The following is a 57,240-nucleotide window of genomic DNA, read 5'->3' as shown; positions in this document are numbered from 1 at the left end:
ACCCGGGAATGGTGTCATGACCCGAGATGAGTACGTGGTCGCCTATAGACAAATCTGCCGCCGGCGCGACGAGTTGTGAGGAGCCAGCGTCGATGGGGGAGGTGCTATCACGGACGTGGATCTCTCCCTTCCTGGTGAGAGCTGGGCGGTCGCCGCGTACTTCGATGGTCGCGTCAGCGGCAAGCTCCAACGACGTCAATCGGTTCGGGATGGTAACCGTGCGATCAAGAACGAAATGACCGTGAACGACGGCGGTATCACCCGCCCTGTTCAAAAGAGCTTGCAGTGAGCGTGCCGAACGGGGCCGGGGGGTTCTCGCCCGGGCGGGGTCTGAGTCGATGCGGTCGAGAGAGCCTCCGGTTGCCGCCACCGCCGCGGCGGCGCCGACGACGAAAGCTCGTCGGGTAAGGCTCAAGGTCTAGGCCTTAACGCGCCGTGCCTCCGACGGGTCGCCTGCGCGACCCCATGAACGAACACCCTCGTATGTCTGGCAGCAGAACTGGCGGACCAGCTCACACTGCCGTCTCGCCGGGCGCGAAGACGGCTTTGGCCGTACGCAGGAGGATCACGACGTCTCCGACGAGCGACCAGTTCTCCACGTACGAGAGGTCGAGCCGCACCGAGTCTTCCCACGACAGCGTCGAACGCCCGCTCACCTGCCAGAGGCCGGTGATGCCCGGCTTCGCGAGGAACCGGCGGTGAACGTGGTCTGCGTACTGCTCGACCTCTGAAGGCAGAGGAGGGCGCGGCCCGACGAGCGACATGGATCCCGCGAGCACATTGAACAGCTGGGGCAGTTCGTCGAGGCTGAACTTTCTCATGATCCGGCCGATGGGTGTGACGCGCGGGTCGTTCTTCATCTTGAAGAGCACTTCGTTCCCGACCTCGCGGTTCTCAGCCAGAAGACTGGGCAGGATGTCTTCCGCGTTGACGACCATCGACCGGAATTTGAGCATCGTGAATTCCCTGCCCCGAAGGCCGACACGTTTCTGCCGGAACAGCACGGGACCCGGAGACGTCAGACGCACCGTGATCGCGAGGAACGCAAGGACCGGGCTGATGAGGGCGATGCCGATGGCGCTCGCCGTGATGTCGACCATCCGTTTCACCAGGCGTTGGCCACCGCTGAAGCGCGGTGTCTCGACGTGAATCAGTGGTAGGCCGGCCACCGGGCGGGTGTGGAGTCGCGGGCCCGCAATATCGACGATGCTCGGAGCGAGCACGAGATGCTGGCGGCCCGACTCCAGTTGCCACGAGATCTGCTTGACCTTCGATGCTGGCAGGTCGTCGGTACTCGTCACGGCGACGGTGTCGGCCCCGGTCACGCGGAGCGCGCGATCGATCGTGTTCACGTTGCCCATGATGGGGATGGTCGTGCCGGGGATGACATCCGCGATACGCCCCGTGGGGACGCACGCTCCGACGACGGAGTACCCGGCTTGCGGAGTCCGAGCCAGTTCGGACGCGATGTGTGCCACGGACTGCTCTGAACCGACGAGCAGCACCCGCGCGGAGAACTCGCCGAGGCGGCGTTTCCGGATCAGCCACTGTCGCCACATCCATCGCTCGACGACCAGTGCGACGACCCCGGCCGGCAGGCTGATGAGTAGGAATCCTCTCGCCACATCGACCTGGGACAGGAAGGCGAAGATCGCAACAAAGCCGAACAGTCGGAAGCTCGCGTCCACGACACGCTTGTACTCGTCCATGCCCGTGCCGACGACGCGATGGCTTCGCGAGTCGATCAGATGCAACACCATCATCCAGGCGAGGACAAGCCCCGTGGAGAAGTACCAGTAGGAGAGTTCGGTGACGCGGACATCGGCACGCATGGTGACCTCGACGTTTCCCGTGCCGAACCAGATGACCTGCGCGCCGAAGACGACGGCGATGAGTACGAGGAAGTCGGTCACCCGTAGACGTCGGGCGTAGGCCGGTCTCCAGTCCTTCGGTGCGAGAACCGTGGGCGTCGGGGCTGTGCGGGGCGGCGAAGCCAGCGATGCTGGCGCGTTCGAGTCTGGTCCTGACGGCTCGTCGGCCGTCATAAGCGCATGTCTTGCCTCCGACGTCACACCGCACCCCTCGATCGGTATATCGCAGACCATCAGGCTACCCTCAGCGTATGTCCAGTGTGTAAACGGCTTCCTTACCTGTCGCTGCATTACGCGCGTTCCCATTCCGGCGTCCGTGCAGGCTCGCCCTTCTAGGATGTGCTGGTGCCTGAAGAGTCCCGCCGTTCCCGCAAGGTGAAGCGCCCCCTGCTCCGCAGTTTCCGTTTCTGGGTGCCGGTCGGCATTCTGCTGCTGATCCTCGCGATCGGCGTCGCCGGGGCTCTCGCCGCGAAGGCGATCGCCGATCGTGCGTTCGCGGCCCGCGACTCGTTGCAGACTGCGATCCCGCTCGCCGCAACCGCCAAGGAACAGGTTCTCGCCAGCGATTCCGAGGGAGCCCGCGCGACAGTGGAGCAGCTGAAGGCGCTGACCGCGGAGGCCAAGGAGCAGGCCGACGGAGGCCTCTGGCGCTTCGGTGAGGCGATCCCTGTCGTGGGGGCCAATCTGACCGCGGTTCGCGAGGTCGCGGAGACGATCGACAACCTCGTGGTCAACGCGCTGGAGCCCGCGTCCGGACTCAGTCTCTCGAGCCTTGCTCCCGTAGATGGTCGCATCGACGTCGCTCAGCTCGACGTCGCCTCGGACATCCTCGACCAGGCCTCCGTGGCATTGACCGATGCTCGGGCGACCGTGGACGGCATCGATCAGAGCGCACTCATCGACCAGGTCGCGTCCGGCGTCTCGCAGTTGGACGAGGCTCTGGCAGAGATCGAGCCGGTGGTCGAGCCCGCGCAGAAGACCCTGGCGATCCTCCCGGGAATCCTCGGCGCCGAGGGGCCGCGGAACTACCTGGTGCTCGTGCAGAACAACGCCGAGTCCCGCGGCACCGGCGGCAACCCCGCCTCGCTGGTGATGATCACAGCCGACAACGGCGCGATCGCCATCACGCAGCAGGCGTCGAGCACCGATTTCGACAACGGTCGCCCCGACCCGATCGTTGAGCTCGATCCGGCGGCGGTCGCGCTTTACGGCGACAAGATCGGTCGGTACATGCAGGACGTCACCACTACACCGGACTTCGCGGATTCGGCGCGCATCATGGGGGCGTTCTGGCAGGAAGAGTTCGGGACACCCATCGACGGGACGGTCTCGATCGACCCGGTAGCACTCAGCTACATCATGGCCGCTACCGGTCCGGTCTCGCTGCCCAACGGAGACACTCTCGACTCGACGAATGTTGTCCCAACGCTGCTGAACGAGGTGTACTTCCGATTTGCGAGTCCGGCTGTTCAGGACGCCTACTTCGCCGCCGCGGCCGGCGCTGTGTTCGATTCGGTGACATCGGTGTCGGACCCGCGCGCCCTCGTCGACCAGGTGGCGCGGGCGGCAGATGAAGGTCGGATCCTCTACGTTCCGACCTCGGAGGCCGAGGCCGAGATCATCGAGGGGAGCCGCATGACCGGTCGGCTGCCAGTCGACAATAGTGAACTCACGATGGTCGGGTCGTACGTCAACGACATCACCGAGGGCAAGCTCGACTACTACATGGACACGGCGATCTCGCTCAGTTCCGATGTCTGCGCGATCGACGCGACCGTCGCGCCCTCGTTCACTGTCAACTCGACGCTCACCTCCACGCTTCAGCAAAACGAGGTCTACGATCTCGCCGACTACATCTCCCCCGCGCGCTATTTCCCGAAGGGCGTGATCAGCACGGACCTCGTCCTTTACGGCCCGGTGGGCTCGACCTTCGCATCCGCATCGATCGGCGGCAACCCGGTCGAGGCGACGCCGGTCGAGCATCTCGGTCGTCCCGCGGTGAAGATCAACGTCGAGAATCAGCCCGCCTCCTCGCACACCGTCACCGCGACGTTCACCGGAACGCCGGGCGGCGAGTACGGCCCGCTGCAGGTCTGGCACACGCCGATGGTGCGCGACACCCCCGTGACGATTGACGCGCCGGGCTGCGCGGGCTGACCAAACCACCCCATCCTGTCGTTCGTTCCGCTCAGTCGCTAGCTTGGTGGGCAATGTCAGTGGCGAGCGGAGGGTGGTCGGCATGGGGGAGTCCTCAGATGGTTCACGGGATCGGCAAAGCTGGTCCCGACGCGCGTTCGTGCGGGCGGCAATAGGCGCTGGACTCGGAGCCGCTGCACTCCCGCTGCCATCGGTGGAGAGCGCCAGAGCCACCACGACCGGTTTGCCGCTGGTACAGCAGGTGGCCCCGCCGGTGCGGACGGATTTCGCACCGGAGGAGCAAGTGTTCGCTCGATATCTCATGAGCGCGGCCCCTATGGCGAACGACATCGTTGATGGAGGTGTCTATCACGGGTTCATGGGCGGCGGATGGTGGCGCCCAGCGAGCACGCAGACCTATACGAACGCTCGGATCATGGAGCACACCGCGACGCTCGCTTGGTTCTACGCCAACGAACGCCCGTGGAACTCCCGATCAAGCGGCCTGTACCGGAATGCCGAGCTCCTTTCCCGCCTCGAAGCCGCCATCGCGTACTACACCGCGCTGCAGTTCCCCGATGGAACGTACCCGGAGTACGAGGGGCGCCCTTCTCTCGCGGCCACCACATTCGGCATCGTCGCGCAGTCTGACGCCTACGAGGCGCTGCGCAAGTTCGGCGTCTCGTACGAGAGTCGTCTGCAACTGCGACAGAGCATCGAGCGCGCGGTCATCTGGTTCATGAACCCTGAATCCCCTCATTGGGCGCCCCCGATTCGCTACTTCAATCAGGTGTTGGCCGGTGTGGTGGGGGCTCAGAGATCTCTGCAGGTGCTCACAAACCCGACGACGGATCAGACGCATATCAACGAGCGGATCGAATTCCTTTGCGCTCACGGTGTTGCTCCTGCCGGCTTTCCCCATGAGCCGCTGGGCATCGATTTCGGTTACAACTTCACGGTCGCGCTTCCGGACGCGGCCTGGCTCTATACGCAGACGCAGCACCCCTCGCTCGTCCGGCTCGTGAAGAACTACATCGACTTCACACGCTTCTCGGTGATCTCGGAGCCCGGTGGCGGCGCGATGTCGCATGTGCCTTCCCTTCATTCCCGAAACGTCGTCGCCAGCCTTTCGAGGCCGCCTGAAGATCTGAGCGATCGTGCTGCGCTCGCGAAGGTGTTCCTCGACGATGTCCCGGGCCTGGCGACGTTCTTCCCGACGCGCGAGGAAAAAGTCGCTGCACGCTCGGCCTTCGCCACCGCTACTCAGCCGATTCGCGCGCTCAGCAAGCCCGACACGTCGCCGCGAACATGGATGTACGGAAGGATCGCGCCCGACGGACCCAGTCAGCTCGAGCGTGATGAGGCGGACAGATCTCTCCCTGCACTCGTCAGCGAACGCTTCACGAAGATCGGCCGCGGGACGGTGGGTGACGAGTATCTGTTCGCGAGGCGGCCGTTCTATTACGCGGTCGGAGCATATGGCGGTTACGACGGACGCAACCTCTCGGCGCGCCAGCTGGGCACGCTGTGGAGCCCTCGGATGGGAACCGTGGTCGTCGGAACCAACGACACGGAGCTACCCGAGGGCTGGGAAACCGTTGGCCCACAACAGAGCTTCTCGACTCGCAAGGCGGCAACGTCGGTGCGCTACTTTGCGGGTCGAACCTCGTCGGATCCCGTCATCGACGCAACTCGCGCCGAATTGACGACGGGTTTGTTCGCCCAGCGGACCGAGTCGGCCGCGGGCCGGGCGCAGTTCGTCACGGGGTGGGGATACTGGGATCGAGGAGTGAGATTCACCTTCATCACCGAGCAGTCCGGTGAATGTGTGCAACGCATCCCGCTGCTGCTCAAGCCCGGTGACGAGATCACATTCTCGGACGGGTCGAGCTTTGCGGAAGGTGCGGGAACCGCCGAGTTCTTTGCTTCCAGCTTCACGCTGCGACGCGGAAGTGACCGGATGCTGGTCAGCTACGGAACCTCCGCCCTCCGCACGGTGGTACGGCCGAGCGCCGCCACGATCGCTGGCGGGACGATTCACCGTATCGGCCTCATCTTCGAGGGGCAGATAGACATTCATTTCGCGTTCCTCGGGGGCGCGGATATCTCGGGGGTGTTGGCGGAGGCGCACGGCTTCTCCGACGGGCGGGTGGCGCTACGAGCGATTCTCGGACAGTCCGTCGCCGAGCTGCGTATCGTCGGGTCGGGGTCGCCGGTGTCCATAGATCTCCGCGGAGGACCGGCGGATTATCGAGTCATCGAGCGGACGCTCGCCTCGGCGACAGCGCCGTCCTCATTGACTCTCGAGGCGTACGACGCAGGAGGCGCACGGATCCTCAGATCATCCGTCTCTGTGCGCCGATGATTCGCTGGACGGCGCAGGTGGGATGCGACGTGACGTCGTAGAGGGATGACAACCAGGTGAGTCAGTGTGAGTTGATCGGGACCTGACCGACGAGCGACGCCTGTTCCGCCGGCTTCCCGCCGTGCTGGTCGGGCGCATCACCGATCCCGATCGCCCCGCGGTTGCGCACATGGTCGAGCGTCGCGATGACGCCGCCGACGGCGAGGAGTCCGGCGACGACCCACAGGGCGAGCATGGGACCTGCGGCGGGCTGGCCGCCGATCGTGGGCACGGCGAAGAACGTGTAGTACACGACCAGCGCGCCGGCCATGCCGATGGCGGAGCCGGACCGCTGGGCGAACTGGATGAGGGAACCCGCGACGCTCGACCGGTGCTCGGGGGCGAACTGCAGGGTGCGCGCCTGATTGGCGGGGGCGGCGGCTCCTGCGCCGAGCGAGCTGATGCTGAGCAGCGCGACGACGACCCAGGGGAGCGCGTCGGCGGGAACGAACCCGAAGGCGAAGCCGATGGCGGCCAGGGCGAGCGCGCCGACGCCGGTGCCGATCGCGACGAGGGGGCCGTTGGTCGCTCCCACGCGCGAGGCGATCCACGCCCCGATGAGACTCGCGACGGCGGACGGCAGCATCCACAGCGCGGTCTCGAGCGGCGACAGCCCGACGATCTGCTGCAGCGCGATCGTGACGATGAGGGTGCCGCCGGTCGCCGCGGCGTGCATGAAACCCGAAACGGCGACCCCCGCGCCGAAGTGGCGCAGGCTGAAAAGCGCGGGGTCGATGAGCGGCTCGCGGCCGCTGCGGGCGACGCGGCGCTCGTGCAGGACGAAGGCTCCGAGCAGCACGAGACCGGCGGCGGTGACGAGATACGGCCAGAGGGTGTCGGGGAGCGAGCCGGATGACGCCGAGAGCGGGGCGATCGCGAGCACCACGCCCAACCCGAGCAGGGCCGCGCCGCCCCCGTCGAAGCCGGCGCGCCGCACGGAGGGCGGCTCGACGATCATGACGGCGGCAAGGGGGACGACGGCGAGGCCGGCGACCACCGTCACCACGAAGAGCAGGCGCCAGCCGAGGGCGTCGCCCGCGGCATCCATGATGACCCCCGCGAGCACCGGCGCGCCGAGCGAGGTGACCGTCATGACGGCGGCGAGCGTCGCGAGCGGACGTGCGCGCTCGGCGGCGGGATAGATGCGCTGGATGAGCCCGAGCACCTGGGGCATGAGGAGGCCCGCGCCGACCCCCTCGACGATCCGCCCCGCGACGAGCAGCTCGGCCGTCGGCGCGACGGCACAGGCGATGCTCGCGACGACGAAGATCGACGCGCCGGTGAGGAACACGGTGCGCCGGGGGAGGACGTCGCCGATCCGCCCCGCGGGAACGAGCGTCGCGGCGTAGGCCAGCGTGTAGCCGACGAGCATGAGCTGCACCGTGGCGGGGTCGCCGCCCATGTCCGCCTGTATGGCAGGCAGGGCGATGCCGAGCTTCGACACGTCCAGGATCGTCAGCGCGGCGGCCGCGACGAGCACGGCGAAGACCCTCCGGCGTCTCGCGGGCGAGAGGGCTGCCGACCTCGACGATGCGGACACGCAGACCTCCGTAGCGGAAACACTGAAGAAACATCCAGACTCTATAACAGAATTGGACTATCAAACCACACTACGAGATTGGGAACGGCATGACCGCTCGCACCGCGTTGATCATGATCGACATGCAGAACATGTACCTGCAGCACGAGCGCCGCAGTGCGCTCGGCTGGCCTCCCATCTGGGAGTTCGAGCGCGTGGTCGCCGAGTGCGCCACGCTGCTCGCCGCCGCGCGCGAAGCCGGCATCCCGGTGATCTACACGCGGCAGACGTCGCGGGCCGACGGCGCCGACATGACGCCGAGTATGCGCCGGCTGCTCGCCGATGCCCCCGCCGCGGAGGAGTCACCGATCGGCGCCGAGAGCGACTGGGGATCGCACATCCTCGACGCCGTCGCGCCGGCGCCGGGCGACGTCGTGATCGAGAAGCACCGGTGGGACGCGTTCTTCAACACCGACCTCGACCAGATCCTGCGCAACCTCGACGTCACGCGCCTCGTCGTCGCAGGCCTGCAGACGAACGTCTGCGTCGAGACGACGTCGCGCACCGGCATGATGAAGAATTTCGACGTCGCGGTTCCCGAGGACGCGGTCTCGACCGACGGCGAGGCCCTGCACCACAGCGCGCTGGACTCGCTGCGCGTCCTCTACGTCGAGGTCGCGCCGTGGCGCGAGCTGCTCGCGCCGGATGCGGCGTGGGAGCGCCGATTCACGACGCCGGGATACGGACGCACCGCGGCCGACCTCGCCACCATCGGCGCCTGAGCCGGAGGGCGGGCGCGGTCGCGAGAGCTCACACCTTCTCGGGGACCGCGCCCGTCACCAGCTCGGGGAACGGGCTCGCGGGGTCGTGGAGCACGGCCCGCAGCTCGTCGAGCCACTCGAGCATCAGATCCGTCTGGCGCAGCCACAGCGTGTAGAGCGCCCGGCGACTGCGCCACACGGCGCTGTCGGGGTCTTCGCGGTCGTCGTCCCAGTTCAGCAGCAGGTGTCGCAGGCTGAACTGACGCTGCCGCTGGAAGGCGACCTCGGTGTCGAGCAGGCGATCGGCGTCGCCCGGATCGAGCACCCACAGGTTGAGCAGGCGCAGCGAGGCGTCGTCGCGGATGCCGTGATCCGGCTGGTCGTGCAGCAGCCAGCGGCGGAGCTCGTCGAGGCCCTGGTCGTTGATGACATAGCTCGTGCGCCCGCGCTCCGTGCGCTCCGTGATGTCGATGAGGCCGAGGCCTTCCATCTTCGCGAGCTCCGAGTAGACCTGCGACGGGCTCGCGTGCCACGCCCGGTCGTTCACGTCGTTGAAGCTCGCATTGAGGTCGTATCCGGTGCGCGGACGACCGCGGGAGAGTGCTGCGAGGATCGCGTGCCGCAGGGCCATCTCAGTCCTTTCGCCGGCGGAGGTGCGCGCTGCCGCGTCGTGCCGGATTCGTCGATGCTAACGGGGCGCCGTGTCGGGATGCCGTGTTCGACACTTTCACGGTTCGGAAACCCTGCCGTAACACCGCTCCACTACTAATTCCAATTATGGACTACAAAGCCATAGCGCAAAACCGGCTCATCCGGCTCGTCGTCGGACGGCTCGCGATGACGATCGTCACGGCGCTGTTCATCGCGATCGTCGTGTTCTTCGCGATCCGAGCGATTCCGGGAGACCCGGCGCTCACGATCCTCGGTACCGACAGTACGCCCGACGAGCGGGCCCGGCTGCGCACGGTCATGGGCCTCGACCAGCCCCTCCTGGCCCAATTCACGATCTGGCTCGGCCACCTGTTCTCGGGCGACCTCGGCTACTCGTACAGCCAGGGCCGTCCGGTCACCGACATCATCGGACCGGCCCTGCAGAACACTCTGCTGCTCGGCACGGCCGCGAGCGTCATCGCGATCCTCCTCGCCCTCGTCATGGGCAACCTCGCGACGTCGCCGTGGCGCGGCCTGCGCCGCGCGGTCGACGCGGCGGAGGCGTTGTTCCTGTCGGCGCCGCAGTACACCGTCGCCCTGCTGCTGCTCATCGCGTTCGCCGTGCTGCTGCCGCTCTTCCCCGCCGGCGGCATCAGCACCCGCGGCGACGGGTCCGCCGTCGACGTCCTGACGCACCTCGCCCTGCCCGCGATCGCCCTGGCGCTCGCGCCGGGCGCCCAGATGGCCCGATCGTTGAAGACCTCGATCTCGACGCTGTCGGCATCCGAGCTGCTGCCGACCCTCCGCGCCCGCGGGCTCTCGCCGTGGCGCATCACCGTGCACGCCCACCACAACGCGCTGCCGCCGATGATTACGGTGCTCGGCATCCAGGTGGGGACGATGCTCGGCGGCGCTCTCTTCGTCGAGCAGATCTTCAGCATCCCCGGGCTCGGCGCCCTCGTCGTCCAGTCGGTCGGGCTGCGCGACTACACGCTGGTGCAGGCCGTCGCCCTGCTCATCGCCGTCATCTTCGTCGTCGTGCTCCTGCTCGCCGACGTCGTCAACGCCCTGCTCGACCCGCGGATCAGAAAGGGACGCGCGTGACCTCCATCTTCGTCAGGGAGCGGGTGCCGGTCGAGGCCGCACCGCGCTTCCGCCGCCGTTCGATCCTGCGACGGATGCCGTTGCGCAGCCGCGTCGCACTGTCGGTCGTCGTCCTGCTGGCCGCGCTCGCCGTCGCCGCGCCGCTGCTGCCGATCGCCGATCCCCTCACCGGCGACCTGTCGACCCGGCTCTCGCCGTTCTTCACCGACGGGCACCTGCTGGGCACCGACACGCAGGGGCGCGACATGCTGAGCCGCCTGCTCTACGGCACCCGCACCTCGCTCATCGCGGGCGTCGTGCCCATCGTGATCGCGACGCTGCTCGGACTCGCGATCGGCACGATCGCCGGACTCGCCAACAAGACCGTCAACACGATCCTGATGCGCGGCGTCGACCTGCTCTTCGCGTTCCCCGGCGTGCTGCTCGCGCTGCTGCTCGCGATCTCGCTCGGCGTTGGACTCGGCACCCTGATCCTGGCCCTGACGCTCGTGTGGATCGCGCCGGTCGCGCGCATCGCCGAGACCGAGGTGGCCCGCATCCGCGACCTCGACTTCGTCACGGCCGCACGATCGAGCGGTGCGACCGACGTCGACATCCTCGTGCGGCAGATCATCCCGGTGGCCCTGCCGGCCGTGCTCGCGTACTCGACGTCGCTCGTCGGCGCGAACGTCGCCATCGCGGGCGGACTCGGGTTCATCGGCCTCGGGGTGCCGTCGCCGCAGCCCGAGCTCGGATCGATCCTGTTCGAGATGCAGGCCGCGATCTACACCGACGTGTCGCTCGCGCTCGCGCCGGTCGTCGTCATCCTCATGCTCTCGATGCTGTTCCCGCTCGTCGGCGACGGCCTGCGCGACGCGATCGCCGGAAAGGGAGCGCAGTCATGAGCGACCTGCTCGCCTCCGTCCCCGCCGGAGCCCTCGCGCCGACCGTGCCGCTCGTGCTCGACGCGACCGACATCCGGGTCTCGTTCCCCCGCCCGGGCAAGACGCCCAGCACCGTCATCGACGGCATCGGACTCGGCCTCGAGCGCGGCCAGGTCACCGTGCTGCTCGGAGAATCGGGCAGCGGCAAGACCGTGTTCGCCCGCGCGATCACGGGTCTCGCGCCGCCGAGCGCCACGGTGACCGGCAGCGCCGTGTTCGACGGCGTCGACCTCGTGGCCGGATCCCGCGCCCAGCTGCGGGCGCTGCACGGCGACCGCATCGGCGTCGTGCCGCAGGACCCGAACTCGTCGCTCGACCCGATGCGGCAGATCGGCGCGCAGATCGTCGAGACGCTGCTGCAGCACCGGCAGGTCGCGACCCGAGCGGCGGCGAAGGAGCGCGCGGTCGAGCTGCTCGACCAGGTGCAGATCCGCGAACCCCGCCGCGTCATCCGCTGCTATCCGCACGAGGTGTCGGGCGGGATGCGGCAGCGCATCGCGATCGCCATCGCGATCAGCTGCGGACCGGAGCTCATCGTCGCCGACGAGCCCTCGAGTGCCCTCGACGCCTCGGTCGGAGCCCACGTGGTCGGGCTGCTCGACGACCTGCGGCACCGGCTGCACACCGCCATCCTATTCATCACCCACGACATCGGGATCGCCGCCCGCATCGCGTCGCAACCGCACGACCGCGTCGCCGTCATGCTCGGCGGTCAGATCGTCGAGCTCGGCTTCGCGCCGACCCTCCTCGGATCGCCGCGTCACGACTACACCCGTGCGCTGCTCGCGGCCGAGCCCTCGGCGGGCGTGCCCCGCGGACAGCTCGCCGTCGTCCCCGAGGCGGTGCGGACGCGCCGCGACTGGGGGCCGCTCCTCGAGGTCGCCCCCGGCCACGCCGTCGCAGCAGAAAGCGGGTTCGCCCAGTGAGCGCCATCCTCGAAGGCCAGGGAATCGTCAAGACGTTCGGCGACTTCACCGCGCTGCACGGCGTGGACTTCCGCATCGAACCCGGCCGCACGCTCGGGATCGTCGGCGAGTCGGGCAGCGGCAAGTCGACGCTCGGCCGCATCGTCATGCGCCTGATGAAGCCGGATGCCGGCACCGTGCGGCTCGCCGGCCGCGACCTGTTCGCGCTGAACCGCACCCAGCTGCGGCGTGCGCGACGCGACTTCCAGCTGGTGCCGCAGGACCCGCGCAACGCCCTGAACCCCACCGCCACGGTGGGGGAGAGCCTGGCGTTCCAGCTGTCGGCCCAGGGCGTCGCGCGGCGTGAATGGCGGGGGCGCATCGCCGATCTGCTGCAGACCGTCAGCCTCTCGGCCGACTACGCCCACGCCTACCCGCACGAGCTGTCGGGCGGCCAGGCCCAGCGCATCGCCATCGCCCGAGCCATCGCCGGGCGCCCCAAGCTGCTCGTCTGCGACGAGGCCGTGTCGGCGCTCGACAAGTCGGTGCAGGCGCAGGTGCTGAACACCTTCGCCGAGCTGCAGGCCGAGCTCGGCGTCGCCATGTTCTTCATCACCCACGACCTGGCCGTCGTCGAGCACATCGCCGACGACCTGCTCGTCCTCAACCGCGGCCGCGCGGTCGAGGGCGGGCGCACCGCCGACGTGCTGAGTGCACCGTCGGACGCATACACCCGAGAGCTTCTGGCGGCACGTCACCCGATCCCCGCCTGAAGGCACCATCCCGCACCCACTCACCGGCCCCGTTGCGACGTGGCCTCCACCTCCAGGAGAACCATGCCATCCCTCACCTCACCGCGACGCCGGACGCTGCTCGGCGTCACCGTCGCCCTCGCCGCCTCCCTCGCCCTGTCGTCGTGCGCAGCCGGCACCTTGTCGTCGTCCGACGGCGAGCAGACGCTCGTCATCGGTTCGCAGATGGCGTCGTTCCCGAGCCTCGACACCGGCGCGATCACGACCGCCGGGTACGAGGGGCAGCGGCTGATCGGCAACCTCGTCTACGAGGGCCTCACCAAGCGCGACGTATCCGACCCCGACGCGCCCGCCGGGGTGGCTCCCGCCCTCGCATCGTCGTGGGAGGTCGCCGACGACGGGCTCAGCTACACCTTCACCCTGCAGGACGGCGTCACCTTCCACGACGGCACCGACTGGGACGCCGATGCGCTCATCTACAACATCGACCGGTACATGGATGAGACCGACCCCAACTACGACCCCGTGCTCATCACCTATTACACGGTGCTGAACTTCGTCGACTCGGTCGAGAAGGTCGACGACATGACGGTGACCTTCACCCTCAACCAGCCCTTCGCGTTCTTCCTCGCCGACCTCTACAACGTCTACTTCGCCAGCCCCACCTCGCTCGACGAGTCGGGCGCCGCAGGCCAGGCGACGAACCCCGTCGGCACCGGACCGTTCGTGTTCGACGAACTGCAGCAGAACCAGTCGATCTCGTTCGTGCGCAACGACGACTACTGGGGCGAGGTGCCCCAGCTCGACCGGCTGACGGTCGAGCTCATCCCCGACCCGTCCGCCCGCACCGCCGCCCTGCGCTCGGGCCGTGTCGACTGGATCGAGGCCGCTCAGCCCGACGACCTCGCGAGCCTCGAGTCGGCGGGCTTCGTCGCCACCGGCAACGCGTTCGACTGGGAGTGGTCGTGGCAGCTCATGACGGGCGAGGCACCGTTCGACGACATCCGTGTGCGCCAGGCGATGAACTACGCGATCGACCGTGAGGCCATCGCCGACGACCTGCTGCACGGCACAGCGGTGCCCGCGCATCAGATGTTCGCCAGCGCGAGCCTGTACTACACCGAGGACGACGACCTCTACGACTACGACCCCGAGAAGGCGAAAGCTCTGCTGGCCGAAGCCGGCTACCCGGACGGGCTCGACGTCACGGTCGGCTACATCACCGCCGGGTCGGGTGCGATGCAGGCGAAGTCGATGAACGAGGCGCTGCAGACGCAGCTCGCCGCCGTCGGCATCGACGTCTCGCTCGAGCCCGTCGACTTCTCGGGCATGTACGCCCAGCTCGGTGAGGGCGACACCGGATGGCAGGCCGCCAACCAGGCCTTCAGCCTGGAGCAGCCCTCGAGCTGGAAGGGCTTCTGGTTCGGCTGCGACGGCAACTTCTTCGGATACTGCAACCCCGAGGCCGAGGCGCTGTACGACCAGGCCCTGACGACGGTCGACGACGAGGAGCGCGCCGCGCTGCTGACCGAGGTGGGTCACCTGGTGACCGAGGATGCCGCCTGGCTCTTCGTCGTCAACGACACCGCGCCCCGCGCGATGTCGGCGGCGGTCACCGGTTACGAGCAGCCGAAGAGCTGGTGGATCGACTTCACCGGCATCTCGATGCAGGACTGACCGAGCACGAGCACGAGTCCCCGCGGCCGGATGACGGTCGCGGGGACTCGCGCGTTCGCGGTCCGGGGAGCAGCGGGTGCCTCGCCGACGTGTAAAAGGCCTGTTACGAATGGGCGAAATCGACGGCTCGCGCGGAGGCGGCCATCTAGATTGATACCACCAGATAGATACCTCTTCCATTAGGTGGAATCATGACCCCGATCGCTTCCTGGCTCTCGTCGCACCTGCGCGCGGGCAATGCGGCGAACGCGCAGCGGTATCAGCGCGCCGGTTCGTGGGTGTCGCGCACCTACGGCGAGCTCCACGACGAGGTGCGTCGCGCGGCTGCGATCCTCGCCGACGCCGGGGCGGGAGCCGAGGCGCCTGTCATGATCGTCGCGCAGACCTCGCCGGCGTGGACCGTCGTCGACCTCGCCGCCGCGACGATCGGCGCGCCGTCGGTGCCGGTGTACCCGACGTCGTCGGTGCACCAGGTCGCGGACCTCCTGGCTCGGACCCGGCCGGCGGTCGTCGTCACGGATCGCGACGACCTGCCGCCGACGTCGGCCGTCGTGCTGCGGCTGGCCGAAGGGGGCGCGGATGTCGCGCTCGCCGGCCCCGCCGAGCTGACGGCCGCCCAGAGCGAGGTCGTCGAGCGTCGGTCGGCGGGAGTGCCGGAAGACCGGACCTTCTCGATCGTCTTCTCGTCGGGATCCACCGGCGCCCCGAAGGGTTGCATCCTGACCCACGCGAACTGGATCGCCGTCGTGAGTGCGGCGGCCGCGTTCGAGGCGGCCGGACCCGAGGGGGCGGAGCATCGCGAGCACGCCTTCGTCTACCTCCCGCTGGCCCATGTCTCGGCTCGGCTGCAGCAGTTCTCCACGCTCGCCCTCGGCGGCGAGCTCGTCTACGGCAGCGGCGCGACACCGGACCTCCTCGAGCAGATCCGGCAGAGCCGTCCGACCTACGTGCCCGGAGTGCCGCGGCTGTTCGAGAGTGCCTATCACCGCGTGGGCGGCGATCCGCAGCGCCTGCGCGAGGTCTTCGGCACCCGGTTGAAGTACGCGCTCACGGGCGGAGCGCCGATCGATGCGGCCATCCTCGACGCCTACGCCCGGGCGGGCGTACCGCTCGTCGAGGGATACGGCCTGACCGAGAGCTCCGCCGCGTTGACCCTGTGCGCACCGCACGCGCAGCGGCCCGGGAGCGTGGGGCGCGCCCTGCCCGGGGTGGAGCTGCGGATCGCCGACGACGGCGAAGTGCTCGCCCGAGGCGCGAACATCTTCGTCGGGTATCTCGACGACCCGGAGGCGACGCGCGATGCCTTCGTCGACGGGTGGCTGCGCACCGGCGACCTCGGCTCGCTCGACGACGACGGCTTCCTGTGGATCACCGGGCGCAAGAAGAACCTCCTCGTCACGTCGACGGGCAAGAACATCGCGCCCGAGCCGACCGAGAACCGGATGCGGATCGTGCTGGGCGTCCCGGACGTCCTCCTCGTCGGCGACGGGCGGCCCTACCTGAGCGCGATCGTGTTCGGACGGCATCCGGACGACGACGCCCTCCTCGACGGGCTGCACGAGGTGAACAGCCGGCTGTCGCCGCCCGAGCGCGTCCGCCGGGTCCTCCTCGTGCCCCGCGCGCTCCGTGCCGACGACGGCGAGCTCACCGCGGGCGGCAAGATCGTCCGCCGCGTCGTGTTCGACCACCACGCGCAGCTCGTCGACGACCTCTACAGCGGGGTGCCGGTCGTCGGCGCCCGCGTGCTCGAGGTCGACGCGGCGTCCGCATCGCGTGCCCCTGCGTGATTCCCGCACCGCCCGCATCCGCCGACGCACCAGACCCATCCGACGCACCACACACCCACCCGACGCACCACACCCACCCGACGCACCACCAGGAGACACCATGCGAAAGCCCGCACTGCGCGCCACTCTCGGCGCGTCCGCCGCGCTCACCGTCCTCGCCCTGCTCGCAGGCTGCGCCTCGGACACCCCGGCCGGAGAGGGCGCGGCCCCCGCCTCGCTCGCGCCGGCCGAGCTGAGCGAGCCCGGCGATTCCATCCCCGAGGTCACGCTGAAAGCCGGCCTCAGCCCCTACGGCGACGAGATGCTCGCCGCAGCCGGTGCCGTCCGCGGCTACTTCTCGGACGTCGGCATCACCTTCGACCCCGCTCCGGTCGGCGTGAAAGCCGATCTCATCGCCGCCGTGACGCCGCTTCTCAACGGTCAGATCGAGGTCGGGTCGGGCTACCCGCCGGCGCTCATCTCGCAGATGGACAACGTCGACAACGTCGTGGCCTTCCAGATCCAGGACGTCTTCTACGGATACCGCATCCTCGCGCCCGAGGGGAAGTACCGCACGCTCGCCGACGAGATGGAGTCGGGCAAGGACTACGACGAGGCGCTCGCCGCGGTCCTGTCGCAGCTCGACGGTCAGGACGTCATCCTGCGCGACGGCGTCGTGCCCACCTTCTACCAGCTCATCACCAGCACCGCCGGCACCGACATGGGCGCGTGGAACGTGACCTACCTCGCCAATCCCGACATCGTGCGCGCCGCCCAGGCGGGCCAAGCGGACTTCGTCTCGCCGACGGGTGCCGTGGAGATCGTGCGCCTGCTCGGCGACGGCTGGGAGTCGCTCGTCGCGCTGCCCGACGTCATCGAGAACTCTCCGGCCGATGAGACCGTCTCGCTGCGAGCCACCTTCTCGGGCTACCTCACCACGACCGAGTTCGCGGAGGACAACTGGGACACGCTGCTGCGCTACGCCTCGGTGATCTACCGCCTCGTCGACGAGTTCGAGGCCGACCCCGAGGGCGTCGCCGCGGACTACATCGACTACCTCAACAGCTACACCGGCTCCGACCTCTCGGCTGCGGACCTGGCCGCGACCTTCGACGGGCTCTACTCGCTGCGCACCTTCGAGGACGCCGCCGAGTTCTACGAGGACGAGGAAGCGCCCTTCTTCTTCGAGACCGTGATGGGTGCGCAGATCGACAGCATCGCGGCTCAGGGCGTCATCGCCGAGGGGCACACGCCCGATCAGCTCAGCATCGCCGGCGACATCTGGGCGGCGCTGCAGGAGTACCGGACCGCCGCCGACGAGGCCCTCGCTGCAGCGCCCGACGGAGAGCTCAAGACCTCCGCCCAGGCCCAGTACGACGCGCGCAACTATCTCGACGCCTATCGGCTCGCGGCAGCCGCCGGGGAGTGAGCGGATGCTGACAGCGACCCTCCCCGCCTCTCGCCCGGCCGCCCGCGCCGGGCGGGGGATGCGGCGTCCACGGGTGCGAGGCTGGCAGTGGCGGGCCATCGGTGTGGTCGCTTTCCTCGTCGTGTGGCAGATCGGTGCCGTGCTCATCGGCTACCGCGCAGTGCTGCCGACTCCCGTCGAGGTCGCGACGAGCTTCACCCGCAGCTTCGTCGCCGACCCCGGGCTCGCCTACCTCGGCGTTCGGACGCCGGGATACGGCATCAACATCGCGTGGACCGTCGGCATGGCGACCCTCGCGTGGGCCGTCGGCTCGGCAGCCGGTGCCGCGGTGGGCCTCCTCAGCGCCCGGCTGCAGTCCGTGCGCAACCTGTCCGAGCCCGCCCTGTTCGTCTTCGGGTCGATCCCCGCGCTCGTCCTCGCCCCGTTCTGCCTCATCTGGTTCGGGCAGGGGCCGCTCGGCAAGGTCGTGCTCGTCGCGTTCTACTGCTTCGTCACCGTCGGCCTCGTCGCACAGTCCGCCGCCCTCTCGCTGCCGCCCGCCATCGAGGAGTACGCGGCGACCCAGGGCATCGACGCGGGTCGGCGGTTCCGTCACGTCGTTGTCCCGGCGGCGCTCCCGGCCGTGCTCGCGGGCCTGCGGGTGGCACTGTCGACGGCGATCGCCGTGCAGACCACCGTGGAGCTGCTCGGATCGCAGTTCGGCGCGGGCCGCATCATCGCGATCCGCGCGAGCCAGGGCGACGTCTCGGCGGTGCTCGCGCTGTCGCTCGCGATCGGTGTGGCCGCCATCCTCCTCGACCTCCTCCTCCAACGCGTCATCCGGCTGTTCACCCGCTGGCAGTGACCCACTCAGACAGAAGGCGATCATGACCTCCGCACCCCTCACCCGCACGCCGTCGGCGTTCGAGATCACCGACCTCACCGTCTCGTTCGGCACGGGGACCCAGGCGGTGACGCCGCTGAAGGGGCTCGATCTCACGGTGCCGCGCGGACAGTTCCTCTGCATCCTCGGCCCCTCCGGCCAGGGCAAGAGCACCCTGCTGCGCTGCATGGCCGGACTCCAGCCCGCCACCGGCGGGCGCATCCTCGCCGAGGGGGCCGAGGTCACCGGCCCCGACGCGAACCTCGGCATGGTCTTCCAGCAGGACGCGATCCCGATGTGGCTGCGCGTGCAGGACAGCATCTCGTTCGGTCCGCGCATGCGCCGGGTGCTCGTATCGGAGTGGCTGCCCCGGGTGCGGCACTTCATCGAAGCGGTCGGCCTGCAGGGGCGCGAGCGGGCCTGGCCCAAGGAGCTGTCGGGCGGCATGCGCAAACGCGTCGCGATCGCGGCGGTGTTCGCCAACGACCCCGACATCCTGCTCATGGACGAGCCGTTCGGTTCGCTCGACTACTTCACCCGAGCCAACCTGCACGAGACCCTGCTCGAGCTCTGGCGCGAGACCGGCAAGACCATCGTGTTCGTGACGCACGACGTCGACGAGGCGCTCAAGCTCGCCGACCGCATCATCGTCGTCACCGACGGTCGTGTCGGCTACGACATCGACCTGCCGTTCGGGCGGCCCCGCGGCGACGACCTGCGGATGAACGTCGAGGCGGACGCGATCCGCTCGCGGCTGCTCGAGGTGCTGCAGGCTCCGGCGAGGATGCAGTCATGACCGCCGCGGCACCCGCGCGCCGGCTCCTCCTGCGGACGCGTCCGTCGCCCCTCAGCGTCATCGCGGGACTCGTCGTCGCGCTCGTCGCCTGGGAGGTCGTCGCGCAGGTCTTCGCCGCCACCACCCCGCAGGGCGACCGCGTGATGCCCTCGCTCGTCACCGTCGCCACAACCGGCCTGCTCGGAGTGAGCGACTACTGGAGCGGCGGGTGGGGCGTCACCGCGACCAGCACGGGCGGTGCGCAGAGCGTCCCGGGTGCCGTGCTCGCGCTCGCCGCGAACAGTGCCGTGACGCTCGTCCGGGTCGTCGTGGGGCTGCTGCTGTCGCTCGTCGTCGGCATCGGACTGGGGCTGCTGCTGTCGGCGGTGCGTCCGGTGCGTCTCAGCGTGGGCGGTCTCGCCGAGGTCTTCCGCATGCTGCCCGGTCTCGCGATGGCCCCGCTGTTCACCCTCTGGTTCGGCGCGACCGACCTCTCGGCCGTGCTGTTCGTCGTCTTCGGCGTCTCGTTCATCCTGATCGTGGGCACGACCAACGCCGTCGCGAACCTCAGTCCTCACGTCACCGAGTACCCGCGCACCCTGGGGGTGCGCGGACTCAACCTGTGGCTGCGCGTCGTGCTGCCCGCCATCCTGCCCGAGCTGCGCGGCACGCTGGTGTTCGGCGGCCTGGTCGCCTGGACCTCGGTGCTGGCGGGCGAGATCTACGGGCTCACCTCGGGGCTCGGGTGGATGCTCAACGAGACGCTGCGCTTCTCGCTCGTCGACCGCATGGTCGTCGTGGCGCTGGTGTTCTCGGCGCTGGCGTTCGCGACGATGCGCCTGCTCGGAGCGCTCGTCTCGCGCGTGACGCGGTGGGCCTGAGGGGCCTGGCGGGTCTGATCGGTCAGTAATCCGGCGACTGCAGGGGCAGCTGGACGCCGATCTCACGCGCTGCGGCCTGCAGATCGGGAAGCCAGTCGGTGAGTCGCTGCATCGACACGCGGAAGGCGGGCGCCGAGATGCAGAGCGCCGCCCGCGTGACGTCGCGGCCGTCCCGCACCGGCACGGCGATGGCGCGCACCCCCTGATCGAACTCCTCGTCCGCGGTCGCGTAGTCGCGCGATCGCACGCGGTCGAGCTCGCCGAGCAGCGCGTCGCGCGAGGTGATGGTGGTGGGCGACCACGGCGCGAGGTCGATCTCGTCGAGCAGCGCGGTCAGGCGATCGTCGGGGAGTTGGCTGAGCAGCGTCTTGCCCGTCGAGGTCGCGTAGAGAGGCTCGCTCTGCCCGACCGCGCCGCGGATGCCGACGGCCTGCTCGGTGCCCACCTTCTCGAGGAACAGGGCGCGCGCGTTGCTCAGGACGGCGAGCTGGGTCGTCTCGCCGGTGCGGCGGCTGAGCTCGCGCATGACGGGCTGAGCGATCGACCCGAGGTCCGTCACCGCCCGCACGCGATTGGCCAGCTCGAACACGCGCATCCCCAGGCGGTACGTCTTGCGCTCGGGGTCGAACGCGACGTACCCCAGAGATGTCTCCGTGCTGAGCAGGCGGTGGGTCGTGCTCATCGGCAGACCCACGTCGCGTGCGACGTCGGTGACGGACGCTCCGTCGGGGTGGTGCGACAGGGCTTCGAGGATCGACAGGCCCCGCGCCAGCATTCCCTGGGGCTCTTCGCCCGGCGCGGTGTTCTTTGCTCCCATGGATCCTGCTCCTCGATGTCGTGCGCGTCAGAAGGCGAGCTTGTCCGAGAACTCCGGCTGCCGCTTCTGCATGAAGGCCTCGGCGCCCTCGGCCGCCTCGTCGGTGCCGTAGTAGAGCAGGCAGCTGTCGTTCGCCAGCTGGGCGACGCCGTGCAGCCCGTCCTCCTCCGCACTCACAGCATTCTTGAGCATCCGCAGGGCGGCGGGCGACATGGCGCACAGCTCCAGCGCCCACGCGACGCCCTCGTCGAGCAGCCGGTCGAGCGGCACCACGGTGTTCACCAGACCCCAGGCGAGGGCCTGCTGGGCGTCGTACCGACGGCAGAGGAACCAGATCTCCTTGGCCCGCTTGTGCCCGACCTGCTTGGCGAGGAGGTTGATGCCGTAGCCGCCGTCGAAGCTGCCGACGCGCGGCCCCACCTGCCCGAAGACGGCGTTCTCGGCGGCGATCGACAGGTCGCACACCTGCTGCAGCACCTGGCCGCCGCCGACGGCGTATCCGGCGACGAGGGCGATCACCGGCTTCTCGATGCGCCGGATCGCGACCTGGACGTCGAGCACGTTGGCCGGAGCGATGTCGCGGTGCGAGCTGTCGGCTGCGTCGCCGGTGCGCTCGGAGAGGTCGGCGCCCGAGCAGAACGCCTGGTCTCCGGCGCCGCGGAGCAGCACGACGCGGACCGACGAGTCATGACGCGCCCGCGCGACGGCGTGCACGAGCTCCGCGCTCGTCAGGGGGCGGAAGGCGTTGCGCTTGTGGGGCCGGTCGATCGTGATGAGCGCGATGCCGTCCGGGCTGGTCTCGTACGTGATGTCGCTGTACGTGCCCGAAGCCGTCCACGTCGTCGTCGTGGTCGCGGTGTCGTCGATGGTCATGTCGTCGCCTCTCCTGTGGGTGCCCGTCGATTGACGGAGCCGCCGTCCATGCTTACTATGATTCTACAGAGTAGACACACGTTCCATCAGATGGAATAGCAGGGGAGAAACGTGAAGCGAATCGGGATCGACGCGGGCGGCACCTTCACCGACGCCGTGCTGTGGGACGACGAGCGCGGCATCATCAGCGCCACCAAGGTGTCGTCGCGCGGCGACGACCCCGCCGGCGCCGTCGTCGCCGCCGCTCGCCGCGTCGTCGAGCTCGCGCCCGGAATCGACCACGACGACGTCGAGGAGCTCGTGCACGGCACGACGATCGGCACCAACCTCGCGCTCGAGCGCAACGGATCGCGCATCGCGATGCTCGCGACCGAGGGATTCCGCGACGTGCTCGAGATCGCCCGGCTCACGCGCCCCGCGTCCGCCCTGTACGACCTCCTCGACCCCGGTCCACGACCCCTCGTCGCCCGTCGCGACCGCTTCGAGATCCCGGGCCGGATCGATGGCGACGGCAGCGTCGTCCGTGAGCTCGACGACGAGGCGGTCCGCGCGGCGGCGCGCACCATCCGCGCCCGAGGCATCACGAGCGTCGCGGTCGCCTTCCTCTACGCGCACGTCGACGCGCGCCACGAGCGCCGGGCGGCCGAGATCCTGCGCGACGAGGTGCCCGAGCTCTCGGTGTCGCTCTCGAGCGACGTCCTCCCGCAGGTGCGCGAGTTCGAGCGGACGGCCACGACGGTGCTCAACGCGTACCTCAAGCCGGTCTGCGCGCCCTACCTCGAATCGCTGACGGCGCGCATCGCCGAGTGGAACCCCGACGTCCGCACCTGGATCATGCAGTCCAACGGCGGGGTCACCTCGCCGGCCAACGCGGCGCAGACGCCCGTCAACCTGCTGCTCTCCGGGCCGTCGGGCGGAGTCGTGGCCGGACGCCTCGTCTCGCGGCAGACCGGCATCGCCGACACGATCACCGTCGACATGGGCGGCACGAGCTTCGACGTCTGCCTCATCGCGGATGCCCAGGTGCCGCTCACGACCTCGAGTCGCGCGATGGACCTGCCGGTGCAGGTTCCCACCGTCGACATCGAGACGATCGGCACCGGCGGGGGGAGCATCGCCCACGTCGACGCCGGCGGGCAGTTCCTCGTCGGGCCGCAGAGCGCCGGCGCGCGCCCCGGACCGGCTGCCTACGGCCGCGGCGGGACCGAGCCGACCGTCACCGACGCCAACGTCGTGCTCGGGATCCTCGAGGACGGTGTGCGTCTGGGCGACGACGTCGTCGTCGACCGCGCGTCCGCGCTCGCCGCGTGCACCCGCCTCGGCGAGCGGCTCGGGCTCGACCCGATCGCGACGGCCCTCGGCATCCGCCGGATCTCGAACGCCGCCATGGCCGGTGCCGTGCGCGCCGCGTCTGTCGGGCGCGGACACGACCCCCGCTCGTTCGCCCTGACCGCCTTCGGCGGCGCCGGGCCGATGCACGCCGCAGACATCGCCCTCGAGCTGTCGATCCCCACCGTCATCGTCCCGCCGTCCGCCGGGGTGCTCTCGGCGGTCGGGCTCGTGGTGTCGGATGTCGTCCACAACCACGCCGCGAGCTTCATGGCCCGGATGGACACATCCATCGAGCCGTCGCTGACCGCCTCGCTGACGGCGCTCGCCGACCAGGCGACCGCGCATCTCGACGCCGAGGGCGTCGACGCCGCTGACCAGACGATCCTCTACGGTCTCGACCTGCACTACGCGGGGCAGAACACCTCGATCACGGTCACCGTCGACCGGGTCGACGTGCCCGGGTGGACCGTGCGCGCCATCGAGGGGTTCCATCGCCTGCACGAGCAGTTGAACGGGTTCCGGGTCGACGGCGAGAACGTCGACGTCGCCGTGGCCCGGGTGACCGGAGTCGGCGCGGTGACCGGCGGCGGCGAGAGCGAGCCGGCGCCCGCCGAGGAGCGGGAGGCGATCCCGAGCGGCGAGCGGGTGCTGCACCTGTCGTCCACGGAGCGCTCGGTCGTGCCCCTCTTCCATCGCGACGATCTGCTGCCCGGGCACTTCTTCCACGGCGCCGCCGTCGTCGTCAGCGACAACACGACGGTCGTCGTGCCGCCGGCATCCCGCACGACCGTGGACGCCCACGGCAACCTCCTCCTGCATCTGAAGGGACGCGCATGACCGTGCTCACCGACCCCGTCGAGACCGTGGACACGGCCCTCGACCCCATCAGCTTCTCGGTCATCGACGCCGGGCTGCGGGCCGCCGTCGCCGAGATGAAGGCGGTCGTGCTGCGGACCGCGTACTCGAACCTCTGGCGCGAGGCCGGCGACCTGTCGTGCGCGCTGCTCGACGCCGACGGAGACATCGTCGCGCAGGGCGTCGGTGACATCCCGATCCACCTCGGCAGCATGCCCATGACGATGCGCGGCGTGCTCGACCGCATCGATGCCGCCGATCTGCGTCCCGGCGACGTCGTCCTGCAGAACGACCCCTACCGCGGCAACAACCACATGCCCGACTTCTTCATGGCCAAGCCGGTCTTCGCGGGCGAGCAGCTCATCGCCTTCACCGCGGTCCGTGGCCACTACGTCGACATCGGCGGCGCGGCGCCCGGCAGCTACTTCACCCTCGCGACCGACATCTTCGGCGAGGGCCTGCGGATGCCGCCCGTGAAGATCTACCGCGAGGGGCGTATCAATCAGGACGTCATCGACATCATCACCGCGAACGTCCGGAACCCCGACGAGCGCCTCGGTGACATGCGCTCGCAGTACGCCGGGTGCGTCACGGCCGAGCGACGCCTGGCCGACTTCTGCGAGCGGTACGGCGCGGATGTGGTGGTCCACGCGATGCGGCAGATGCTGGACGTCAGCGAGCAGCGCGCCCGCGCCGCGTTCTCCGCGATCCCCGACGGTCGATACGAGTTCGAGGACTACTGCGACGGCGACAGCTTCGATCCGTCGCCGATCGCCATCCACGCCGCCGTCGAGGTGCGCGGTGACGAGGTCACGATCGACTTCACCGGGTCGTCGCGGCAATCGCGGGGCGGCATGAACAGCCCGCACGGGGTGACGGTTTCGGCGGCGTACTTCGCCCTGAAGGCGTTGTCGGAGCCCCACACGGCCTCCAACTCCGGGTCCTACCGCCCCGTCCGCATCATCGCGCCCCTCGGCACCATCGTGAATCCGCACGCGCCGGCGCCGGTCGTCGCCGGCAACCACGAGACCTCGGCGCGCATCGCCGACGTCGTGCTCGGCGCCCTCGCCCAGGCGGTTCCCGACCTCGTCCCGGCAGCGGGAACGGGCAGCGCGACCGTGCTCATCGTCGCCCGCGAGGACGTGCCCGACGACGCGATCATGTACGAGGTGCACGGTGCGGGCCAGGGCGGCTCGGTGGGCAACGACGGTTCGCACGCCCGCCGCACGAGCATCGGCAACACGGGCAACACCCCGTCGGAGCTCCTCGAGGCGGCGCATCCGGTCCGCGTCCTGTCGTACGCGTTGACGCCCGACGGCGGCGGGGCCGGCCGGACCCGCGGCGGCTCCGGGATCACCCGTGTGCTGGAGTTCACCGAGCGCTCGACCGTGACGATCGTGGCCGACCGTGACCGCAGCCGCCCCTACGGTCTGCGCGGGGGGCGCCCCGGCGCCCTCGCGCGTTTCGAGCTCGTGCTGCCCGATGGCGAGGTGCGGACGCTGTCGAGCAAGACGCCGCCGACCCGTGTGCCCGCCGGCGCGCGCCTGACCTTCACGTGCGCGGGCGGCGGCGGCTACGGCGACCCGGCGGAACGCGGGCTCGCCGAGATCCAGGACGACCTCGACGACGGCTACCTCTCGCCCGAGGCGGCCCGCCGCGATTACGGCGTCACCGTGGAGCCGGCACCGGGCCGACCCGACGGTGCATGGATCGTCTCGCGATGAGTGCTGTCGTGGGCCGGCGCGTCGCCCTCGTCACCGGCGGAGCGGGCGGGATCGGCTTCGCGACCGCCGAGCGCCTGGCAGCGCAGGGCGTCACGGTCGCGATCGCCGACCTCCGCGAGGATGCCGCCGTGACCGCTGCCGAGCGACTGCCGGATGCCTTCGGCATCGGAGTCGACGTCGCGGACGAGGCGTCGGCCGAGCGCGCCGTCGATGCCGTCGTCGCCCGGACCGGGCGCCTCGACGTGCTCGTGAACAACGCCGGCGTGCTGCGCGACAACCTCGTCCACCGGATGTCGTTGGACGACTGGGAGGTCGTGCTCGCCGTGCATCTGCGCGGGGCCTTCCTCATGAGCCGCGCCGCCCAGCGCGTGATGGTCGCCGCCGGATACGGGCGCATCGTCAGCCTGTCGAGCATCGCCGCGACCGGCAACCGGGGCCAGGCGAACTACTCCGCTGCCAAGGCCGGCATCGTCGGTCTGTCGAAGACGCTCGCGCTCGAGCTCGGACGCTTCGGCATCACGGTCAACGCGGTCGCGCCCGGCTTCATCGCCACGGACATGACCGATGCGACGGCCGACCGGCTGCAGCTGACGCCGGAGGAGTTCCGCGAGCGCACCGCGGAGCTGACGCCGGTGCGCCGCGTCGGCACCCCGGCCGACGTCGCGGCCGCGATCGCGTTCCTCGCGGGAGAAGACGCGGGGTTCATCACCGGTCAGGTGCTCACCGTCGACGGCGGGCTGGACCTGTGACCGCGATCCGGACGACCGTGGCGGGACTGCCCGACCTCGTCGGCGTCGACCTCGGCGCGACGTCCTTCGAGGTCATCGCGCAGGCGCAGGTCGACGACTTCGCCGCGCTGAGCGGCGACGCCCAGTGGATCCACGTCGATCCGGGTCGCGCCGCCGCGATCGGCGGGACGATCGTGCACGGCCTGCTGCTGCTCAGCCTCGTCGGCGGCGCGTGGGGCCGTCTCGTGGACGTGACCGACGCGGGGCGCGCCCTGAACTACGGCCTCGACCGCGTGCGCTTCCTCGCCCCCGTACCCGTCGGCAGCGAGGTGCGCATCGCGGCGACCGTCGCCGACGTCACGCCCCGACCCGACGGGATGCGCGTGAGTCTCAATCTGCGCTTCGAGACGCGTTCCCGGACGCAGCCGGTCGCCGTCGCCACATCCATCGTCCTCTTCCCGTACTGAGAGTCGCCATGCGCCTGTACCCCACCACCGACCCCTACGATTTCGAGTCGCGGCTCAGCGCTGCCGAGCGCGCCGTACTCGTCCGCCTGCGCGACCTGCTCGAGCGCGAGGTCGCGCCCATCGTCGACGACTACTGGGAGCGCGGCGAGTTCCCGCGCCACCTGCCCGACCTCTTCGCGGCCGAACGTCTGCTCGACCCGCGTGAGCTGCGCGATGCGGGCGAAGAGCCCAGCGCCCTGTTCATCGGATTCCGGGTCATGGAGATCTCTCGCATCGATGCCTCGGTGGCGACGTGGTTCAGCGGGCAGGCCACGATGATCACGGGGGCGGTCCTGCACGGTGCCGACGACGATCAGATCGCCGAATGGATGCCGCGCATCGAGTCGTACGACCTGCGCGGCGTGTTCGCCATCACCGAGCCCGGGCACGGCTCCGACGTCGCCCGCGGTATGGAGACGACCGCGCGGCGCGACGGCGAGGAGTGGGTGCTCGACGGCGCGAAGAAGTGGATCGGCAGTGCCGCGTTCGCCTCGCACGTGTGCATCGTGGCGCGGGAGGAGTCGGGGGAGATCCGAGCCTTCCTCGTGCCCACCGACGCCCCGGGCCTGCGGATCGAGAAGATCACCGGAAAAGCGTCGCTCCGCATCGTCGACAACGCGCTCATCACCATCGACGGGGTGCGGGTGCCCGAGAGTCGCCGCCTGCAGCGCGTCGAGCGATTCGCCGACGTCGGCCGCATGCTCCGTCACATGCGTGCCAGCACCGTCTGGCAGGCGGTCGGCGTGCAGATGGGCGCGTACGAGAACGCGCTGCGCTACGTCACGGAACGCACGCAGTTCGGCCGCGAGATCGGCCGGTTCCAGCTGGTCCAGGAGAAGATCGCCCGGATGCTCGGCAACATCACCGCCTCGCTCGGGATGGCGGTGCGCCTGGCCGAGCGCCAGCAGGAGGGCGTGTACCGCGACGAGGACTCGGCGCTGGCGAAGTACTGGGTCTGCGCGCATCTGCGCGAGACGGTCGCGCTCGCACGCGAGGTCTGCGGGGGGAACGGCATCCTCCTCGAGACGGGCGTCGCCCGCCACTTCGCCGACGCCGAGGCCATCTACACCTACGAGGGCACCAACGAGATCTCCGCGCTGATGGTGGGCCGTTCGGCCACCGGCCTCAGCGCGTTCGTCTGAGAGGGAGAACGACCATGTCTCATCTGATCACGTCGGGACTGCACCGTCGGCCCGACCCCGCGCGCCGCATCGTCGGGGGAGCCGGCGTGCACCTGCACCTCGCCGACGGCAGTCGCCTGCTCGACGCGTCGAACACGGGTGGACCCCTCGGCCACGCCCACCCCGCCATGGTGGAGGCCGTCCGCGAGGCAGCGACCCTGCCCGTCGTCAACGAGGGGAACCCCTGGGCCGAACGCGACGCGGTCGCCGACGAGCTGGTCGCCACAGCATTCGCCGGGGAGGACTGGGTCGGGGGCGTCCGCTTCGGGATGAGCGGGAGCGAGGTCAACGACATCGCCCTCACCCTCGCGCAGGCGATCACCGGCCGCGAGCCGATCGTGGCGCGCGAACGCGCGTACCACGGGCTCGTCGGACTCTCGCGCGACGTGACCGTCCAGCCGCAGTGGCACGGCGGGCTGTCAACGCTCGCCGGCGAGGTGCGCCGCCCGTCCGCCGGAGCCGAGGTGCGCACGATCCCGAGCCCCGGGGGCAGCGCCTGGGCGCGCAGCGGCGCGCGCGGCGCCCGGGTCGCCTCCGCCGCACCCGCCGAGACCGATCTGCAGCCGATCGACGGCGCGGCCGCCGTGATCATCGATTACACGCAGGGCGGCTCGTACTACGACGCGGCCTACCAGGACGCGGTGGCGGGCGCCGCCCGTCGCGCCGGAACCCTCTGGATCGCCGACGAGGTCGTGACGGGGCTCGGCCGCAGCGGTCGATGGATGCAGTTCACCGAGGGGGTGTCGCGCCCCGACATCGTCACGCTCGGCAAGCCGCTCGCGGGCGGCGCTGTGCCCGCGGGGGCCGTCGTGCTGTCGCGCCGCGTGCTCGACGTGCTCGAGGCCGCGAAGTGGCAGAACTACAGCACCTTCCGCGGGCATCCGCTGGTGGTCCACGCCGTCCGCGCGCACCTGCGCGTCGCCGCGGCGGAGGGGCTGCCCGAGCGGGCGGGGGAGCTCGGCGGCGAGCTCGGGGCCATGCTCGTCGAGCTCGCCGAACGTCATCCCTCGGTCGTGCGCGTCGCGGGACGCGGTCTGCACTGGACCGTCGAGCTGCCCGGACCCGATTGGCGCACCTGGACCTCGACGACGGTCGAGTCCCACCTCTCGGATGCCGTCGTCGGTGAGGCGCGCAGGCACGGCGTGCAGATCAGCACGAGCGACGAGCCGACCTCGCTCTTCATCGCGCCGCCGCTCATCATCGACCGGGACGGCATCGAGCGCATCGTCTCCGCCCTCGACGCCGGTCTCACCGTCGCCGACCGCATCCTCGAGGAGCGTGCGGCATGAGCCGTGAGATCGTCGCGCCCCCGCACATGCGGGACCTCGTGACGGGGCTGCGGTACGCGCCCGCGGTGCGCATCGGCGACGAGCTGCACGTCTCGGGCCAGGTCGGCCGCGACGAACGGATGGCCGTCGTCGCGGGGTCGCTCGAGGACCACATCGCCGCGGCATTCGACAACCTCGGCGCCGTCGTCGCCGCGGCGGGCGGCAGCCTCGCGGACGTCTACGAGCTGACGACCTACCACGTCGACATCGCCGCGCAGATGCCGGTCTTCGCCGCCGTGAAGCAGCGCTACTTCGGCGACCCCGCCACGCTCCCGGCCTGGACCGCGGTCGGCGTCACGGCGCTCGCCAGCCCCGACTTCCTCGTCGAGATCGCCGCCCGCGCACATCTCGCGTGAGGTCGCGGTCGGCGTGGGGCGCGAACACGCACCGTCGACGCGAGCACGCACCGTCGACGCGAGCACGCACCGCGGTCGGTACGTCTTCGGAGCGGGGATACGTCCTCGGCCGAGCCGGGCTAGCGCGCAGCCGGCTCGGCCGGCGCCGCGCGGAATACGACCGCGTGGTAGAAGCCGAAACGGGCCAGCACGACGACGACGATGCTCACGAGGTTGACGACGTTCACGGCGAATGCGCCGGCCGGGCGTCCGAGGACCGCCGACGCGGCCTCGACCCCGCCCCACACGAGCAGCGCGCCGAGGGCGGTGCAGACGGCGTTGACGATCACGAACAGCGTGATCTCGACCCAGCGCCGTCGGCGCGCGCGGTGCTTGAACGTCCACTGCCGGTTGCCGAAATACGCGTTGACGAGTGCCACGAGCGACGCGACGACCTTCGCGGCGACGGCGTCCCAGCCGAACGCGAGAAGCAGGATGTTGAAGGTGACGATCTCGATGAGCGTGCTGATGCCGCCGACGGTGAGGAACCGCGCGCTCAGGGCTGCAGCGCGCTTCACGCGGGGGGTCAGTGACATGGCTCGACTAGGCTACAGGCGTTGTCCGCGCCCGGGACATCACCGGTGAAAACGGGGAGCCACGTGAGTTTCGAGCACATCGCGATCGTCATGCCCGCCTACAACGAGGCCGACGGCATCGCCGGGTTCCTCGAGGAGATCGCCGAGCATGTCGCGCCGCGGTGCGATCGGCTCGACATCATCGTGGCCGACGACCGATCGACGGATGCCACCGCAGCCGTCGTCGCCGGGCTGACGATCGCGGGGGTCGACGTGCAGACCCAGCCCGCGAACCGCGGCCACGGTCCCACCGCCCTCGCCGCCTACCGGGCCGGGCTCGCGACGGCCGCCGACCTCATCGTGCACGTCGACGGCGACGGGCAGTTCACGGGCGAGGACATCGCCCGCGTCATCGCGGCGCTCGAGGTCGAGGACGCCGACGTCGTCCACGGCGTGCGGCGCGGACGCGACGACCCCTGGTACCGTCGCATGCTGAGCGCCGGTCTGCGTCTGCTCGTCCGTCCGTTCGCCGGCCGGGGAGTGCCCGACATCAACACCCCGCTCCGCGCCTACCGCCCCGAGGTGATCTCGGCCCTGCTCGACGCGGTGGGTCCCGACGCCCTCGTGCCGCACGTGCACTTCTCGCTCGCCGAGGCGCGCCGACGGATGCGGGTGCGCTACGTCGCCGTCCGCAGCCTGCCTCGCCGAGGAGCCGAGACCACCGGCACGATGTGGGGCGCGAGCGGGCAGCCGCTGCTGCCGCCGCCGCGCCTGCGCGCCTTCGCCCGCGACGCGCTCGCCGAGCTCTGGCGGCTGTCGCTGCGACCCGGCGCCCGGATGCGCACGCACCTGCGCGAGCCGGTGCGGCAGGACGCCTGACATGCCCCGCGCGCTCCGGACCGCCGCCTTCTGGATCGCCGCGGCCCTCCTCGTCGTGGCCCACGCGATCGTGCTGTGGCAGAGCATCGCGGCGACGCGGCTGTGGGAGGACGAGGCGTTCAACCTCACGGTGCCGGTCAACCTGCTGAACGGGCTCGGATATACGAGCGACGGCACGCTCTCGGGCAGCGAGTTGACCCCGTTCGACGCCCGCATCTCCACGGGGCCCGTCGTGCTGCTGCCGATCGCCGCGGTCCTCGCCACCGGCGTCGACCTCGTGGTGGGGGCGCGCCTGATACCGGCGCTCTTCTTCGTCGCGCTGCTCGTCGCCGTCGGCATCCTCGGTCGCCGGATGGGCGGTCGCTGGGGCGCGCTCGTCGCCGTCGCCGTACCGCTCGCCTTCACGGCGGCCGCGCTCCCGTCGCCGATCCAGGGTCCTGCCGACGTGCTGGGCGAGGTGCCGGCGGCATCGCTGCTGGCGTGGGCGCTCGTGACGCTGCGCCGACGGCCCTGGCTCGCCGGTCTGCTCGTCGGCCTCGCGATCCAGGCGAAGTACATCGCGCTGCTCTCGCTGCCCGCCTTCGTCGTCGCGCTCCTGCTGCTGCAGCACGGCCAGCCCTTCCTGCGCCGCCTGCGCGCGCTCATCCTCCCGGCGGTCGCCCTGGCGGTGCCGACCCTCGTCGTCGAGTTCTTCGCCCTCGTCTCGCTCGGACCGGGCGACTTCGTCGACCACCTGCGTGCGACGCGCGACTTCATCCGCAGCGGCGGTCAGATCGCGCACACGACCTTCGGCGAGAAGATCACGACGCTCGCCGCCTCGTGGTACCTCCCGCCCGTGCTCGTCATCGTCGCCGTCGTGGTCGCGATCGTCGTGCTGGTCGGCGGCCTCGTGCTGCGCTACCCGCCCCGCCGCACCGAACGGTTCTGGGCGACGGTCGTCGCCGAGCCGCGCACGCATCTCGCGGTCGCGGCCGTGCTCGGATTCGGCGCCTTCGTCGGCTGGTGGTCCACCGCCGGACACCTGCCGCTGTGGGTGCGGCATCCCGCCCCCGGCATCCTGGCGTTCGCGCCCGTGCTCGTCGCCGCCCTGGTGCCGGCGATCCGCCAGCTGTGGCGATCGGGGGTCGCTGCCCGAGCAGCGTCGGTCGTCGTGGCCGCGGCGCTCGCGACATGCCTCGTCGTCCCGGCCGTCGGTGCCACGAGTGCCGCCGCCGGCCGCAACGGCGCGGAGCTGGCCCAGCAGCGCGACCAGGCTGCCGCGATCGCCTCGCTCGACGCCGACTGGGTCGCGACCCGCTGGGGCGGCACGGTCGCCCTCGTCGTGCTGTCGGGCTCGCACGTCGGTCTGCTCGACGCGCCGCCGGAGAACATCGCCGGCTATCCGCGGCTCGAGTACGGCGGCGCCGACCTGTGCGGCGATGCCGAGCCGCTGGCCCAGGCGCCCGGTATCGCCGTCTGCGCCACGGACTGAGACGCGGCGGTGGTCGGGGAGGAACCGGGCGAGCGCCCCGGCGGTGGCGCGTGGCCGCGCGAACGCCGGACGCTCGTCGTCGACGAGGTCGATTCGCCCGACAGCATCCCGGCGCCCTACGCGCTGCTCTCCGAGAGCGTGCGCGCCGGGGTGCCGTTGGAGTTCGAGCCGCACACCCACCGGCTGCACGAGCTGGTGTGGGTCCGTGGGGGCACCATGACGGTGCGACTGCCCGATCGCGTGGTGACCGTTCCCGACGGCTACGGGATCTGGATGCCGGCCGGCACGGTGCATTCCGGACGCACGACCGCACGCGCCCACCTGTACGACGCGCTCTTCGAGCCCGCGCGCTCGCCCGCGGTCTCGCCGGAGTCGATGGTCGTCGAGGTCACCCCGCTGCTCGGCGCCCTGTTGACCCACCTGCAGATCGACGGCCTCGCGCAGGGGGAGCGGCTGCGCGCCGAGGCGGTCGTCTTCGACCTTCTCGCCTCGGCCGAGCGCTCGTTCGACCTGCGCGTGCCGAGAGCGGAACGCGTCGGCCCGATCGTCACGGCGCTGCTCGACGACCCCACCGACCGCCGCACGCTGCGCGAGTGGTCGGCGCTCGTCGGCGTCAGCGAGCGCTCGGTCGCCCGGCTGTTCCGGACGCACACGGGCCTGACGTTCTCGCAGTGGCGTCAGGCGCTCGTCATCCATCACGCACTGTCTCTGCTGGCCGAGGGGCTGGCGGTGCAGGACGTGTCGGACCTCTGCGGCTTCGCGCAGCCGAGCACCTTCATCGCCGCGTTCAAGCGCGTGATGGGCACGACTCCCGGTGCGTACGTCGCCGACCGGGAGTCGTGAACCCGCTCCCGGCGCGGCCGATGGATGCTCTTCGGGTGTCCGATTCGCCGTATCCGGTGTCGTGGCAACGTCATTGCGGACCTCACGAGCCCGACCTAGCCTGAATAGGCAAGGCAACCCTAAATAGCCGACGGCTCTCGCCGTCGTTCCGGTCGCCGCTCCCTTCCTTCCCCGAGCAGGAACCCGTGATGAACGCCGACCACCCGCGCCCCGGCGCCTCCGACCTGCGGGGAACGGGTCTCGAACTCCGCTTCGGCACGCACGCGGTCGTCGAGGGTGTGTCGATCGCCCTTCGGGCGGGCGAGGTGACGGCCCTCGTCGGACCCAACGGCTCCGGCAAGTCGACCCTGCTCCGCGGGCTCGCGCGCCTGCATCCGATCTCGAGCGGCACCGCGGTGCTCGACGAGACCGGGGAAGGGGACGCGCCGCACGGTCACGTGGGTCGAGACGCGGAGCGGTCGATCCTGTCGCTGACGCCCCGGGACTTCGCCACCCGCGTCACGATGTTCACACAGTCGCGCAGCGCTCCGCAGGGACTCAGCGTGCGGGAGGTCGTCGGATTCGGGCGGCATCCCTATCGGCGACGTTTCGCCGGACTCGGCGACGCCGACCGCCGCGCGATCGATCGGGCGCTCGCCGCAACCGGACTCGAGGACATGGGGGCGCGTGCGGCCGGCGAGCTGTCCGGCGGTGAGCTCCAGCGCGTGTGGCTGGCCGCGTGCATCGCGCAGGAGACCGGCGTCGTCCTGCTCGACGAGCCGACCAACCACCTCGACCTGCGATACCAGGTCGAGACCCTCGACCTGATCCGTGATCTCGCCGCCGAACACGGCGTCGCCGTCGGCGTGGTGCTGCACGACCTCGATCACGCCGCGCGCATCGCCGACCACCTGCTGCTCATGCGCTCGGGCCGGATCCTCGCGAGCGGGCCGCCGCGTCTCGTGCTCACGGCGTCGAACATCGAGGCCGCATATGACATCCCCGTCGAGGTCGGCGTGGACGAGCGCTCCGGCCGCCTGCGCATCGACCCGGTCGGCCGTCACGCCGCCCGCGTCGGCTGATCTCCGTACCCGCACCCGACCACCGTCCCGGAAGGAACACCCATGCCCCGTCCCCACCGCCTCGCCGCGCTCGCCACGATCGGTCTCGGCGCGCTCATCCTGAGCGCCTGCGGCACCACCGACGTCACCGCCTCGGGAGACCCCGCGCCGACCGTCGCCTCCGACAGCTGTGAGGCCGACACCACCGAGACCGCAACCGGGCCGGTGTCGCTGACGGACAGCGTCGGACGCACCGTCGAGCTCGACGCGCCCGCGCAGCGGGTGGCGGTGCTCGAATGGCAGCAGACCGAGGACCTGCTGACGCTGTGCGTCGCGCCCGTCGGCGCCTCGTCGATCGACGGATACCGCACCTACGTCAGCGCCGAGGAGCTCCCCACCAGCGTCGCCGACATCGGCGAGCGGGGCGAGCCCGACCTCGACGCGCTCTACGGCACCGATCCCGACCTCATCATCATCGAGGCCTACAGCGCCGACGACGAGCTGCTCGCGAAGCTCGAGGAGCGCGACGTGCCCGTGCTGGCCACGATCGGCGCCGACGCGAGCGGCCAGATCGACAACATGAAGACGGTGTTCTCCATGATCGCCGAGGCGACCGGCCGCACCGAGCGGGCCGACGCGGTGCTGACCGAGTTCGACGCGCACCTCGCCGAGGCGAAGGAGCAGGTCGCCGGAGCCGATCTCTCGACGACCGACTTCGTGTTCTTCGACGGCTGGATCGAGTCGGGCAACGTCGTCATCCGCCCCTACGGCATCGGGGCGCTCTTCACCGAGATCGGCCAGGAGCTCGGGCTCACGCCGGCGTGGACCGACGAGATCGACGAGTCGTACGGCAGTGGCGGCGTCGACCCCGCATACGGACTGGCGCAGACCGACATCGAGGGGCTGACCGCGGTCGGCAGCGCGAACCTCATCTACTCGAACGACGGCACCGCCGAGAGCTATGTCTCCGAGCTGCAGAAGAGCCCGATCTGGACGTCGCTGCCCGCCGTCGCCGAGAATCGCGCCTTCGAGTTCCCCCCGGGTGTCTGGGGTGCCGGCGGACCGCGCTCGGGCGAGCAGGCCATCGACGCCTTCGTGGACGTCATCGTCGGCCGGTGACCGGGACCATCGCCCGCTCTGCCGCACGCCGCCGCGCCCGCGGGGCGTCCGGCGGAGCGGGCGACCCCCCGCCGTCGATGCGCGAGACCGAGCGGCGGGCATCCCCATGGTCGGGGATCGCCGTCCTCGGTACGCTCGCCGTCGCGGTCATCGTCGTCGGCCTGTGGCACATGACGCAGGGCACCTCGGGGCTGGGCGCACCGGATCTGCTGCGCGCGCTCGCGGGCGAGGACGTCGCCGTGGGCGGCGTCCCCGTCACCGACATCGTGCTGGGGTCGCGGCTGCCGCGTCTCGTCGCGGGAATCGCGGTCGGGTTCGCCCTCGGCGTCGCGGGGGCGCTGCTGCAATCGATCACCCGCAACCAGCTGGCATCGCCCGACACGCTCGCCGTGACGGCGGGCGCGTACTTCTCGCTCACGGCCGTCGCGGCCTTCGGGATCTCCGTCCCGCTGTGGGCCTCGAGCGGCGTGGCCTTCGCCGGCGGCCTCGCGGCGGCGGCCGTCGTGCTCGGGCTCACCGGGCGTGCCGCCGGAACGGCCAACACCCGTCTCATCCTCGCGGGGTCGGCGATCGCGATGGCGCTCGACGCGGGAACGGCGATGCTGCTCATCCTGTTCAAGGAGAACACCACGGGTCTGTTCGCGTGGGGCAGCGGCTCGCTCGCCCAGCTGAACCTCGACGCCTCGATGCGGGCGCTGCCCGTCATCGTCGCCGTGCTCATCGGGGCCCTGCTGCTCTCGCGCCGTCTCGACGTGCTCGCGCTCGGCGAGGACGCGGCGTCGTCGCTCGGCGTCCCGGTGCGCTCGACGCGAGGCCTCGCCGTGGCGTGCGCCGTCCTGCTCACGAGCATCGCCGTCACGGTCGCCGGACCGATCGCCTTCGTGGGGCTCGGCGCACCGATCCTCGCTCGACTGCTCGCCCAGCGGGTGCGGTCGCTGCGCGCACACGGGATGCTGATCCCGGTGAGCGGGCTGGTCGGTGCGCTCGTGGTCCTTCTCGCCGATGCGCTGCTGCGTGCGATCCTCGGCGCGGAGGGTGCTGCGGCCATCCCCACCGGCATCCCGACCGCTCTCCTCGGCGGCATCGTCATCATCGTCCTGGCTCTGCGCATGCGCGACGCGGGAGCGGCCCGGGCTGCGCGCGTCGCGGCATCCGCCCTGCGCACCCACCGACGCTTCGTCGTCGTGGGCGTCGTGACGGCCGTCCTGCTCGCTGCTGCCGTCGTCGTCGCACTCGTGGCGGGCAGCCTGTGGCTGCAGACCGGCGACATCGCGCTGTGGCTGCAGCGCGCGGCGCCCGACCTCGTCACCCGAGCACTCGACGAACGCGCGCCTCGCGTGGGCGCCGCCGTGCTCGCGGGCATGGCGCTGGCACTCGCCGGCGTCGCCGTGCAGGGCAGCGTGCGCAATCCGCTCGCCGAGCCCGGGCTGCTCGGAATCACCGCGGGCGCCGGTCTCGGCGCCGTCATCGTCGTGACGAGCGGCATCGGCGGCGGGGGTCGGCCGGCGATCGTCGCCATGGCCGTCGGCTGCGGGCTCGCGACCTTCGCCGTCATCGCGCTGCTGGCCTGGCGCGGAGGCCTGCTGCCCGACAGGTTCGTGATCGTGGGCATCGGCTGCGGGTACGCGCTGACGGCGGTCACCGCCTTCCTACTGCTGCGCTCGGACCCGTGGGAGACCCCGCGCATCCTCACGTGGCTGTCCGGGACGACCTACGGCCGATCGCTCGCCGACATCCTGCCGGTCGCGATCGTGCTGGCGGTCGCCCTGCCGCTCCTCGTCGGGATGCGCCGGCAGCTCGATCTGCTCGCGATCGACGAGGACACCCCCCGCATCCTCGGCGTCGCCCCCCAGCGGGCCCGGCTCGTCTCGCTCACCCTCGCGGCGACGCTCGCCGCGGTCGCCGTCATCGCCGTCGGGACCGTCGGCTTCGTCGGTCTCGTGGCGCCGCACCTCGCCCGCAGCCTGGTCGGCGCGCGTCACGGACGGACGATCCCTGTGGCGATGCTGCTCGGCGGTCTGCTCGTGCTCGTGGCCGACACCCTGGGGCGCACGCTCATCGCGCCGTCGCAACTGCCCGCGGGGCTGATGATCGCCCTCGTCGGTGCGCCCTACTTCGTCTATCTGCTCAGCCGGACCCGCGACTGAGCAGACGCTCCGCGCGCGGTGAGCGCGCGTCGGGTCGGGCTGTACCGGGTCACCGGGCGCGGCGGGCCTCGACCCGTGCCACGGCGTGGGCGGCGAACGCATCGGCGCCGCCGTGGTCGTCGGCCGAGACCGTCACGACCGCGTCGCCCCGGAAGATCAGCAGCTGACCGTAGGCGCCGTGCAGCCGCCAGGCGGCGCCCGGACCGCCCCACCCCGCGAGGCCGTAGCGGTCGTATGCGGGGGACGTCCCGGCGGGGACCATCTCGGTGTGCATCGCATCGATCCCCTCCGCTGCGACCAGTCGCCGCCCCCGCCAGACGCCGCGGTCCCGGATGAGGCGGCCGAGCCGCGCCATCTCTCCGGTGCGCAGGCGCAGCCCCGAGCCCGCGACGATGTAGCCGTTCGGACACCGGTCCCAGGCGGCGTCGCCGATCCCCAGGGGCGTGAACAGGCGCTGCTGCAGGAACTCGCCCACATCGCCCACCACGCCGCTGAGAGCCCGCATCGCGGTGTATGTGCTCGCGTTGGAATACTGGAAGACGCGCCCGCGCGACGGGCGCCCGAGAAATTCGCGGGCGAGGTCGGGCCAGTCGGTCATCATGGTCTCGGACCACGGCAGGTCGATGCCGCTCGACATCGACAGCAGGTGGCGCAGCGTGACGGTCTCGACGCCGGCCCCGAGGGCGACGTCGGGGACGAGCGTCGCGACCGGCGCATCGAGCGACACCCGCCCGTCGTCGGCCGCCATCACCGCGGCCAGCACGCACACGCCCTTGGCGACCGAGTGCACGTCCTCCCGGATGTCGGGCGTCCACCGGTGCTCGGCGACGTCCGCACCGGCGAGAACGTGCAGACCGTGGGCGACGAAGCCCGAGCGCTCGACGTAGGCGACGAGATCGTCGCGGATCACGGAAGCGCGCGTCATGGCGCCGGCCATCACGCGATCGCGACGCCGGCGCCGCGCCTCCGCGTCACGACCGGCGGGCGCCCGTGGTCGACTCGTTGCGCTCGGCGCGACGCTTCTCGCGGGCCTCGGCGCGGCTCAGCTGCACCGGCGCCTGATCGACGACATGGGTCGAGCCGTAGGTGTACGCGCCGTAGCCGTAGCTGTCGGGGCCCTTGGTGGGGAGCATCGTCACGACGACACCGAGCAGCGTGCCGCCCGCGGTGTCGAGGGTGCGGAAGGCGCCCTGCAGCTCCTGCTTCTTCGTGCGTCCCGACGCGGCGACCATGATGACACCGCGGGTCTTCTTGCTGAGCACGGCGGCGTCGGTCACGAGCAGCAGCGGAGGCGCGTCGACGAGGACGTAGTCGAAGTGCTCGGTCAGCGAGGCGAGGACGTTGTCCATCGACGTCGAGCCGAGCAGCTCGCTCGGGTTCGGCGGCACCGGGCCGCTGGGCAGCACGAACAGCTGGTTCTGGCCCCACTTCTGCAGCGCGTCGACGAGCGGGACGCGTCCGATGATGACGTCGGTCAGCCCGACGCCGCCCTCGACGCCCATGTAGTCGGCGACGCGGGGCAGACGCAGGTCGCCGTCGACGAGGGCGACGCGGGCGCCGGTCTCGGCCAACGCGATCGCGAGGTTCGCAGTCGTGGTCGACTTGCCCTCGCCGGGGCCGGCGCTCGACACCACGAAGCTGCGCGGACCGTCCTCGACGTTCAGGAACTGCAGGTTCGTGCGCAAGGTGCGGAACGACTCGGCGCGCGGGCTGCGCGGGTCGGCGTGAACGATGAGCGGGCGCTTCGACGCCTCGTTGTCGAACGCGATGCCGCCGAGCATGGGCTTGTCGGTCAGCTGCTCGAGATCGTGCAGCGTGTGGATGCGGGTGTCGAGCACCGAGCGCAGCACGGCGAAGCCGACGCCGAGCGCGAGGCCCAGCAGGGCGCCGACCGCGATGTAGAGCGGGATGTTCGGGCTCGACGGGCTCTCGGGAGCGGTCGCGAGCTGAGTCACGGTGACCTGCACCGGGCTGGTGCCCTGGCCGTCGGCCGGACGCTCGATGGTGTTCTGCACCGCGGTGGTGAAGCTCTCGGCCGTCGCGTTCGCGATAGCCGCGGCGAGCTCGGGATCGGTGTCCGTCACGCCGATGTTGATGAGGACCGTGTTGACCGGAGTCGTCGCGGTGATGCGCGACGCCAGCTGGGCGGACGTCTGCTCGAGGCCGAGCTCGTCGATCACCGGATCGAGCACGAGCGACGTCGGGATGACGTCGACGTAGCTCGTGACCATCTGGCGGGCGAAGGTCGTGCCCTGCACGAGCTCGCCGGTGGCGGCACCCTCGGTGCGCACCGACACGTACAGGCTCGTCGACGCCTCGTACCGGGGCGTCTGGAGCAGCGCGTAGGCCGCTCCCGCGCCGGTACCGACGATCAGGAGAGCGAGAAGGAGGATCCAGTTCCTGTGCAGAATGCGCAGGTAGTCGCGGAGTTCCACGTGGTAATTCCCCCTATGAGTGTCCGGTGCGACGGCTCTGTCATTGTTCCACACGGCTCACCGGACGCCCGACAGCGGCGATTCCGGCCCGATTAGTCGCCCGTGGCGACGTAGGCGTAGACCCCGTACGTGGTCTTGTCGGCGCCCGCCGTGGGCAGCATCGTCACGACCGAGCCCGCGATGTGCGAGCCGGCGGTCTCGATGTTCTTCACCGCGGACGTCAGTCGTGCGCGCGTCGTCGACCCGGCGGCCGCGACGAGGATCACCCCGTCGACGGCGCGGCCGACGACCGCGGCATCCGTCACCGCGAGCACCGGCGGTGCGTCGATGATCACGACGTCGAACGCGGTGCGCAGCTCGTCGAGCAGCCGCGACATCGCCGTCGAGCCGAGCAGTTCGGCGGGGTTCGGCGGGACGGCGCCCGAGGGCAGGATGAAGAGCGTCCCCTGGCCCCAGCGCTGCAGCACGTCGAGCAGGCTCGCGCGGCCGACGAGGACATCGGACAGACCGACGCCGCCTTCGATGCCGAAGTACTCGGCGGTCCGGGGGCGCCGGAGGTCGGCGTCAATCAGGACGACCTTCGCGCCGGTCTCGGCGAACGCCAGGGCGAGGTTGGCGGCCGTGGTCGATTTGCCCTCGGACGGGTTCGCGCTCGTCACGACGAAGGCGAGCGGGCCGCCCGACGTCGTGAGGAACTGCACGTTCGTGCGAAGGGCGCGGAAGGCCTCGGCCCGGGGGTCGCGCGCGGACGCCGCGACGATGAGCGGGCGCTTTTTCGACTCGGGGTCGAGCGCGATGCCCCCGAGGAGCGGCGCGGGCACGATCTTCTCGACATCCTCGACCGTGCGGATGCGGGTGTCGGCCACCGCCCGCAGGATCGCGACGGCCACGCCCGCGGCGAGGCCGACGAGGGCACCGAGCGCGAGAGCGAGACGCAGGTTGGGAGCGGCCGGGTCGACCGGAACCTGGGCGGGTTGCACCGTCTCGATGCGGACCGGGCTCGGGCGCTCGGCCGTCGAGCGCTCGAGCTGCTCGGCCACGACCGTGGTGAAGCTGTCGGCGACGGCGTTCGCGATGCGGGCGGCGCCCTCCGGGCCGGGGTCCGACACGGTGATCGAGATGACGACGGTGTTCTGCGTCGCCGACACCGAGACACGCTCGGCGAGCTGCGCGGCACTCTCGTCGAGGCCGAGATCGGCGATGACCGGGTCGAGCACGAGGCCCGTCGGGATGATGTTGACGTAGCTCTGCACGGCCTGGCGTGCGAAGTCCGTGCCCTGGCGCAGCTCGTTGTTCGAGGCCCCGCCGGACGACTGCGTGGCGACGAACAGCTGCGTCGACGCGTCGTACCGCGGCGGCGTCACGAGCGCCGACGCCGCGCCCGCAGCGAGACCGATCAGCGTGGTCGCGATGATCAGCACGATGTTGCGGCGCAGGATGCGGATGTAGTCGTGGAGTTCCACGGTTCTCCTGTCGTCGGTGTCGCCGGGTATCCTTTCACGAGACCAGACGCTCCACCGACATCCGCGCGCCCTCTCGTGCGCCCGAGTCCGAGTCCGAGGCCCCTTCCGATGAACTCTCTCGCCGATCTCTTCACCGACGATCGCCGCTCGAGCGACGACACGGACCGTGTCGCCGACAGCCTCGTCGACGAGCGCCGCCTCACCGCTCTGGTCGGTCCGCCGCGCGTGCAGCAGACCGCGACCGTCGCCCGCCCCGACGAGACCGCTCAGCTCGTCGCCCTCGTCGACGGTGCCGCGCGGACCGCCACGCCCGTGCACGTCGCCGGGCAGTCGGGCCCGCCGAAGATGCCACGCCGCGGACACAAGCGCACCGACTGGCTGAACGTGTCGTTCGCCGTGCTCGCCGTGGCCGTCGTCGCGGTGGTCGGGGTGTTCGGCGCCATCCAGCTCGCCAACGCCAGCCCCGCGGCATCCGCCCTGCGCGCCCTGTCGGTCGACGAGGCGTCGCTCGCGAACGGCGAGCAGGCGGTGCAGTCGGGCGTCTCGCGCATCGACGCGCTCGTCGCCGAAGCCCGCACGGATGCCGACACCGTCGAGCCCGCGCTCGCCACGATCGCCGGCTACGTCGACGAGCCCACGCGTGCCGCCGCCGTGCAGGCCGTCGCCGACCTGCGTGCCGGCCTCGACGCCGTCGAGCCGCCCGCCGCACCCGCGGCGTACACGCGCCCGGCGATCGACACGGACGACCTCGGCGAGGTCGGGGCCCAGATCGACCTCGTTCGCGAGCGGTCCGACCAGCTGACCGAACTCACCGAGCAGACCCGCACCGTGCGGGCCCAGGTCGTCGCCCTCCGCGACGCGTTCGCGGCCTCGATCGCGGCGCTCGGCGCCAGCTTCCCCGCCTCGGCCGAGGTGGAGGTCACCGAGTACGGTCAGGCGCTCGAGTCGTTCCGCGACGCCGTGACCGCCGCGGCCGCCGCCGTGCCTGCCGCGCAGGCGGCTGGGGGCTTCGGTGTCGCCGAGATGGTCGCCTACCCGCCGCTCGTCGACGCGCTGCGCGACAACCACGAGCTCGCGATCGCCGAGATCCTCGCCGAGCGTGAGGCTGCCCAGAACAACACCGGCGGCAACACCGGCGGGAACACCGGCGGCGGCTTCACCAACCCCGGCGCCGGTGGAGGCGACACCGGCGGCGGCTCCGGGGAGACGGGCGGCGGCGACACCGTCACGCCCGATCCGACCCCGACCGACCCGGGCACGGGCGGCGGAGACGGTTCCGGCGGCGGCACCGACCCCGGTTCCGGGACGGATCCCGGTTCGGGGACGGACCCCGGCACGGACCCGGGTACCGATCCGGGCACCGTCGTCCCCTGATCCCGCGCCGCGCTCCGCAGCGTCGAGTCGCCAGGAAACGCGGGTGCCGGCAGTGCCGCATCCGCACCTCCTGGCGAGTCGTGCGCGCCGGGAGGTGGCCGGCGGCGCAGGCCAGCGGTGCTACAGCGTCGAGTCGCCAGAAATAGCGGATGCCGGCGGTGCCGCATCCGCACTTCCTGGCGAGTCGACCGGGGGTGCGGCGGGTCAGGCGGGGGGGACGGCGAGCCGCACGACGCGGACGACCTCGTCGATTGCGGGGACGAGCTGCGAGCCCGAGAGCTGGTACGTGTTCCACGAGCGGCGGTAGGGGTCGATGACATCGTCGTCGTCGGGTGACTCGGGGGGCAGGGTCATCCCGCGGTGCGATGCGACCGCGGCCACGGCGGCGCGCAGGCGGGCCGAGGCGTCGTCGCCGGCGGCATCCGCGGCGGTGCGGAGCTCGTCGTCCGAGGCGTCGGCCGCGAGGCGTGCGAACTCGCGCAGCGTGAAGGCCACGCGCAGACGGCTCGGGGCGAGCTCGACGATGCTGCGGCGGTGCTCGCGCGCCATCGCGAGGATCAGGTCCGGCGACGACAGGCGCGCGGGGGAGATGAGCTGCGAACGGTGCGCGCTCGCCATGTCGGCGGCGACCCCGTTCTCTACCGCGAGGCGCTGCGCCTCATCGGGCATCGGCGCGCCCCCCATGTCGTAGGTCCCGCCGCTGGTGACGGTGCCGGGCAGCCCGGCGAGGCGCGTGCGCAGGAGCTGCTCGGCGAGCGGCGAACGGCACACGTTTCCGGTGCAGACGGTCATGATCTCGAACATCGGGAGCTCTCTCCGTCGGGGCTGGATGACCACGTCAGCCTAACGGCCGCCACCTGTGCCCCTCATCCGCGGGCATCCTCCGTCGGGAGGCGGCGGCTGCTGCCAGGCGGGGCAACCTCAGGAACGGGGAGGGCTGACGCGCACGATGACGTGCCGACCGTCGTACGCGAATTCGACGAAGGCGCCCGCGCCGAAGCGGTCGCTGAGCGCCGAGGCGGGGAACTCGCCGACGGAGTGGATCGTCCGGGCGCCGAAGGCTGCGACGTCGCACGACACCGTTCCGTAGTTCTCGGTCGGTGAGACGGCGATGCACACCTCGCTGACATCGCCCCGCTGCCGGGTGCCGGCGGCGATCGGGATGCCGTGGAAGTCCTCGAATCGCTGCAGGTCGCCGGGGATCCGACCCGACTCGAAAGGCCACTCGCCGTCGGGGTCGACCGCCAGCGTCGCGACCTGAAGCGGATCGACACGCGCCCACGTCCAGCTCGCGAGGGCGGCGCCGCCAGCGATGAGTCCGACGGCTGCTGCGCCCACGGCCCAGCGGAGCCCACTTCGCTGCCCGCTCGATCGGACGGGACCATCGGGAGTCGATGGCGAGGAGATGTCACGCTCTTTCGTCGGTGTCGACGCGCCCGGGACGATCCCGAGATCCGCCCGCTCGGATCCGGTACCGCCGGTACCCGCTCCCTGGTCGGCGTCCGCCGGGGCGTCATGACTCGCGGCGGTCGCGGCACGCTGCAGATGCTCGATACGTTGCAATGCGATCGCGGCCCCGGCGGCGTCGGCATCCCGACCGTAGACGCGCTCCCACAGCTCACGGAGCTCGCGGCGATCCTGTTCAGGCACCCGGGCATCGTCGCACACCCGCGTCGGGCGGATGCGGAGTGCGCTCACCTGGCAGGTGCGGCCGCATCCTCGCGCAGGTGCGGGCGAGTGCTGCCAGGCCGGGCTCCCCGCCCGGCCGCATACGCCCCCATCCGACCGGCACCGCCCGAACGAAACGGACGCGCGCCCCCGAGCGCAAGCGCTGAGTCGGGTATCCGGCCAGCTGACAGACTGAGCACGACCGAAGGATAGGTATGCCGGCAGACCAGCTCATCGCCGAGGCTCGGGCTGCCTGGCTGCGGCGCGAGACCGAGCCCGCGGTCAGCCTCGCCCTGACCGCGCATGCGCAGGGTGATCCCGATGGGCTCGCGCTCGCCTGTTCCATCGCGCTCCGGGGCTATCGCGCCGATCTCCTCGTCGAGCATCGCGCCGAGATCACGGAGATGCCCACCGGCGTGCTGCGCGACGGTGTGCTCGCCGTGCTGCAGATCGCCGACACCGACCTCGACGGGGCGATGGCCCGCGTGGCCGCCATCTGTCCCGGCAGCGGTGCCGACGCGACATCCGACCCGCTCGGCGGCGAAGGGCGCCTGCTGCCGCTGCTGCTCGCGTACCTCGCGACGGGCGCGGCCGCCTCCGCCGCCTGGGTTCACGCCCGCAGCTGCATCGACGCGGCGCGCGGCGCGATCGCGGCCATCCCCGAAGAGGCCGCCGGGGGGCGCGGCGACAGCGTCGCGGTGCACATCCCCTTCGATCTCCTCGGTCTCGATGCCCTCGTCGAGCTGCACACCGACTCGGGAACCGAAGCTCGGCGGGCGCTCACCGACGCGCTCGCGCCCCTGCGGATGCGCAACAGCCTCACCGCCGATCATGCGCTCGCGCTCATCTGCCTGGGGAGCGTGGAGCACGCCGACGGCCGGCTCGGCGAAGCGGCGATCAACCTCGCCCGGGGCGCCCGCCTCGCGCCGTCGTGGCGGCCGGGCGTGCGCGTGCACGGACACGTCGAGCTGGCGTTCGTGCGCATCCGACAGGGGCGATGGCGCGATGCCGCCGAGGTTGTCCGCCGCACCGATGCTCCCGCCGAATCGGTCGAATACGACTGGCTCGAATCGCAGGCGCTCGCCGTCCATGGGCTGCTGCTGGCGCTGCAGGGCGACCTCGAGGCGAGCGGGCCGGTGCTCGAGCGGGCTGACCGCCTCTGCCGCGACACTCCGGTCTTCCTCGCGCAGATGGTGCTGACCCACGCGCGCATCATGGTCGCGATCACCCGCAGCGACTGGAGAGAACTCCGACGCGCGCTCGACGACGCGGCCGAGCCCGGGTACCGGCAGCCCTACCGTCACGAGGAATGGTGGATGCTGACGCTCCTCGCCGCCTGGCACCTCGAGCGCATCGACGAGTTCCGCAGCGGCGTCGCGGAGTGGGGACGCGAAAAAGGTGCCGAGGCATCGGCCTACTACTGGGCGTACGTCTCGATCCTGGCCGAGTACGACGAGCGGCATCCCGAAGCGGCCACCGCCGTCTCGCGCGCGCTGTCGCGGCTCTCGCTCGACGACGACCCGCTCGGACGCGCCTGGGTGCGCATCGTCGCCGGCATCTACTACAGCCGCTTCGGCACCCGCGGCAGGCCCGACCCCGTCCGGGCGCTCGCCGTCTACGAGGAGGCCAGTGCGGAACTGACCGAGCTCGGCGCGGCGGGACTGGCAGCGCGCTACGACGAGGTCGTCGCCGAGACCACCGCGGAGCTGCTGCGGGATGCCGGTGGCGCCAACCCCGTCGCCCGTCTCACCGACCAGCAGCGCAAGGTCGCCCTCGCGGTCGGGCAGGGGTACACGAGCGGCGAGATCGCCGGCATCCTGCACGTCTCCAAGCGCACGGTGGACTACCACGTCGCGAACATCATGCGACGCCTCGGGGTCTCGAGCCGCCGCGAGATCGCCCGCGTGCTCGTCGTCGCCCCCTGATCTCGGGCACCGTGGCCCTGCTCGTGCCGCGGTGCGAGGGTTCGTGCGTGATGGCGGGGGTGGGCTCGTGCCGCGGTGCAAGGGTTCGTGGGTGATACCCGGGGTGGGCTTGTGCTGCGATGCAAGGTTTCGTGGGTGAGGCCCGGGGTGGGCTTGTGCTGCGGTGCAAGGGTTTCGTGGTGGCACGCCGGAGGAGAGGCATCCTGGCCGGGGTGTCGCATCCGATCTCTTGCATCGCGGCCGGCGCGGCACGGCACAGGCGGGCGTGGGCTGGCCCGGGGTGGGCTCGTGCCGCGGTGCAAGGGTTTGTGCGAGACACCCCGGGGTGAGGGCATTGTGGCCGGGGTGTTGCATCCGATCTCTTGCATCGCGGCGGGCGCGGCCGGCGCGCAGGCCCGGCGCGGCGGGCGCGGGTGAACTCTAGGTATGTAGAGATAGAGTGCGGGGTATGCAGCCGTTGCGACGCGTGACCCCGGCGACCGTGGATGTCCTCGAGACCCTGATCGGCGAACCAGAGCCGGTGTGGGGGCTGCTCGTGGTCAGCCGGACGGGACGGCCGGCCGGCAGTGTCTACCCGATCCTCGAACGCCTCGAGTCGCTCGAGTGGGTGACGTCGGAATGGGAGCTCGACAGCGGGCGCAGCGGCCCGCGCCGACGTCTCTACCGGCTGACGCCCGGCGGGTTGACCGCGGCCCGCGCCGCCGTGGACGCGCATCTGGTCCGGATGCAGCGCCGCCGAGCCGCGGCCGAAGCAGACCCGGCACGCGTCCCGACCGGCCCGACCGGCCTGACCGGCACCACGCGCTCCACCAGCGCCGCCGGCACCACCCTCACCCCGGCCGGCGCAATGCTCGCCGTGACCCGAGCGTGGGGAGCGCGAGCGGCCGGGGCGGGCGCATGAGCCTCGACCTCGTACTGCGGGCGGTGAGCCGCACGATGCCCGCCGCGTCGCGCTCCCGTCACCTCGAGCAGTGGCGGGCGGATGCGGCGGGGGCCACCGAAGCGGGCATGCGACCCGCCGACGTCGCTCGCGGCGCAATCGCGGTCGCGCTGACGGCCGACCGTGATGCTCCGGTGCTCACCGGCGAGCCCCGCGGGGCGGCGCCCCGTCGGCTCAGCAGACGCGGGTCGGCGCTCGTGGCCGCGGTCGTCACGGTGACGGTCGCCCTCTGGATCACCGGCGGAGGAGTCGACGACACGGCCGCCGCGCTGCCGCCCGCGCTCGCGGCGACGCTCGACGGCGCGCGGTCGGCGGTCGGCGTCGTCGCCGCCGCCGCAGCCGTGCTCGCCGCGCTCTTCTTCGCCTCCGCGGCGCTGCTCTCGCGAGCCCTGACCGCGCGGATCGCATTCGCGTGCGCGGCGCTCGGTCTCGCCGCACTCGTCGTCGCCGGGAATCTGCCGATCACCGGCGAGGTCATGGCCGGCCTGGTCGGGCTCACGACCGCGGGGATCGTGGTGGGGCTCGCTGCCGCCTGGCGGGCGACTCCCCTCGCCCTCGTCCGTCGCGCCTCGCCCCTGCGTCGGCGGCTGCCTCTCGCGCTCACCGGACTCGCTGTCGTCTGCGTCGTGCTCGTGCTCGGTGGGCTCGACACGCTCGTCTGGAATCCGATGGCCAAGGTGCCCGGCGTGGGAATCGACGCCATCTACCGCGAGATGATCGCCGCCGACGGCTTCGTGCCGGAGGCGGCGGGGTCGGCCGTGGCGGTGTGGGGCATCGTCTGGTTCCTCGCGGCGACGGCGGTGACGGTCTGGGCGTCGACCACGGCGGGAGCGTGGCTCACACCGCGCCGGCTCGGCATCCTCTATCTCGGCATCATCGGCGTCGCGCTGTTCCTGCGTCTGTTCGCGGGCTTCGGCATCGGCATGTCGATCGCCGACACGTTCGCGACGTCCGGAGGCGACGTCTCCGCCCTGTCGCAGGTGTTCCACCTCGTCGGACCGGTCGCATTCGCCACGGCGGCGCTCCTGTTCGGCTGGGCGCCGTCGCCGAAGAGCGATGCGCTCGGCGCCCCCGAGGGCCGTACCGCCGCTATCGCCGGCTGATCAGCGGCGGGTCGGGCGCCGCCACGCGGATGCGGCGGCGCTGCGCAGGACGCGTCGATCGGCGCCGTCCATGACGCCGCGGGTCCGCCGCATCGCGTCGGCGGCCGTCCGTTCGAACAGCGTCCAGTGGGCCGGGCTCGCCGCGGCCAGGGCGGCGAGGCACTTCTGCAGCCGGATCTGCACCTCCAGCAGGCCGGCGGCATCGCGCGCGAGCGGGCGGAAGGCGTCGGCGACGAGGTCTTCGACGCGGGGCGGTTCGACGAATACGCGCTCGAACGCGACGTCCTCGTCCGGCGGCGTCTCGAGCGACCGGGTGAGCACGCGTTGCAGTGCGGCGACGACCTCGATCGCCGTGCCGGGGTCGTTCGTCGCGGGCGACAGTGCTCGACTGCCGATCTCCGTGAGCGCGATGACGCCGAGTCGGGGATCCTGCTCGTAGTCGCGGTGCGATGACAGGCGGAACGCCCGGCGCACGGCATCCGTCAGCCCGTCCGGATCGTCGGTCCCACCCGCCGGTGCGATGTGCGCCAGGGGGCGGGTCCGGTCCGCGATCGCGCCGGGCGGCGACCCGACGAAGACGTCGACGTCGTGCTGCCGCGCCGCGCGATCGAGCGCGGCGATGTCGATGTGGGCGACGTAGCCGACGGCGTCCGACCACACCGCCGCCGCGGTCGTGGGGACCTCGACGAGACGGCGGGCGCGGAGGGTCGGTGTGCGCGCGTACGCGACGAGCGCGCCCTCGGCTGCCGCCGCGACGCGGTCTATCACGTCCGCCATGCGGCCGAACCGTGCGAGGTGGGCGATCCAGCGCAGCAGTGTGACGACGACGATCGCGACGACGACGAGCGTGCCGCCGAAGAGGATCGTCCGGCCCTGTTCGGTGTAGTAGCCGGTCGAGAGGGCGATGATCCCGACGAGGGAGAACACGAACGCGCCGACGAATGTCGACAGGGCGTTCTGGGATGTCGGATCGGAGATGAGCAGCTGCGTCGAGCGGGGGGTCGCGGTGGTCGTGGCCGACGAGTACGCCGTGACCATCGCGGTGATCGAGAAGGTGGTCGCGGTCAGCATGGCGGTGGCGAGGATCTGCAGGATCGAGCCGACCGAATCCTGCCCGAGGTCGATGACGAGCTCGACGGGGATGAGGGAGCCGATCACTCCCGCCGCGAGGGCCACCACGACGGCGATGAGTGTGAAGGCCGCAGCGCGCACCCATACCTGCCGGGAGAGGCGCAGCAGGCGGGAGAGGGCGGCCCCGTGTGCCGGGGACGTCACGTCAGGCGGCTTCGGCGGCGAGCCGCATCCGCGAGAGGAAATCGACGAGCACGGTCGCGGAGCCCGCCGGCATGTCGGCGATGACGTCCTCGACCCGGTGCTGCATGTCGGAACCGGAGCGACGCAGGCCTTCGACCGGACGGTCGCCGAGCGTCACGAACACCTTGCGGCGGTCGGAGGGATGCGGCTGGCGTCGCAGATACCCCGAGCGCTCGAGGCGGTCGAGCATCGCGGTCGTGCTGGCGGACGAGATCCCGAGCTCCTGCGTGATGTTCGACGGCGTCAGCGCGACGTCGCGGTCCTGCGCGTCGATGAGCTTCTCGAGCGCGAGCAGGTCGTTCTCGCACACGAGCATCGAGTCGCGCAGGCGGATCCGGATGGCTCCCTCCGCCGCCTCGTACGCCCAGAGCGCATCGAGAACCGCGGCCGCCGACGATGTCTCGCCCTGCACTGTCATGGAATCCCCCGCGCTCTCGCTGTCGCGCCTCAGTCTTGCGGAGCGGGGCGTCGGAGGGGAGGCCTTCCGGTGGGAGCGCTCACCTGATATGGCGGGGTGAGGTGACCTCACCCGCCGGCCGGGGCGCGGAGAGTCAGTGGACGGAGAATCCGCCGTCGACGGCGATCGACTGGCCGGTGACGTAGGCCGACCCGGGTCCGGCCAGAAAGATCGCCGCGGCCGCGAAGTCGTCGGGCAGGCCGTTGCGCCCGGCGAAGGTCCGTGCGGCGAGCGACGCCACGACGCCGGGATCGCTCGCCAGGCGGCGGTTGAGCGGCGTGAGCACGAAACCCGGCACGAGCACGTTCGAGGTCACGCCCGAGGCCGTCCACGCCTCGGCCTGCGAGCGGGCGAGCCCCTCGAGGGCGGCCTTCGAGGCGCCGTACGCCCCGCTCGAGGCGAACGCCCGGCTCGCCTGCTGCGAGCTGATCGAGATGATGCGACCGTAGCCGCGCTCGATCATCCCCGGCGCGAGGCGCTGTCCGAGGATGAAGGGCGCGTCGAGGTTGACCGACATCGTGGCGTCCCAGACGTCCTCGTCGAGGTCCGACAGGGGTGGGCGGATGTTGATGCCCGCCGAGTTCACGAGGACGTCGATCGGTCCGGCCGCGTCGGCGAGCTCGTGGCATCCCGCACGCGTCGAGAGGTCGGCGACCAGGCCTGCCGCGCGGCCTCCCGCCGACCGGATGCCCGCTACGGTCTCGTCGATGCGGTCGCGTCCGCGTGCGGCGACGACGACCTCTGCGCCGGCCGTCGCCAGTGCTCCGGCGATCGCGAGACCGATGCCGGAGCTACCACCCGTGACGAGGGCGCGTCGCCCGCCGAGTCCGAACAGGCTGTGCAGATCCATTCCCCCAGCTTAGGCAGGAGGAGCCGCGTTCGTATTTTTATCCACAACGCGGCCTGGCGAGTGTCGAAGAGATGTTCTACTCTCATCCCATGACCGAGACGACGAGCTCCCACGATGTCACCCTCTGGCTCGTCGACGACATCCCGGCGCGGATGTTCTACGGCGGGCGGCGCTGGACCGTGAGCGACATGCCGACCCGTCTGCGCGACTCGGTGTGGTCGCTCGCGGCCGACGACGACCGGCGGAGGGGGCTGTACGGCTGGCGTTTCCAGGCGACCGACCGTGGGGGTGACGCGTTCGTGTTCGACGTGTACCGATTCGAGGACGGATGGCACGTGCATCGGGCCTACGCCTGAGACGCACGCGCGCACGCACGCGCGCTCGCCGACGTCAGACGTCGCCGAGCTGGTCGATGAACTCGTCGGCCATCGCCACCTGGCGGGTCAGCCTCTCGCGGCGCTCTGCCGCGCCGGAACGGATGGCCTCGAGCCGCGCACGCAGGTCGGCATCCCCGGGCGAGGCGGTGAGTGCGTCCACGACATCGAGAAGGTCGCGCATCTCGTCGAGGCTGTAGCCCAGCGGCTTCATCCGGCGGATGAGCAGGATGCGGGAGACGTCGCCCTCGGTGTAGAGGCGGAAGCCGCCCTCTGTGCGGGCCGACGGAGTGACGAGGCCGATCTCGTCGTAGTGGCGGAGCGTGCGGAACGACAGTTCTGTCCGCTCGGTCACCTCGCCGATGCGCATGGAGACCCCGTCGGGATTCGACATCAAACCTCACGTTACGTTAGATTCTGGTCGGCGCGCGGTTCCGCGGCCGACACCCCATTCTCGCCGCCGCCGGCAGAAAGCAGCAGAGTGACCGCCGTCACCCCACAGAGCGACCCCGCGTCGCGCTATCGCACCCAGCCGACCGTGCTCCAGGCGCTGCGAAGCCCACGACTGCTCACGCGCGAGACGCTGGCCGGGCTGGTCGTCGCGATCGCGCTGATCCCCGAGGCCATCGCGTTCTCGATCATCGCGGGCGTCGACCCGCGTCTGGGGCTCTTCTCCTCGTTCGTCATGGCGGTCGCGATCGCGTTCCTCGGCGGGCGGCCCGCGATGATCACGGCCGCGACCGGGGCGATCGCCCTCGTCATCGCTCCAGTGGCTCGCGAGCACGGGGTCGACTACCTCATCGCCACGGTGCTGCTCGGCGGCCTCGTGCAGATCGTGCTCGGCGTGCTCGGTGTCGCGCGGCTCATGCGATTCATCCCGCGGTCGGTCATGGTGGGGTTCGTCAACGCACTCGCCGTCCTCATCTTCCTCGCGCAGGTGCCGCAGCTGTTCGGCGACGGCATCCCCTGGCTGGTCTGGCCGCTCGTGCTCGCCGGTCTCGTGATCCTCGTCGCGCTGCCGCGCCTCACGAAGGTCGTCCCCGCGCCGCTCGTCGCGATCGTGCTGCTGACCCTGGCGGTGGTCGCCTTCGGATGGCGGGTGCCGACGGTCGGCGACCAGGGGGAACTGCCCTCGAGCCTGCCGGCCCTGCTCCTCCCCGACGTGCCGTTGACGCTCGAGACTCTGCGGATCATCGCGCCTTACGCCCTCGCGATGGCCGTGGTCGGACTGCTCGAATCGCTCATGACGGCGAAGCTCGTCGACGACATCACCGACACGCACTCGCGGAAGACGCGCGAAGCCCTCGGGCAGGGCGCCGCCAACATCCTCTCGGGCGCCTTTGGCGGCATGGGCGGCTGCGCGATGATCGGCCAGACGATGATCAACGTCAAGGCATCCGGTGCGCGTACCCGCATCTCGACTCTGCTCGCGGGCGTCTTCCTGCTCCTCCTCGTCGTCGGGTTGGGCGATGTCGTCGCCATCATCCCGATGGCCGCTCTCGTCGCGGTCATGATCATGGTGACGATCGCCACGTTCGACTGGCACAGCATCCGCCCGGCCACGCTGCGGCGTATGCCGAAGAGCGAGACCGCCGTCATGCTCATCACGGTGGTCGCCACCGTATGGACGCACAACCTCGCGATCGGCGTCGTGCTCGGTGTGGTCGCGGCGATGATCATGTTCGCCCGGCGGGTCGCCCACGTCGTGCGCGTCACACGCACGGTCGACGACGGAGACTCTCGGGGCGCCGCCGCGCGATACGAGGTGGCCGGCGAGCTCTTCTTCGCCTCGAGCAACGACCTCACCACCCAGTTCTCGTACGCCGACGACCCCGACCGCGTCGTCATCGACATGAGTCTGGCGCATATCTGGGACGCGTCGACCGTCGCCGCGCTCGACGCCATCGTCGGGAAGTACGCCCGCCAGGGCAAGACCGTCGTCATCGAGGGGCTTGATCCGGCCGCATCCGCCCTGCATGGACGCCTCAGCGGACACGTCGGAGAGCACTGACCGGCAGGCGGCGCGATCGCGCCGCGTCGGCCCCTCAGAAAGCCAGGAACGAGACGTACGACGCGGGGCCGAATCGTCCTGAGGCGGGGTCGACGTATCGCACGCCGAGGGTGACCGGGCCGCCAGCAGGCACCATGAACGTCGAGACGAATCTGCCGTTGGCGTCGAGCGGCATCAGCTGGCTGCGCCAGGGCTCGGTGTCGCCGACGCGTGCTCGTTGCACCTGAGTGCCCGGCTGCCCGCTGACCGCGAGCTCGAACCCGCGCGCCCGGACGGCGGACCCCGCGGCCGGTGCGATCAGGGCCGGGGGAGCGGCGATGGTCACGGGGGTCGTGGCGCCGAGCGGCGACGCGCGTCCGTCCACGATCTGGCGCGCCGAGAGTCGGTGGTCTCCCGCCGGCAGTGCGGAGGCGGGATCGGTCGCATCGGAACCCCCCGCCAGGTCGGAGACGGACCATCCGCCGCCCTCGTCGGCGCGCGTCGCAGCCCAGACCACGCCGTCGGTGTCGACGATCTCGATCGTGGCGGCGGGCTCGGCGTCGGCGCCCGAGATGAGGGGGTAGACCGTGGGCCCGGCGCTCGAATCGATCGTCATCGTCGGCGCGGTCAGCGCCGGAAGCGTCGGTGTGGGTGTGGGTGTGGGTGTGGGGGTCGCCTGCGGCGTCGGGGCGGGGGTCGCCTGCGGCGTCGGCGCGACCGTGGGTGTCGGAGTGGCGCTGGCGGACGGGCGCGGCGTCGGCGTGACCGTGGGTGTCGGAGTGGCGGTGGCGGACGGGCGCGGCATCGACGTGACGGAGGGGCTCGGGCTGACCGTCGGGCGCGGCGTCGACGTGACGGAGGGGCTCGGCGACGCCACCGGTGCCGGCGCGGGGGTGAGCGTCGGGAGGGTGGGCGTGGGGCTGGTCTTCGGGAACGCGGGACGCAAGGTGTCGACCGGTGTGCGGGGTGCGGCATCCGACTCGTTCCCGCCCTCGGTCGAGGAGACTTCGAGCGGCGCGGTGGCGGGCGTCGCGATGTCGGCATCCGAGGCGTCGCGGTCGGAGAGATGCGGCGACGTGGAATGCTGCGGCTCGGCCTCGATCGTGCTCGCCGGCAACTCGGTCGCGCTGAGAGCGGGAACGGCGAAGGCGATCGCCGCACCCGCCGCGGCCACGGCGGCGACGTGGAGGAGCGGATGCCGCCATGCAGTGCGTGCAGCGGCGGTGACGCGTGCGCCGACCGGGGGCGGAGCGGTCCCGCCGGGGCCGCCGCCGACACCACCCGTGCCCAGCGCGAACGTCGCGACCTGCGCCGCACCCGACTGGGTCCATGCGGAGTACGAGGCCGTCGCCGGGATGCCGACGACGAGCGGGATGAGTACGAGCGCGAGACGCGACGAGATGTCACGCGCCTCCGCCCACGCAAGCGCGCAGCCCTCGCACGTGGCGAGGTGCGCGTCGACGCGGCGGGAGTCCCGTCTCGACAGGCCCGAACGGGAGTGCGCGCCGAGAAGCTCGAGCGTCTCGCGGCACTCGTCGGTGTCGGCCCGCCGCAGCTGCGCCGACACCCAGGCGTCGCGGAACCCGCGGCGCGCCCGCAGCACGAGCGCGGACGCCGCGTTGGGCGCGAGCCCCAGCAGCGGCGCGAACTGACGTGGTTTCAGGCCGTCGACCTCGCTGTACCAGAGGGCCTCCTGCCACCGGGTGGGGAGTGTCGCGAACGCCGTCGCGACCGCGCTCGACTCGAAGCCCGCGATTGCCGACCACTCGGCATCCGGCGCGGCCTCGTCTGCGGCATCCTCGAGATCGCTCGCGAAGACCCGCTTCTGCTGTGCACCCCATTCGTGCGCGACGTTCCGGACCGCGGTCAGCAGGTAGGGGCGGAAGCCCATCGACGGGCCGCCGCCCCGGCGGATCGCCGCCAGGATGCGGGCGAAGGCCTCGGCGACGACGTCGTCGGGATCCAGCGACGAGTAGGCGCGCGCGACCGCATGCGCCGCGGCGGAGTGGCGGAGCCAGAGCTCTCCGTAGGCGCGTTCGTCGAGGTTCCGGGCGCGCTCGACCAGAGCGTCGTCGGAGACCGGCTCGCTGGGCATGGCCGCGTTCCATCCGTTCGAAGACCACCCGGACCCCAGTTCGGGTGAGAACTCGGTCATCGTAGCGAGTCGACGCTGAGCGGAGCCGCAGAGCCGGCCCAGGCCAGCGGGTCCGTCGCTGCGCGCTCGGCATCGCCGATCGCCTCGAAGTTGCGCAAGTGACGGGTGAGTGCCGCGTAGGCGGCAGGAGCGAACCCGTCGCACGCGAGCGTGGCGGTGACGGCACCCGCGTCGTGCGCCGTGTCGACGACGAGGATGAGGCGAGAGGGCACACCGTCGTCCTCGACCGTGCGCGACGAGCACACGAATCCGACCTGACCGCGCTGCCACGTGCGCTCATGCCAGCCCTGCCACCCCCACACCACTCGGACCGTGGCCCCGCGTATCTCGATCGCGGAGGGGCGGATGGCGCCCTCCGGTGCCGAGCGTCGCGCGCGCCGCCGAGCACCGAGAGGCGCACGGAAGACGGCGTCGCCGATCCGGTCGCGCCGTCGCGACGCCCGGGTCTCGAGGCGGGGCTCGTGCGCGTTCACGCGAGCCCCATCCGGTGCTCCGAGTGCGTTCGTCGTTGCGTGCATGCCTGAGAGATGACGGATGACGGGTTTCGTGACGCGAATCCCCACTTTTTCTCCGGGACGCTCCAGATGCCGGTTCCTCCACATCGTGGAGGGCGGAAAAGTTATCCTCACCTGGATATTTCTTCGTGTGTGATGTCGTACCTCGGTGGCACGATGGGAACATGCGAACGGGTGATGGGACGGGCGGAGTGGGCGGTTCGGGCTGTCCGCCGCACGCCGCCGCGTTCTCCGAGCTCGAGGAGGCGTTGACGCTCAAGCATGCCGGCGAGGTCGCGCACGTGCGTGCGCTCGCGGAGCTGGGCCGGTCGGCGTTGCGCGAGGCACGGCAGGGTGGGGTTCGCGGGATGGCGTCGGACATGGAGCTGCGGTCGGTCGCTGCCGAGGCCGCGGGGATGGCGCGGTCCACGGACCGGCGGGTGCAGCGTGAGATCGATCACGCGATGACGGTGGTCGATGACTACCCGGCGGTGTTCGCCGCGTGGGTGGAGCGGCGCATCGAGCGCGG

General features: G+C 71.1%; 50 protein-coding genes and 1 pseudogene (1 of these 51 only partly in view). 33 read left to right on the top strand and 18 right to left on the bottom strand.

Annotated features, from left to right (window positions below; translation table 11 throughout):
* A protein-coding gene (locus BLT21_RS15575) for a right-handed parallel beta-helix repeat-containing protein (RefSeq protein WP_143025001.1) crosses the window boundary here: on the bottom strand, window positions 1-415 show its 5' portion. 1,568 nt of this gene lie to the left of the window's left edge; only the first 415 of its 1,983 coding nucleotides appear in the window; the start codon lies at window positions 413-415; its stop codon lies beyond the left edge, outside the window.
* 97 nt (window positions 416-512) lie between these two features.
* Window positions 513-1,913 carry a sugar transferase gene (locus tag BLT21_RS14880; RefSeq protein ID WP_371113459.1) on the bottom strand — a complete coding sequence of 467 codons (1,401 nt, stop codon included), beginning with the start codon at window positions 1,911-1,913 and terminating at the stop codon, window positions 513-515.
* A gap of 303 nt (window positions 1,914-2,216) precedes the next feature.
* On the opposite strand from BLT21_RS14880, the gene BLT21_RS14875 reads away from it, so the two are divergent.
* Window positions 2,217-4,028 carry a DUF4012 domain-containing protein gene (locus BLT21_RS14875; protein ID WP_176786942.1) on the top strand — a complete coding sequence of 604 codons (1,812 nt, stop codon included), beginning with the start codon at window positions 2,217-2,219 and terminating at the stop codon, window positions 4,026-4,028.
* A 316-nt stretch (window positions 4,029-4,344) separates the two neighbouring features.
* Window positions 4,345-6,372, top strand: coding sequence for a hypothetical protein (locus BLT21_RS14870; RefSeq protein ID WP_143025000.1), 2,028 nt, complete (start codon window positions 4,345-4,347; stop codon window positions 6,370-6,372).
* A 61-nt stretch (window positions 6,373-6,433) separates the two neighbouring features.
* Here BLT21_RS14870 and BLT21_RS14865 read toward each other — a convergent pair whose 3' ends face one another.
* A complete protein-coding gene (locus tag BLT21_RS14865; protein ID WP_176786941.1) occupies window positions 6,434-7,891 on the bottom strand; it encodes an MFS transporter in 1,458 nt (485 codons plus the stop codon).
* 149 nt (window positions 7,892-8,040) lie between these two features.
* Between BLT21_RS14865 and BLT21_RS14860 the strand changes: the two genes are divergently transcribed.
* Entirely contained in the window at window positions 8,041-8,712 is a 672-nt protein-coding gene (locus BLT21_RS14860; protein WP_091503656.1) for a cysteine hydrolase family protein, read from the top strand.
* A 28-nt stretch (window positions 8,713-8,740) separates the two neighbouring features.
* On the opposite strand, the gene BLT21_RS14855 is transcribed toward BLT21_RS14860, so the two are convergent.
* Window positions 8,741-9,322: a PadR family transcriptional regulator gene (locus tag BLT21_RS14855; protein WP_091503653.1), complete on the bottom strand. Its 582-nt coding sequence runs from the start codon at window positions 9,320-9,322 to the stop codon at window positions 8,741-8,743.
* Between the two features lie 146 nt (window positions 9,323-9,468).
* On the opposite strand from BLT21_RS14855, the gene BLT21_RS14850 reads away from it, so the two are divergent.
* From BLT21_RS14850 to BLT21_RS14805, 10 genes are all read left to right on the top strand, one after another.
* Window positions 9,469-10,446 (top strand): ABC transporter permease, encoded by a 978-nt coding sequence (locus BLT21_RS14850; protein WP_091503651.1) that lies wholly within the window; start codon window positions 9,469-9,471, stop codon window positions 10,444-10,446.
* Window positions 10,443-11,330 (top strand): ABC transporter permease, encoded by an 888-nt coding sequence (locus BLT21_RS14845; protein ID WP_091503649.1) that lies wholly within the window; start codon window positions 10,443-10,445, stop codon window positions 11,328-11,330. The genes BLT21_RS14850 and BLT21_RS14845 overlap by 4 nt, the downstream gene beginning before the upstream one ends.
* On the top strand, window positions 11,327-12,295 hold the full coding sequence (locus BLT21_RS14840) for an ABC transporter ATP-binding protein (RefSeq protein ID WP_091503647.1): 969 nt from the start codon (window positions 11,327-11,329) through the stop codon (window positions 12,293-12,295). Before BLT21_RS14845 ends, BLT21_RS14840 begins: the two co-directional genes overlap by 4 nt.
* Window positions 12,292-13,047 carry an ABC transporter ATP-binding protein gene (locus BLT21_RS14835; RefSeq protein WP_091503644.1) on the top strand — a complete coding sequence of 252 codons (756 nt, stop codon included), beginning with the start codon at window positions 12,292-12,294 and terminating at the stop codon, window positions 13,045-13,047. Before BLT21_RS14840 ends, BLT21_RS14835 begins: the two co-directional genes overlap by 4 nt.
* 63 nt (window positions 13,048-13,110) lie before the next feature.
* Window positions 13,111-14,703, top strand: a complete 1,593-nt coding sequence (locus BLT21_RS14830; RefSeq protein WP_091503641.1) for an ABC transporter substrate-binding protein — start codon at window positions 13,111-13,113, stop codon at window positions 14,701-14,703.
* A 191-nt stretch (window positions 14,704-14,894) separates the two neighbouring features.
* The gene (locus BLT21_RS14825; protein ID WP_091503639.1) at window positions 14,895-16,490 is read left to right on the top strand and encodes an AMP-dependent synthetase/ligase; all 1,596 of its coding nucleotides are present in this window, start codon (window positions 14,895-14,897) and stop codon (window positions 16,488-16,490) included.
* Between the two features lie 100 nt (window positions 16,491-16,590).
* Entirely contained in the window at window positions 16,591-17,898 is a 1,308-nt protein-coding gene (locus tag BLT21_RS14820) for a substrate-binding domain-containing protein (protein WP_091503636.1), read from the top strand.
* 4 nt (window positions 17,899-17,902) lie between these two features.
* The gene (locus BLT21_RS14815) at window positions 17,903-18,742 is read left to right on the top strand and encodes an ABC transporter permease (protein WP_091503633.1); all 840 of its coding nucleotides are present in this window, start codon (window positions 17,903-17,905) and stop codon (window positions 18,740-18,742) included.
* Between the two features lie 22 nt (window positions 18,743-18,764).
* Window positions 18,765-19,556, top strand: a complete 792-nt coding sequence (locus BLT21_RS14810) for an ABC transporter ATP-binding protein (RefSeq protein WP_091503631.1) — start codon at window positions 18,765-18,767, stop codon at window positions 19,554-19,556.
* On the top strand, window positions 19,553-20,416 hold the full coding sequence (locus BLT21_RS14805) for an ABC transporter permease (RefSeq protein ID WP_091503628.1): 864 nt from the start codon (window positions 19,553-19,555) through the stop codon (window positions 20,414-20,416). Before BLT21_RS14810 ends, BLT21_RS14805 begins: the two co-directional genes overlap by 4 nt.
* 22 nt (window positions 20,417-20,438) lie before the next feature.
* Here the strand turns inward: BLT21_RS14805 and BLT21_RS14800 are convergent, their stop codons facing one another.
* Both BLT21_RS14800 and BLT21_RS14795 read right to left on the bottom strand, forming a co-directional pair.
* The gene (locus BLT21_RS14800; RefSeq protein WP_091503625.1) at window positions 20,439-21,233 is read right to left on the bottom strand and encodes an IclR family transcriptional regulator; all 795 of its coding nucleotides are present in this window, start codon (window positions 21,231-21,233) and stop codon (window positions 20,439-20,441) included.
* A 27-nt stretch (window positions 21,234-21,260) separates the two neighbouring features.
* The gene (locus tag BLT21_RS14795) at window positions 21,261-22,106 is read right to left on the bottom strand and encodes an enoyl-CoA hydratase-related protein (RefSeq protein ID WP_091503621.1); all 846 of its coding nucleotides are present in this window, start codon (window positions 22,104-22,106) and stop codon (window positions 21,261-21,263) included.
* 111 nt (window positions 22,107-22,217) lie between these two features.
* Here BLT21_RS14795 and BLT21_RS14790 point away from each other — a divergent pair, with 111 nt between their 5' ends.
* The 7 genes from BLT21_RS14790 to BLT21_RS14760 are packed head-to-tail and all read left to right on the top strand — an operon-like array spanning window position 22,218 to window position 30,116.
* The gene (locus BLT21_RS14790) at window positions 22,218-24,275 is read left to right on the top strand and encodes a hydantoinase/oxoprolinase family protein (protein WP_091503618.1); all 2,058 of its coding nucleotides are present in this window, start codon (window positions 22,218-22,220) and stop codon (window positions 24,273-24,275) included.
* Entirely contained in the window at window positions 24,272-26,017 is a 1,746-nt protein-coding gene (locus tag BLT21_RS14785) for a hydantoinase B/oxoprolinase family protein (RefSeq protein WP_091503615.1), read from the top strand. The genes BLT21_RS14790 and BLT21_RS14785 overlap by 4 nt, the downstream gene beginning before the upstream one ends.
* Window positions 26,014-26,766, top strand: coding sequence for a 3-oxoacyl-ACP reductase FabG (gene fabG, locus BLT21_RS14780; protein ID WP_091503750.1), 753 nt, complete (start codon window positions 26,014-26,016; stop codon window positions 26,764-26,766). The genes BLT21_RS14785 and fabG overlap by 4 nt, the downstream gene beginning before the upstream one ends.
* Window positions 26,763-27,212, top strand: coding sequence for a MaoC/PaaZ C-terminal domain-containing protein (locus BLT21_RS14775; protein ID WP_091503612.1), 450 nt, complete (start codon window positions 26,763-26,765; stop codon window positions 27,210-27,212). The genes fabG and BLT21_RS14775 overlap by 4 nt, the downstream gene beginning before the upstream one ends.
* 8 nt (window positions 27,213-27,220) lie before the next feature.
* On the top strand, window positions 27,221-28,393 hold the full coding sequence (locus tag BLT21_RS14770) for an acyl-CoA dehydrogenase family protein (protein ID WP_091503610.1): 1,173 nt from the start codon (window positions 27,221-27,223) through the stop codon (window positions 28,391-28,393).
* A 14-nt stretch (window positions 28,394-28,407) separates the two neighbouring features.
* Entirely contained in the window at window positions 28,408-29,721 is a 1,314-nt protein-coding gene (locus tag BLT21_RS14765) for an aminotransferase class III-fold pyridoxal phosphate-dependent enzyme (RefSeq protein WP_091503608.1), read from the top strand.
* Entirely contained in the window at window positions 29,718-30,116 is a 399-nt protein-coding gene (locus BLT21_RS14760; protein WP_091503607.1) for a RidA family protein, read from the top strand. The genes BLT21_RS14765 and BLT21_RS14760 overlap by 4 nt, the downstream gene beginning before the upstream one ends.
* Window positions 30,117-30,235: 119 nt before the next feature.
* Here BLT21_RS14760 and BLT21_RS14755 read toward each other — a convergent pair whose 3' ends face one another.
* Window positions 30,236-30,691 (bottom strand): GtrA family protein, encoded by a 456-nt coding sequence (locus tag BLT21_RS14755; protein WP_091503605.1) that lies wholly within the window; start codon window positions 30,689-30,691, stop codon window positions 30,236-30,238.
* 63 nt (window positions 30,692-30,754) lie between these two features.
* Between BLT21_RS14755 and BLT21_RS14750 the strand changes: the two genes are divergently transcribed.
* The 6 genes from BLT21_RS14750 (at window position 30,755) to BLT21_RS14725 (ending at window position 38,169) form a co-directional block, all read left to right on the top strand.
* Window positions 30,755-31,549 (top strand): glycosyltransferase family 2 protein, encoded by a 795-nt coding sequence (locus BLT21_RS14750; RefSeq protein WP_091503602.1) that lies wholly within the window; start codon window positions 30,755-30,757, stop codon window positions 31,547-31,549.
* A 1-nt stretch (window position 31,550) separates the two neighbouring features.
* Complete coding sequence (locus tag BLT21_RS14745) at window positions 31,551-33,020, top strand: ArnT family glycosyltransferase (protein ID WP_091503599.1); 1,470 nt, start codon at window positions 31,551-31,553, stop codon at window positions 33,018-33,020.
* Between the two features lie 9 nt (window positions 33,021-33,029).
* Window positions 33,030-33,863, top strand: a complete 834-nt coding sequence (locus BLT21_RS14740; RefSeq protein ID WP_091503596.1) for a helix-turn-helix domain-containing protein — start codon at window positions 33,030-33,032, stop codon at window positions 33,861-33,863.
* A gap of 188 nt (window positions 33,864-34,051) precedes the next feature.
* Window positions 34,052-34,924: an ABC transporter ATP-binding protein gene (locus BLT21_RS14735; protein WP_091503593.1), complete on the top strand. Its 873-nt coding sequence runs from the start codon at window positions 34,052-34,054 to the stop codon at window positions 34,922-34,924.
* Between the two features lie 42 nt (window positions 34,925-34,966).
* A complete protein-coding gene (locus BLT21_RS14730; RefSeq protein WP_091503590.1) occupies window positions 34,967-36,022 on the top strand; it encodes an iron-siderophore ABC transporter substrate-binding protein in 1,056 nt (351 codons plus the stop codon).
* A gap of 77 nt (window positions 36,023-36,099) precedes the next feature.
* Window positions 36,100-38,169, top strand: coding sequence for an iron ABC transporter permease (locus BLT21_RS14725; RefSeq protein ID WP_091503587.1), 2,070 nt, complete (start codon window positions 36,100-36,102; stop codon window positions 38,167-38,169).
* 49 nt (window positions 38,170-38,218) lie between these two features.
* Here BLT21_RS14725 and BLT21_RS14720 read toward each other — a convergent pair whose 3' ends face one another.
* The 3 genes from BLT21_RS14720 to BLT21_RS15725 all read right to left on the bottom strand — a co-directional run bounded on the left by BLT21_RS14720 (window position 38,219) and on the right by BLT21_RS15725 (window position 42,067).
* Window positions 38,219-39,094: a serine hydrolase domain-containing protein gene (locus tag BLT21_RS14720; protein WP_091503748.1), complete on the bottom strand. Its 876-nt coding sequence runs from the start codon at window positions 39,092-39,094 to the stop codon at window positions 38,219-38,221.
* A gap of 46 nt (window positions 39,095-39,140) precedes the next feature.
* Entirely contained in the window at window positions 39,141-40,604 is a 1,464-nt protein-coding gene (locus tag BLT21_RS14715) for a tyrosine-protein kinase domain-containing protein (RefSeq protein ID WP_091503584.1), read from the bottom strand.
* A 92-nt stretch (window positions 40,605-40,696) separates the two neighbouring features.
* On the bottom strand, window positions 40,697-42,067 hold the full coding sequence (locus BLT21_RS15725) for a tyrosine-protein kinase domain-containing protein (RefSeq protein WP_176786940.1): 1,371 nt from the start codon (window positions 42,065-42,067) through the stop codon (window positions 40,697-40,699).
* A 108-nt stretch (window positions 42,068-42,175) separates the two neighbouring features.
* Between BLT21_RS15725 and BLT21_RS15720 the strand changes: the two genes are divergently transcribed.
* Window positions 42,176-43,441, top strand: coding sequence for a hypothetical protein (locus BLT21_RS15720; RefSeq protein ID WP_176786939.1), 1,266 nt, complete (start codon window positions 42,176-42,178; stop codon window positions 43,439-43,441).
* A gap of 204 nt (window positions 43,442-43,645) precedes the next feature.
* On the opposite strand, the gene BLT21_RS14705 is transcribed toward BLT21_RS15720, so the two are convergent.
* Window positions 43,646-44,233 carry an arsenate reductase/protein-tyrosine-phosphatase family protein gene (locus BLT21_RS14705; protein ID WP_256336105.1) on the bottom strand — a complete coding sequence of 196 codons (588 nt, stop codon included), beginning with the start codon at window positions 44,231-44,233 and terminating at the stop codon, window positions 43,646-43,648.
* Between the two features lie 129 nt (window positions 44,234-44,362).
* Window positions 44,363-45,091, bottom strand: a complete 729-nt coding sequence (locus BLT21_RS14700) for a hypothetical protein (RefSeq protein WP_143024999.1) — start codon at window positions 45,089-45,091, stop codon at window positions 44,363-44,365.
* Window positions 45,092-45,324: 233 nt separating this feature from the next.
* Between BLT21_RS14700 and BLT21_RS14695 the strand changes: the two genes are divergently transcribed.
* The 3 genes from BLT21_RS14695 to BLT21_RS14685 all read left to right on the top strand — a co-directional run bounded on the left by BLT21_RS14695 (window position 45,325) and on the right by BLT21_RS14685 (window position 49,077).
* Window positions 45,325-47,034, top strand: coding sequence for a LuxR C-terminal-related transcriptional regulator (locus BLT21_RS14695; RefSeq protein WP_091503575.1), 1,710 nt, complete (start codon window positions 45,325-45,327; stop codon window positions 47,032-47,034).
* A gap of 448 nt (window positions 47,035-47,482) precedes the next feature.
* Window positions 47,483-47,935: a PadR family transcriptional regulator gene (locus BLT21_RS15760; protein WP_091503573.1), complete on the top strand. Its 453-nt coding sequence runs from the start codon at window positions 47,483-47,485 to the stop codon at window positions 47,933-47,935.
* Window positions 47,932-49,077: a hypothetical protein gene (locus tag BLT21_RS14685; protein ID WP_143024998.1), complete on the top strand. Its 1,146-nt coding sequence runs from the start codon at window positions 47,932-47,934 to the stop codon at window positions 49,075-49,077. The genes BLT21_RS15760 and BLT21_RS14685 overlap by 4 nt, the downstream gene beginning before the upstream one ends.
* Here BLT21_RS14685 and BLT21_RS14680 read toward each other — a convergent pair whose 3' ends face one another.
* The 3 genes from BLT21_RS14680 to BLT21_RS14670 form a co-directional block, all read right to left on the bottom strand.
* Window positions 49,078-50,352 (bottom strand): DUF2254 domain-containing protein, encoded by a 1,275-nt coding sequence (locus BLT21_RS14680; RefSeq protein ID WP_176786938.1) that lies wholly within the window; start codon window positions 50,350-50,352, stop codon window positions 49,078-49,080.
* A 1-nt stretch (window position 50,353) separates the two neighbouring features.
* Window positions 50,354-50,809, bottom strand: a complete 456-nt coding sequence (locus tag BLT21_RS14675) for a MarR family transcriptional regulator (RefSeq protein ID WP_091503566.1) — start codon at window positions 50,807-50,809, stop codon at window positions 50,354-50,356.
* 133 nt (window positions 50,810-50,942) lie between these two features.
* Entirely contained in the window at window positions 50,943-51,698 is a 756-nt protein-coding gene (locus tag BLT21_RS14670) for an SDR family NAD(P)-dependent oxidoreductase (RefSeq protein WP_091503562.1), read from the bottom strand.
* A gap of 89 nt (window positions 51,699-51,787) precedes the next feature.
* Here BLT21_RS14670 and BLT21_RS14665 point away from each other — a divergent pair, with 89 nt between their 5' ends.
* Window positions 51,788-52,054, top strand: coding sequence for a hypothetical protein (locus BLT21_RS14665; RefSeq protein WP_091503745.1), 267 nt, complete (start codon window positions 51,788-51,790; stop codon window positions 52,052-52,054).
* Window positions 52,055-52,088: 34 nt separating this feature from the next.
* Here BLT21_RS14665 and BLT21_RS14660 read toward each other — a convergent pair whose 3' ends face one another.
* Entirely contained in the window at window positions 52,089-52,466 is a 378-nt protein-coding gene (locus BLT21_RS14660; protein WP_091503559.1) for a MerR family transcriptional regulator, read from the bottom strand.
* Window positions 52,467-52,553: 87 nt separating this feature from the next.
* Between BLT21_RS14660 and BLT21_RS14655 the strand changes: the two genes are divergently transcribed.
* Entirely contained in the window at window positions 52,554-54,083 is a 1,530-nt protein-coding gene (locus BLT21_RS14655) for a SulP family inorganic anion transporter (protein WP_091503557.1), read from the top strand.
* A gap of 34 nt (window positions 54,084-54,117) precedes the next feature.
* Here BLT21_RS14655 and BLT21_RS15930 read toward each other — a convergent pair whose 3' ends face one another.
* Together BLT21_RS15930 and BLT21_RS14645 are read right to left on the bottom strand one after the other, a co-directional pair.
* On the bottom strand, window positions 54,118-56,217 hold the full coding sequence (locus BLT21_RS15930) for a sigma-70 family RNA polymerase sigma factor (protein WP_091503554.1): 2,100 nt from the start codon (window positions 56,215-56,217) through the stop codon (window positions 54,118-54,120).
* Window positions 56,214-56,690: a hypothetical protein gene (locus BLT21_RS14645; RefSeq protein WP_091503552.1), complete on the bottom strand. Its 477-nt coding sequence runs from the start codon at window positions 56,688-56,690 to the stop codon at window positions 56,214-56,216. The genes BLT21_RS15930 and BLT21_RS14645 overlap by 4 nt, the downstream gene beginning before the upstream one ends.
* Before the next feature lie 206 nt (window positions 56,691-56,896).
* Between BLT21_RS14645 and BLT21_RS14640 the strand changes: the two are divergent.
* A pseudogene (locus BLT21_RS14640) lies at window positions 56,897-57,240 on the top strand (hypothetical protein); the annotation flags it as partial.

Source organism: Microbacterium sp. cf332 (genome assembly GCF_900102175.1).
Lineage (GTDB): Bacteria > Actinomycetota > Actinomycetes > Actinomycetales > Microbacteriaceae > Microbacterium.
The sequence above is the reverse complement of the archived record's forward strand: the minus strand, read 5'-3'. Positions and strand labels throughout refer to the sequence as shown.

Excerpts from the sequence above, each read along its gene's own strand:
- BLT21_RS14840 (WP_091503647.1), top strand. The coding sequence starts at position 11,327 with ATGAGCGACCTGCTCGCCTCCGTCCCCGCCGGAGCCCTCGCGCCGACC.
- fabG (WP_091503750.1), top strand. The coding sequence starts at position 26,014 with ATGAGTGCTGTCGTGGGCCGGCGCGTCGCCCTCGTCACCGGCGGAGCG.
- BLT21_RS14770 (WP_091503610.1), top strand. The coding sequence starts at position 27,221 with ATGCGCCTGTACCCCACCACCGACCCCTACGATTTCGAGTCGCGGCTC.
- BLT21_RS15930 (WP_091503554.1), bottom strand. The coding sequence starts at position 56,217 with ATGACCGAGTTCTCACCCGAACTGGGGTCCGGGTGGTCTTCGAACGGA.
- BLT21_RS14735 (WP_091503593.1), top strand. The coding sequence starts at position 34,052 with ATGAACGCCGACCACCCGCGCCCCGGCGCCTCCGACCTGCGGGGAACG.
- BLT21_RS14805 (WP_091503628.1), top strand. The coding sequence starts at position 19,553 with ATGACCGCCGCGGCACCCGCGCGCCGGCTCCTCCTGCGGACGCGTCCG.
- BLT21_RS14675 (WP_091503566.1), bottom strand. The coding sequence starts at position 50,809 with ATGACAGTGCAGGGCGAGACATCGTCGGCGGCCGCGGTTCTCGATGCG.
- BLT21_RS14745 (WP_091503599.1), top strand. The coding sequence starts at position 31,551 with ATGCCCCGCGCGCTCCGGACCGCCGCCTTCTGGATCGCCGCGGCCCTC.
- BLT21_RS14760 (WP_091503607.1), top strand. The coding sequence starts at position 29,718 with ATGAGCCGTGAGATCGTCGCGCCCCCGCACATGCGGGACCTCGTGACG.
- BLT21_RS14670 (WP_091503562.1), bottom strand. The coding sequence starts at position 51,698 with ATGGATCTGCACAGCCTGTTCGGACTCGGCGGGCGACGCGCCCTCGTC.
- BLT21_RS14705 (WP_256336105.1), bottom strand. The coding sequence starts at position 44,233 with ATGACCGTCTGCACCGGAAACGTGTGCCGTTCGCCGCTCGCCGAGCAG.
- BLT21_RS14850 (WP_091503651.1), top strand. The coding sequence starts at position 9,469 with ATGGACTACAAAGCCATAGCGCAAAACCGGCTCATCCGGCTCGTCGTC.
- BLT21_RS14830 (WP_091503641.1), top strand. The coding sequence starts at position 13,111 with ATGCCATCCCTCACCTCACCGCGACGCCGGACGCTGCTCGGCGTCACC.
- BLT21_RS14720 (WP_091503748.1), bottom strand. The coding sequence starts at position 39,094 with ATGACGCGCGCTTCCGTGATCCGCGACGATCTCGTCGCCTACGTCGAG.
- BLT21_RS14825 (WP_091503639.1), top strand. The coding sequence starts at position 14,895 with ATGACCCCGATCGCTTCCTGGCTCTCGTCGCACCTGCGCGCGGGCAAT.
- BLT21_RS14765 (WP_091503608.1), top strand. The coding sequence starts at position 28,408 with ATGTCTCATCTGATCACGTCGGGACTGCACCGTCGGCCCGACCCCGCG.
- BLT21_RS14725 (WP_091503587.1), top strand. The coding sequence starts at position 36,100 with ATGCGCGAGACCGAGCGGCGGGCATCCCCATGGTCGGGGATCGCCGTC.
- BLT21_RS14695 (WP_091503575.1), top strand. The coding sequence starts at position 45,325 with ATGCCGGCAGACCAGCTCATCGCCGAGGCTCGGGCTGCCTGGCTGCGG.
- BLT21_RS14730 (WP_091503590.1), top strand. The coding sequence starts at position 34,967 with ATGCCCCGTCCCCACCGCCTCGCCGCGCTCGCCACGATCGGTCTCGGC.
- BLT21_RS14855 (WP_091503653.1), bottom strand. The coding sequence starts at position 9,322 with ATGGCCCTGCGGCACGCGATCCTCGCAGCACTCTCCCGCGGTCGTCCG.
- BLT21_RS14870 (WP_143025000.1), top strand. The coding sequence starts at position 4,345 with ATGGCGAACGACATCGTTGATGGAGGTGTCTATCACGGGTTCATGGGC.
- BLT21_RS14795 (WP_091503621.1), bottom strand. The coding sequence starts at position 22,106 with ATGACCATCGACGACACCGCGACCACGACGACGACGTGGACGGCTTCG.
- BLT21_RS15760 (WP_091503573.1), top strand. The coding sequence starts at position 47,483 with ATGCAGCCGTTGCGACGCGTGACCCCGGCGACCGTGGATGTCCTCGAG.
- BLT21_RS14685 (WP_143024998.1), top strand. The coding sequence starts at position 47,932 with ATGAGCCTCGACCTCGTACTGCGGGCGGTGAGCCGCACGATGCCCGCC.
- BLT21_RS14660 (WP_091503559.1), bottom strand. The coding sequence starts at position 52,466 with ATGTCGAATCCCGACGGGGTCTCCATGCGCATCGGCGAGGTGACCGAG.
- BLT21_RS14820 (WP_091503636.1), top strand. The coding sequence starts at position 16,591 with ATGCGAAAGCCCGCACTGCGCGCCACTCTCGGCGCGTCCGCCGCGCTC.
- BLT21_RS14665 (WP_091503745.1), top strand. The coding sequence starts at position 51,788 with ATGACCGAGACGACGAGCTCCCACGATGTCACCCTCTGGCTCGTCGAC.
- BLT21_RS14755 (WP_091503605.1), bottom strand. The coding sequence starts at position 30,691 with ATGTCACTGACCCCCCGCGTGAAGCGCGCTGCAGCCCTGAGCGCGCGG.
- BLT21_RS14860 (WP_091503656.1), top strand. The coding sequence starts at position 8,041 with ATGACCGCTCGCACCGCGTTGATCATGATCGACATGCAGAACATGTAC.
- BLT21_RS14785 (WP_091503615.1), top strand. The coding sequence starts at position 24,272 with ATGACCGTGCTCACCGACCCCGTCGAGACCGTGGACACGGCCCTCGAC.
- BLT21_RS14800 (WP_091503625.1), bottom strand. The coding sequence starts at position 21,233 with ATGGGAGCAAAGAACACCGCGCCGGGCGAAGAGCCCCAGGGAATGCTG.
- BLT21_RS15720 (WP_176786939.1), top strand. The coding sequence starts at position 42,176 with ATGAACTCTCTCGCCGATCTCTTCACCGACGATCGCCGCTCGAGCGAC.
- BLT21_RS14810 (WP_091503631.1), top strand. The coding sequence starts at position 18,765 with ATGACCTCCGCACCCCTCACCCGCACGCCGTCGGCGTTCGAGATCACC.
- BLT21_RS14815 (WP_091503633.1), top strand. The coding sequence starts at position 17,903 with ATGCTGACAGCGACCCTCCCCGCCTCTCGCCCGGCCGCCCGCGCCGGG.